The organism is Streptomyces sp. NPDC058619, assembly GCF_042717785.1.
Classification (GTDB): Bacteria; Actinomycetota; Actinomycetes; order Streptomycetales; family Streptomycetaceae; genus Streptomyces.
Map to the genome: position 1 here is coordinate 56,692 of NZ_JBHXQN010000012.1, position 56,511 is coordinate 113,202.

Consider the following 56,511-nt stretch of genomic DNA (forward strand, 5'->3'; position numbering starts at 1 on the left):
AGGGCGGTCAGGGCCGGGTCGGTGGTGTCGCAGTGGGTGCGCACGTGCAGCACGCCCTGCGCCGCCTGCCAGCGCAGCACCTCGGTGGCCCGGTCGACGACGTCGTCCCGGGTCAGGGTCCGCTTGCGTTCGCTCCAGCAGGCGATGCCCTCCCACAGGGTGCCGGAAACGTTGGGGCGCGGCTCGCCGGCGGTCAGGGCCGTGTCGAGGTGGATGTGCGGTTCGACGAAGGGGGCGGTGACCAGGGACCCGTGGGCCTCGATCAGGACCCCGGTGGCCGGGGGTTCCTTCTGGTCGTCGTGCGGCAGGACGCGCGCGATCCGGCCGTCCTCGCCCACTTCCACGTCCCAGAGGGCGCCCGGGCCCCCGTCGTGGCCTTCGGTGTGCAGCAGCCGGGCGCCCCGGACGATCATCCGCATGCCGCCAGCGTACGCACGCCGCCCGCGACCCCGCGGGAGGCGGCGGGAAGCGGCGGGCGGCCGGTTCCGGGCGGCGCCCGTCCGGCGGGGTCGTCGTTCGGGGACCGCGTGTGGCAAGAATGGGAGGCATGACCAGCGACAGCGATGTGACCGGCAACGACGAGACCGGCAACGACGTGAACGGCAGCGGCGCGAACGGCGCCGGAGCGAACGACGCCGGAGCGACCCCCGCGGCGGCTCCGGACACGACTGCGGACACGACCCCGGACACGGCCCCGGGCGCGACCCCCGACACCGCCCCCGACGCGGTCCCCGAGTGGGAGAAGCGGTTCCGCGCCCCGCGCGTCGGTCTGCCCGACTGGGCCGAGGACGCGCCGGACCGCTCCCTCTTCGTCTCGAACGCGACCGGCACCTTCGAGCTCTACGCCTGGGACCGCGCCACCGGCGCCCAGCGGCAGGCCACGGACCGCCCCAACGGCACCACCGACGGCACGCTCTCCCCCGACGGCGAGTGGATCTGGTGGTTCTCCGACACCGACGGCGACGAGTTCGGCACCTGGGTCCGCCAGCCCTTCGCGGGCGGCCCCGACGAGCCGGCCACGCCCGGGCTGGCGCCCTCGTACTCCGCGGGCCTGGCCATCGGGCGCGACGGGACGGCGGTCGTGGGCCGGTCCACCGACGAGGACGGCACGACGATCCACGTGGTGCGGCCGGACGGGAGCGCGCCCGGCGTCATCTACCGGCACCGCGAGTCCGCCGGAGTGGGCGACCTGTCCCGCGACGGCTCGCTGCTCGTCATCGAGCACACCGAGCACGGCGACGCGATGCACTCGGCGCTGCGCGTGGTCACCCTCGACGGCGCCACGGTCGCGGAGCTCGACGACTCCAAGGGCGGCACCGAGGACCTCGGCCTCGGCGTGCTCGGCTTCGCGCCCGTCGACGGCGACACCCGGCTGCTCGTCGGCCACCAGCGGCGCGGCCGGTGGGAGCCGATGGTGTGGGACGTGTCCACGGGCACCGAGACGGAACTCGGCATCGAGCTGCCGGGCGACGTCAGCGCCGAGTGGTACCCGGACGGGTCGGCGCTGCTGATCGTGCACAGCTTCGAGGCGCGCAGCGAACTGTGGCGCTACGACCTCGCCGAGCGGACCCTGGTCGCGGTGGAGACCCCGGCCGGAACCGTGTCCGGTGCGACGGCCCGCCCCGACGGGACGGTGGAGTACCAGTGGTCCTCGGCCGCCGAGCCGGCCTCCGTACGGTCCACCGCGGGCGGGGTCGTGCTGGACCCGCCCGGCTTCCGGCCGCCGGGCTCGGTGCCGGTCGAGGACGTGTGGGTCGAGGGCCCCGGCGGACGGGTCCACGCGCTGGCGCAGCGGCCCGTCGGCCACGGCGACGGCCCCTTCCCGACCATCTTCGAGATCCACGGCGGCCCGACCTGGCACGACAGCGACGCCTTCCTGGCGACCCCGGCGGCCTGGCTCGACCACGGCTTCGCGGTCGTCCGCGTCAACTACCGCGGCTCGACCGGCTACGGCCGCGAGTGGACCGACGCCCTCAAGCACCGCGTCGGCCTGATCGAGCTGGAGGACATCGAGGCGGTCCGCGGGTGGGCGGTGGAGTCCGGCCTCGCGGACCCGGCGCGGCTGGTGCTCTCGGGCGGCTCCTGGGGCGGGTACCTGACGCTGCTGGGCCTCGGCACCCGGCCGGACGCCTGGGCGGTGGGCCTGGCCGCCGTGCCGGTCGCCGACTACGTGACGGCTTACCACGACGAGATGGAGGCGCTGAAGTCCCTGGACCGCACCCTCTTCGGCGGCACCCCGGAGGAGGTCCCGGACCGCTTCGAGGCGTCCTCGCCGCTGACGTACGTGGACGCGGTGAAGGCCCCCGTGTACATCGCGGCGGGCGTCAACGACCCGCGCTGCCCGATCCGGCAGATCGACAACTACGTCGACCGGCTGGCGGGGCGGGGCGCGGAGCACGAGGTGTACCGCTTCGACGCGGGCCACGGCTCGCTGGTCGTGGAGGAGCGGATCAAGCAGGTCCGGATGGAGCTGGAGTTCACCCTGAAGCACCTCCCCCGCTGACCCCGGCGAACCGAGCCCCGGCAGACGGAACCGGCCGCACCCCCCGTACGGTGGTGGGGTGCACCGGTTTCTCCTGACCCCGCGCTGGTGGGGGATCAACGTCTTCGTCGCGCTCGGCGTCCCCTTCTGCCTGTTCATGGGGACCTGGCAGCTCGGCCGGTTCGAGGACCGCGTCGACACCCACCGGGAGGCGACCGCCGAGCGGCCCGCCGACCTGGCCGCCGCCCCGATGGCCTCGCTGCTCCCGGTGGACAAGAAGACGTCCGGGCAGCCGGCCTCCGTCTCCGGGGAGTACGCGGAGCAGCTGCTGGTCCCCGAGCGGACGCTCGACGGGAAGTCCGGCTTCTACGTGCTGACGCTGCTGAAGACCGATTCCGGCAAGGCCGTCCCGGTGGTCCGGGGCTGGCTGCCGGGGACCGCGGACCCGGCGGCGGCGCCGGCCGCGCCTGCCGGGCGCGTGGACGTCACCGGGGCGCTGCAGCCCCCGGAGAACTCCCGCACGAAGGGTGTCCACTCCGAGGGCGGGCTGCCCGCCGGACAGCTCGGGGTGATCGGCGCCGCGTCGCTGGTCAACCTGGTCCCGTACGACCTGTACGACGCGTGGCTGACGGTGCAGACCCCGGCGGACGGCATGCTGCCGGTGCCGCCGCAGGCCCCGAACGACACCGGGCTCGACCTGAAGGCCTTCCAGAACCTCGGCTACACCGGCGAGTGGTTCGTCTTCGCCGCCTTCGTGCTGTTCATGTGGTTCCGGCTCTACCGCCGCGAGATCGAGACCCTCCGCGACGCCGAGGCCGGTCTCCTCCCCGCGGAGGAGACCGCCGCCGAGGCCGCCCCCCAGCGCGTCTGAGGGCCCGACCGTTCCCCGCGTCACACGCTCGGGCTACGGCGCCGGCGCGTCCAGCGGGATCGAGCCCGTCCGGTACAGCGTGCCCCCGCAGGCCTCGGGGATCGTCGTCTGCGTGGTCGGCGAGCCCGCCGCCGGGGTGTGCGCGACCGCGACCCCGGCCGGGTCCGGGGACGGCGGGACCGTCTGCGGGTCCGCGCCCGCGGCGGCGGCGCCCCCCGTACCGTCCGCGCCGCCCGGGGAGCCGCCCGCCGCGTCCCCGGAACCGCCCTGCGGCGGCTTGGGACCCGCCGTGGTCGTCGCCGGGCAGGGCTCCCCCGAGGGGACCCAGGCGAAGCGCACCTCGTACGCCGTGCTCGGCTGGAGCACCAGCAGCGGCGGCTCCGACGACGGGTCGGGCAGCAGCCCGCTCGCCGGATCCCCCGCGGTGTGCCCGACGACGGCGGTGCCCGTGCCCGTACCGGGCGCGGCGGCGGCCGCCGTCACGGTGTCCGGGCCGGAGACGACGCAGCCCCGCACCGACACGTTGGTCACCTTGAAGCTGCCGTACACCTTGCCGTCGGCCCCGGGGGCACGGGACGAGGCCACCACCCCCAGCTGGTCGGCGCCGCACCGGGTCACCCCCTGGGCGGCCGGCGGCTGGGGCCCGGGGACCGGGACCTGCCCGCCCTGGCCGCGGGAGGAGCCGGACGGCGTGCCGGCGCCCGAGGGGCCCGCGGAGACCCCGGTTCCGCCGGTCGGCGCACCGGCGGGAGCCCGGTCCGGATCCCCGGCGGTGCCGCCCGCATCGGGCGCGCCCGCGGAGAAGGTGGCCCTGGGGTGGGCCCCGGCGCCGTTCTGGTGCGGGTCGGAGGAGCCGGTGCCCGCGGTGGCTCCGGCGCGCTCGCCGTGCCCGGCCATCGCCGAGCGGTCGGCGGCCGTGCTGCCGCCGCCGCTCAGGTGCACGGCGGCCGGGATCCCGGCGCCGGCCAGCAGCGCGGCCGCGGCGGCGCCCACGACGGCCCGGCGCCTGCGGGTCCGGCGCGCGGGGACCGCGTACCGCAGCCGCTCCAGCGCGCCCTCGGAGGGCTCCAGGCCCTCGACGGCTCCGTGCAGCAGGCCCCGCAGCGCCTGTTCCTCGCTCGCCCCGCCCAGCGGGGTGTGGTCGTCCGTCATGACTGCGCAGCCTCCATCGCCACCCGCAGCGCGGCAATCCCCCGCGATCCGTACGCCTTCACCGAACCGATCGATATCCCGAGCGTCTCGGCGACCTGCGCCTCCGTCATGTCCGCGAAGTAGCGCAGCACCAGTACCTCGCGCTGACGGCGCTGGAGTCCCCGCATGGACTTGATCAGGTCGTCCCGCTCCAGCTGGTCGTACGCGCCCTCCTCGGCGCTCGCCATGTCCGGCATCGGCTTCGACAGCAGCTTGAGGCCGAGGATGCGGCGGCGCAGCGCGGACCGGGAGAGGTTGACGACGGTCTGGCGCAGGTAGGCCAGCGTCTTCTCCCGGTCGCGGACCCGGTTGCGGGCCGAGTGGACGCGGATGAACGCCTCTTGGACGACGTCCTCGCAGGAGGCGGTGTCGTCGAGGAGCAGCGCGGCCAGGCCGAGGAGCGAGCGGTAGTGGGCCTGGTAGGTCGCGGTGAGGTGGTCGACGGTGGTGCCCGCCACCACCGGCGCGGCCTCGGCGGCGCTCCCGGCCGCGGCGGCCGGGCCACTGCCCCGCACTGCCGCACCGCCGTCCTGCGCCGCCGCGTCGCCGGCGTCCGCCGTCGCTCCGGCGCCGTCGCGCGGCGCGGGCACGCGCCCGCCCCGGTCCGGCGCGGGAGCCCGTACGGACGCCTCGGAAGGCCCCGTCGGCGGGACGGGGACGATCACGGGGAAACCGCCGCCGGACGTACGGGAACCCCGGCGCGGCGGAAGGAACCCGGTGCGCGCCGGCAGGACGGCCAGGTCGAGAAGTGCCTCTGCCACGTCTGTAGGACGCGCGTCCCCCGGTGAGGGTTGTACGAGCCGGGCAACCTCGCCCGCAAAATCCCTGTTGCCCTCATGCGTTCCCGCTCTTCCCGATTGCCCCGGTCCTATCGAGACGGCAGTCGGGCCATCACCTTGATCAAGGGATCAGCACCGATCCTACAAAGCGAATTACGCAAATTCACCCGCGATCAGTTCCGCGATTTGCGTGGCATTCAGGGCGGCGCCCTTGCGCAGATTGTCGGCGCACACGAAGAACTCCAGCGCGTGCGGGTCGTCGAGCGACACCCGCACCCGCCCCGCCCAGGCCGGGTCGGTCCCCGCGGCGTCCGCGGGGGTGGGGAACTCGCCCGCCGCCGGATCGTCCACGAGCACCACGCCGGGCGCGGCGTCCAGGATCTCCCGGGCGTGCGCGGCGTCCACCCGGTTCTCGAACCGGGCCCGCACGGTCAGCGAATGCCCGGCCACCACCGGCACCTGTACGCAGGTCACCGACACCGGGAGCCGCGCCAGGTCCAGGATCCGGCGCGTCTCGGCCCGTACGGCCAGCTCGTGCGAGGACCAGCCGTCCTCGCACAACTCCCCCGACCAGGGAACGACGTTGAGGGCGAGCGGCGCCGCGAACGGGCCGGTGTCCTCGCCCACGGCACGGCGCACGTCGCCGGGCTGCTCCCCCAGGGTGGTGCCGGCGACCAGCGACAGCTGGCGGCGCAGCGTCTCGGAGCCGGCCCGGCCGGCGGCGCCCGCGGCCTGGTACGAGGAGACGGCCAGCTCGGTCAGGCCGTACTCGGCGTGCAGCGCGCCGAGGGCCGCGCTCATCGCGGCGGTCACACAGTCGGGGCCCGCGACGATCCCGCGCGGCCGGATCCGTACGGCGTGGCCGTTGACCTCGGGCACCACCAGCGGTACCTCGGGGTCGGCGCGGAACGCGGCGGACTGGTCCACGACGACGGCGCCGCGCGCGGTGACGACGGGCGCCCACCGGGCCGAAACCGCGGCGGGCGTGAGAAAGACCACGACATCGCCCGGCCCGAGGCCGTGGAAGGCGTCCTCGGTGAGGGCGAGCACCTCGGTCCGCTCCGCGCGGACGGCCAGCGTGCGGCCGGCCGAGCGCGCGGAGGCGATCAGGCGTATGTCGCCCCAGACGTCCGCCCGCTGGGACAGGATCCCGAGCAGGACGGAGCCGACCGCTCCGGTCGCTCCGACCACGGCGAGCGCCGGGCCGGAGGACCGGGGCGCGGTCATCGTCCGGTGCCTCCGTAGACGACGGCCTCGTCGTTGTCGGAGTCGAGGCCGAAGGCCGTGTGCACGGCGCGGACGGCCTCGTTGACATCGTCCTGGCGGGTCACGACCGAGATGCGGATCTCCGAGGTGGAGATCAGCTCGATGTTCACGCCGGCGTCGGACAGGGCCTGGAAGAAGGAGGCGGTGACGCCCGGGTTCGTCTTCATGCCGGCGCCGACGAGGGAGATCTTGCCGATCTGGTCGTCGTAGCGCAGGGAGTCGAAGCCGATCCGGTCCTTGGCCTTCTCCAGGGCGTCGATGGCCTTGTGGCCCTCGGCCTTGGGGAGCGTGAAGGAGATGTCGGTGAGGCCCGTCGAGGCCGCCGACACGTTCTGCACGATCATGTCGATGTTGATCTCGGCGTCCGCGATGGCGCGGAAGATCGCCGCGGCCTCGCCCGGCTTGTCCGGGACGCCGACGACCGTGATCTTGGCTTCGGAGACGTCGTGCGCGACTCCGGAGATGATGGCGTGCTCCACCTGCGCGTCCCCTTGCGGATTCTCGTTGCTGACCCAGGTGCCCGGCAGTCCCGAGAAGGACGAGCGGACGTGGATCGGGATGTCGTAGCGGCGTGCGTACTCGACGCAGCGGTGCAGCAGCACCTTGGACCCGGAGGCCGCGAGCTCCAGCATGTCCTCGGAGGAGATCCAGTCGATCTTCCGGGCCTTCTTCACGACGCGGGGGTCCGCGGTGAAGACGCCGTCGACGTCGGTGTAGATCTCGCAGACCTCGGCGTCCAGCGCGGCGGCGAGCGCCACGGCGGTGGTGTCCGAGCCGCCCCGGCCGAGGGTCGTGATGTCCTTGGAGTCCGCGGACACGCCCTGGAAACCGGCGACGATGGCGATGTTGCCCTCGTCCAGCGCGGTGCGGATACGGCCCGGCGTGACATCGATGATGCGCGCTTTGTTGTGGACCGAGTCGGTGATCACGCCTGCCTGGCTGCCGGTGAACGACTGGGCCTCGTGGCCCAGGTTTTTGATCGCCATGGCCAGCAGGGCCATGGCGATCCGCTCTCCGGCGGTCAACAGCATGTCGAATTCTCGTCCGGCAGGCATCGGGGACACCTGCTCGGCGAGATCGATCAGCTCGTCCGTCGTGTCGCCCATCGCGGAAACCACGACGACCACCTGGTGGCCGTTCTTCTTGGCGTCCACGATCCGCTTGGCGACACGCTTGATGCCTTCGGCATCGGCTACGGAGGAGCCTCCGTACTTCTGCACGACAAGGCCCACGTGCGCTCCTCGCTCAATCCGTCTCATTGCTGGTGCAGTCTAACGAGCGGCCGCGATCCGACCGCTTCGTGCCACATCATGAGACGAAAAGATCAGCCGAGAAGTTCCCGCGCCGGGCCATCCGTGCGGGCCGCCACCACGCCCCTCACCTGCGGCCGAGGCCTCCGAGCTCCTCCGCCATGACCACCCCGGCCTGCTCGGCCAGGTCGTCCTCGGCGAGGTCCTCGTCGGTGTCCAGCCCGTCCAGGGCCGCCAGCGGCTGGTCCAGGCGTACGTGCGCCACCAGGGACTGCAGGGCGCGCAGCGTGGCCGAGGCCGTCGGACCCCAGTTGGTGAAGTACGAGAACTGCCACCACCACAGCGCCTCGGTGATCCGCCCCGCCTGGTAGTGGATCAGCCCGTGCCGCAGGTCGGCCACCACGTCGGCCACGTCGTCGGAGATCCGGTGCGGGACCGGAGCCTTCCGCGGCTCGTAGGGGTCGAAGACCTCGGAGTAGACGTCGACCGGCTCCAGCATCACGGCGAAGCGCTCGCGCAGGTCGTCCACGTCCGGCTCCGGGCCCAGGTCGGGCTCGTAACGCTCGTCGGGCAGCACGTCCTGGTACGCGCCCAGCCGGCCGCCCGCGAGCAGCAGCTGGGAGATCTCCAGCAGCAGGAACGGTACGGCGCGGTCCGGATCCTCGCCCTTGGCCACCTCGGTGACCGCGACGATGAACGAACCGATCTGGTCCGCGATCTGGACGGCGAAGTCGCCCGGTTCCGGGCCTGCTGCGTGCAGGGTTGCGTCAGACATCGAGAAGTCGCCTTCCTTCAAAGGCCCGCCCGAGCGTGACCTCGTCCGCGTACTCCAGATCTCCCCCGACGGGGAGCCCGCTGGCCAGGCGGGTGACCTTGAGGCCCATGGGCTTGAGCATCCGGGCGAGGTAGGTGGCGGTCGCCTCGCCCTCCAGGTTCGGGTCGGTGGCGAGGATCAGCTCGGTCACCACCCCGTCCGCGAGGCGCGCCAGCAGCTCGCGGATGCGCAGGTCGTCCGGTCCGACGCCCTCGATCGGGCTGATCGCACCGCCGAGGACGTGGTACCGGCCCCGGAACTCGCGCGTCCGCTCGACGGCGACGACGTCCTTCGGCTCCTCCACGACACAGATGACCGTGGTGTCGCGGCGCGGATCGCGGCAGATCCCGCACCGCTCCTCCTGCGCCACGTTCCCGCACACCCCGCAGAACCGGACCTTGTCCTTGACCTCCAGCAGCGTGTGCGCGAGGCGGCGGACGTCGGTGGGCTCGGCCTGCAGGATGTGGAAGGCGATCCGCTGCGCGCTCTTGGGCCCGACGCCGGGCAGCCTGCCCAGTTCGTCGATCAGGTCCTGGACCACGCCTTCGTACAACGGACTGCCTTCTTTCGTTTCGGTTTCCGCCGCGAGGCGGGTGCTGGGGGACTAGAAGGGGAGGCCCGGGATGCCGCTGCCGCCGCCCAGGCCCTGGGCCAGGGGGCCCAGCGCCTGCTGCTGGAGCGCCTGGGCGTTCTCGTTGGCGGCCTGGACCGCCGCGACGACCAGGTCGGCGAGGGTCTCGGTGTCCGCCGGGTCCACGGCCTTGGGGTCGATCACCAGGGCGCGCAGCTCACCGGAACCGGTGACCGTCGCACGGACCAGACCGCCGCCGGCCTGGCCCTCGACCTCGGTGCGCGCGAGTTCTTCCTGGGCCGCGGCGAGGTCCTGCTGCATCTTCTGGGCCTGCTGGAGCAGCTGCTGCATGTCGGGCTGGCCACCACCGGGAATCACAGGTCATTCACTCCGTACCGTCGGGACGCTTGGTCAATCCGAGCCTACGTGCTCCCCGGGCGCCGCGCCCTACGCCGTGAGGACCAACTCTTTCGAGTGAGGGACGAGGCGTGCGCGTACCTGCTGGGGACCTCCTGCCGGGCGGAAATCGCGGGAATCGTCGTCCACTGCCCGTCATTCGAAGGTAGGAAGGGCATGCGCATCATTGCGCACACGCGCACCACCAGTCGTCAGCGCAGGCAGAGGGAGTGCCGGGTGAGCCAGCCGGAGATGCAGCCCGAAGGGCCACCCCGGGATCCCCGGGAGGAGGTCGACGGGCCGGTGGCGGCCGGCGACCTGATCGGCCGGCCGTTCCCCCTCGGGGACTGGGGCGAGCCCGCCGAGCGGCTCGACGAGCTGTACCGGCGGGTCGAGGCCGACGCACTGCGCACCGCCGAGTGGTACCTCGCCGACCGGGCCTGGAAGCGCGGGGGCGCGCGGGCGCTGCGCGGGAGCGCGGCCGTGGGCGCCGTCACGGGCGCGGCGATGCCGCTGCTGGAGCTGACGGGCTCGGTGCCCGGCGCGGCCTCCTACGGGTACCTGGCGCTACTGATGGGCGCGGCCGCGCTGGCCTGCGACCGGTTCTTCGGGCTGACGTCCGGGTGGATGCGGAACGTGGCGACCGCGCAGGCGGTGCAGCGGCGGCTCCAGACGCTGCAGTTCGACTGGGCCTCGGAGAACGTCCGGGAGGTGCTCGGGCCGACCGAGGGCTCGGCGAGCGAGGCCGCCGAGCGCTGCCTGACGGTGCTGCGGCGGTTCTCCGAGGACATCACCGAGCTGGTGCGCTCCGAGACGGCGGACTGGATGGTGGAGTTCCGGGCCGGGCCGGCGCCCCTGGTCATGCAGTCCCTGGGCGCCTCCGGGGGCCGCGTGGAGGCGGGCATCCCGCCGGCCCGGTTCCCGCTGCCGCCCGGCACCCGCCCGAACATGCCGCGTCAGCGCCCGCCGGAGCAGCCGCGGTAGCCGTCCGGCGGGGCGGCGCCGTGTTCCCGGGGGGCCCGGAGTCGGGACCCAGGGTCCGGTTCAGCTGAAGATGATCATCGAGCCCTGGCCCAGACTGCGGGTCGCGGCCGCGTGCAGCCCGAGCCAGACGTGGCGCTCCCGGGCGAAGGGGCTGTCGTCGTACGGGATCGGCCCCGCGGGCTCCTCCAGCGAAGTCGGACGGCCGGGCGGCGCGGGCGGCGCGGGCGGGTTCGCCGGGTCTATCCCGATGGCCGGAGCCACGAACACCAGCTCCCGCAGCAGGCCCTGCGCGGACCCCAGCGGCCCCCCTCCGGCGAGCAGCTCCTCGTTCGCCAGCGGCGCCGCGAAGTCCACCGGGACGTAGGCCCCGGCGTGGTCGTAGTGCCAGACCAGGTGGGACTGCTGGGCCGTCGGCTCGAACATCTCCAGCAGCTGCTCGTAGTCCCCGCCCAGCTCGTCCACCGGGGTCACCGGCAGTCCGCAGAGCTGGAGGAGGTACGCCCGCCGCAGGAAGTGCAGGGCGTCGTAGTCGAAGCCGGCGACCGGGGCGACGTCCCCGCTCAGACCCGGCATGTAGGAGAAGACGGGCACGGACGGCAGCCCGGCCTCGCCCAGCGCCTTGTCGTACGAGGCGATCTCCTCCGCGAAGGGGTTGTCGGGGCTGTGGCACAGCACGTCGACAAGGGGGACCAGCCACAGGTCACAGGCCACGCGGGCTCCGATCAGTCGTTCCGCCGATCGGTCAAGCGTAGTGCGCCGAACACCCTCCGCGAAGGGGTGCGCAGAACCCCGTCGGCGTCCGGCCGGTTCCGCACCGCGCGGACCGGCGCCCCGCCCGGCCCGCTACAGCCCGGCGGCCCAGTCCAGGCCGTGCCGGTTGTAGTCGAGGACCAGGCCGCGCACGGCCTCGGCGTCCGCGAGGGTCACCGCGTCCACCAGCTCCCCGTGCCGGTCCCACAGGGCCGCCCGGAGCTGCGGCTCGCGCTGGAGGTGCGGGACGGCGAAGACCCAGCACTGGACCCGGATGCGGTGCAGGAACTCGGAGATGTAGGTGTTGCCGACCAGCCCGCTCAGCTCCCGCCAGAAGCGCAGGTCGTAGCCGATCAGCACTTCGAGCGAGCCGCTCTGCGCGGCCCGCCGCGCCTCCTCGGCCCGGCGGCGCACCGACACCAGCATCTCGCCGGACCAGGGCGCGGTGCCGCGCTCGGCGAACCGGCGGAATATCCCGTCCACGATCAGCGTGCGGGCCTCGATCATCCCGCGGAAGTCGTCGACGGAGTAGACGCGGACCCGGAAGCCCCGGTGCTGGACCAGTTCAAGCAGACCTTGCGCGGAGAGGTCCACGAGGGCCTCGCGCACCGGGGTCGCCGAGACCTCGTACTGCTCGGCGATCTGCTTGACGGTGAACTCGGTCCCCGGCGGCAGGCGTCCCGCAAGGACCTCGTCCCGCAGCGCGTCCGCGATCTGCTGGCGAAGGGTGTTGCGGGTGACAGCTCCGCTGCCTGGCATAGGGGTCCGTTTCCTCAGTGAGAACTTCGGACACCTTAGGCCAGGCAGCGCGGCCGAAACCGAGCGGTCGAGGATCGTTATGCGGATTTAGGGCCCGTTATGCGGACGCCCCCGTGGTGTGCCGGTCGGCCACCGTCAGCGCCTCGTCGAGCAGGGCAAGTCCCTCCTTGGCCTCCGCCTCGGAGATGGTGCACGGGGGGACCACGTGCGTCCGGTTCATGTTGACGAAGGGCCACAGGCCCGACGCCTTGCAGGCGGCCGCGAACTCGGCCATGGGCGCGTTGTCGGCCCCGGCCGCGTTGTAGGGGACGAGCGGCTCGCGCGTCTCCTTGTCCCGTACGAGTTCCAGCGCCCAGAAGGTGCCCAGCCCCCGGACCTCCCCGACCGACGGGTGCCGCTCGGCGATCTCGGTGAGCGCCGGTCCGATCACGTTCTCCCCGAGGTGGGCGGCGTGCGCGACGACGCCCTCCTCCTCCATCGCGTTGATCGTGGCGACGGCGGCGGCGCAGGCGAGGGGGTGGCCGGAGTACGTCAGCCCGCCCGGGTAGGGGCGCGTGGCGAAGGTCTCGGCGATGGCGGCGGAGATGGCGACGCCGCCGAGCGGCACGTATCCGCTGTTCACGCCCTTGGCGAAGCAGAGGAGGTCGGGGGTGACGCCCCAGTGGTCGGCGGCGAACCACGCGCCGGTCCGGCCGAAACCGGACATGACCTCGTCGAGGATGAAGACGATGCCGTGGCGGTCGCAGAGCTCGCGCACGCCCGCGAGGTAGCCGGCGGGCGGGGTCATGATCCCGGCGGTGCCGGGGACGCTCTCCAGGATGATCGCCGCGATGGTCTGCGGCCCTTCGAAGGCGATCGTGTCGGCGAGGTGGGCGAGGGCGCGCGCGCACTCCTCGGCCTCGGTGGTGGCGTGGAAGGCGGAGCGGTAGAGGTACGGGCCCCAGAAGTGCACGACGCCGGCGGCGGCGGTGTCGGAGGGCCAGCGGCGCGGGTCGCCGGTCAGGTTGATCGCGGCGGCGGTGGCCCCGTGGTAGGAGCGGTAGGTGGACATCACCTTCTGCCGGCCGGTGTGCAGCCGGGCCATGCGGACGGCGTTCTCGACGGCCTCGGCGCCGCCGTTGGTGAAGAAGATCTTGTCGAGGTCGCCGGGGGTCCGCTCGGCGATGAGGCGTGCGGCCTCGGAGCGGACGTCGACGGCGAAGCCGGGGGCCAGGGTGCAGAGGCGGGCGGCCTGTTCCTGGACGGCGGCGACGACCTTGGGGTGCTGGTGGCCGATGTTCGTGTTGACCAGCTGGGAGGAGAAGTCGAGGAAGCGCTTCCCGTCGTAGTCCCAGAAGTACGAGCCCTCCGCCCCGGCTACGGCGAGGGGGTCGATCAGGGCCTGGGCGGACCAGGAGTGAAAGACGTGCTTCCGGTCGGCGTCCTTCACGGCGGCAAGGGTGTGCGGGGTGGCATGAGGGGTCATGGCGTCACGCTAGAAGTGCGCAGGTGGGGAGGGATATCGGCGGACTGTATGGGGGTGGGGGGCCGGTCTCGGCAGTCTGTCTGCGCGGGGGCGCTCATCGGGGGCGTCAGGAGGCGCTCACCGGGGCGCGTCCGGGGGCGCTCAACGGGACGTTCGGGGCCTCGTGGCGGCGTTGCGGCGGCCTTGGCGTGGCGGCCTATCGTGGCGGCCTTTCGCGGCGGATCCGGCCGGGTGTGCGATTGACAGCATGCTGCCTTCATGACAGTCTATTGTCATAGCTAGTCGGTGGTGGGAACGGGGCGGAACGTCGGGCCTCGGAGCCGTCGCCGGAATCGATGTTGGAGGCGAGCACCATGAGCAAGACCCCCCGCAAGCCCGTCCACCTCGCGGTCTACGACACGTACGCGGACTGGGAGACCGGCTACACCACCGCGCACCTGACCCAGCGCGGCCACCAGGTCCGTACGGTCGGCACGGCCGCCGGGGAGCCGGTCACCACCATGGGCGGTGTTCGCATCCAGCCTGACCTGGCCCTGGCGGACCTGCGACCGGAGGACTCGGCGCTGCTGATCCTCACCGGCGCCGAGCTGTGGGACTCGGGCGAGGAACTGGCGCCGTTCGCGGCGAAGGCCCGGGAGTTCCTGGCCGCCGGGGTGCCGGTCGCCGCGATCTGCGGGGCCACCGCCGGGCTCGCCCGCGAAGGCCTGCTGGACGGCCGGACCCACACGAGCGCCGTCTCCTTCTACCTGGCGGAGCAGCCGGGCTACGGCGGCGCGGACCACTACGTCGACGCCGACGCGGTCACGGACGGCGACCTGATCACGGCGGGTCCGACGGACCCGGTGGCGTTCGCGCGCGAGGTCTTCTCCCGGCTCGACGTCTACGAGCCGGACGTCCTGGACGCCTGGTACCGCCTGTTCCGCGACTCGGACGCGAGCGCCTACCCGGTGCTGATGGCGGCAGCGGCGGCCGGCAATGCCTGACCTGGCGACGGGGGCGCCGGCCGGCGCGCCCGCGGGCATACCGGGCCGGCCCGAGCGCGCTCGGCAGGACCGCGGCAGGCAGGACCTGTTGAGCAGCACCGCGCTGGAGGTGTTCCGGCTGAACGGCCAGTTTCTCGCCCTCTCGGAGGAACTGGCCCGGCCGGCCGGGCTGACGGCCGCGTGGTGGCAGGTGCTGGGGGCCGTGCTGCGGGAGCCGCTGCCCGTCTCGGGGATAGCCCGGACCATGGGCATCACCCGGCAGAGCGTCCAGCGCATCGCCGACCTGCTGGCGGACAAGGGGCTCGCGGAGTACGCCCCGAACCCGGCCCACCGCAGGGCGAAACTGCTCCGCCCGACGGAAGCCGGACACGCGGCGATCGCGCGCATCGCCCCGGGCCACGCCGCCCTGGCGAACCGGCTGGCGGACGCGCTGGGCGACGACGCGTTCGCGGAGACGGTACGCGTCCTGGAACGCCTGACGGCAGCCATGGACACCCTCCCGGACCCCACCCACCCCTGACGGGGCCCCCGGCGCCGGGGGCGCGGCCCACCCGGCCCCGCCGGCGTTTGAGGCGCGGCCCATCCGGCCCGGCCGACGTTTTGGCGCCACCCATCCAGCCCCGCCGGCGTTTGGCGCGCGGGTCCGGGCAGAGCCCGGCGGCCAGGCCCCCTGCACGGGGGTGCGGGCGTCAGCCCGCCGGGACCACGCATTCCGGCCCCCCGGCGAAGCCCACCGCACTAGGCTCGGATCCACGGCCAGTCCTAGGGGGAGGGGCCATCCGGCCATGGAGCAACTGCACCCGCACGACCCGCACCGCATCGGCCCGTACCGCCTGCTGTCCCGCCTCGGCGCCGGCGGCATGGGCCAGGTCTACCTGGCTCGTTCCGACCGCGGCCGCACCGTCGCCGTCAAGCTCGTGCACGCCGAGCTCGCCGCCCGGGAGGAGTTCCGGATCCGGTTCCGCCGGGAGGTCGCCGCCGCGCGCCGCGTCGGCGGCGAGTGGACGGCCCCGGTGCTCGACGCCGACACCGAGGCCCCGACCCCCTGGTTCGCCACCGGCTACATCGCCGGGCCCAGCCTCCGCCAGGCCGTCGCCCGCGACTTCGGCCCGCTGCCGGGGCGTTCCGTACGGATCCTGGCCGCGGGCCTCGCGTACGCCCTCCAGGACATCCACCGCGCCGGACTCATCCACCGCGATCTGAAGCCCTCGAACGTCCTGCTCACCCTTGACGGCCCCCGCGTCATCGACTTCGGCATCGCCCGCGCCCCCGCCGAGCCCGACGCCGGTCTGACCCGGACCGGCGAACTCATCGGCTCCCCCGGGTTCATGGCCCCCGAGCAGATCAACGGCGTTCCGGTCACCGCCGCCTGCGACGTCTTCTGCCTCGGCGCGGTCCTCGCGTACGCCGCCACCGGACGGCTCCCGTTCGGCGACAGCGAGCAGCCCGGCGGCATGGCCGCGCTGCTGCTCCGCATCACCGAGGCCGAGCCGGACCTGACCGGCGTACCGGCCGATCTGCACGCTCTCGTACGGGACTGCCTGCGCCGGGATCCCGCCGGGCGGCCGGCACCCGCCGAGGTGCTGGCCAGGGTCGGCGCGGGCGACACCGTGGCCGACGGAAGGGCCCTGGAGCCGTGGCTTCCGGGCCCGTTGGTGGCCCAGCTCGGGCGGCACGCCGTACAGCTCCTGGACCGCGAGGACGCCGGCCCGGACCGCGCGGAGCCCGTGCCCGCGGCCCCGTACGCGCCGGAGCACCGGCCGGAGCACCAGCAGCCGTACGGGCCTGCGCACCGGCCCGGCTACGGACCCCCCTACGCGGCCGCCGCCGCGCCGCGGCACCCGTCGGCTCCCCGGCCGTCGGGGCCGCCGCCCCCGCCCCCGGTCCACCCGTCGACGCTGCCGACCCACTACGGCCCCTCGACGCTGCCGGCCGGCCACCCCGCGTACGGGCCGGGCCGGACAGAGCCGCCCCCTCGGTCCCGGACCGCGTCCACCGCCTTCCTCGTCGCCATCGCCGCGGTCGTCGCGATCGCGGCGGGCGGCACCGTGTACGCCGTGATGAGCGGCGGCCAGGACGTGGCGCCGCCCGGCAGCAGCATCCGTACGCCCGCCGTCGGCGCCCCCTCGGCCTCCTCGGCCCCGGCGCAGCCGTCAGCCCCCGTCGGCGCGGCGGGCGCGTCCGGAACCGCCGCCGACCGCCTTCCCGAGGCGTACCTCGGCACCTGGCGCGCCGCCAACGGCACCCAGGCGTGGCGGCTCACCCTCGGTCCCGGGTCGGTCGGCGACACCGTGATGTCCCTCTCCGTCCAGGACCCCGCCTTCGCCTGCTCCTGGGAGGCGTCCCTGCGCAGCACCCCCGAACCGGTGGAGCTGGACGCCTCCGCCGTCACCTCCGGCGACCCCGTCACCTGCGCTCCTGGCGGGTGGAGCCGATTGCTGCTGCTGCCCGACGGAACCCTGCGGCGGGAACTCGTCGCCAGCGACAGTCCTCCGCTGACGTACCGGAAACAGTGAGGGTGACCACCGGATTGTATCGAGGTCAATAAGCCTGCAAGCAGAGCTTGTTACGTATGACGGCCGCGTCGGACACTGCCGCACATGGAGCCGTTGAACGTAGTGGCACAACTGTGGGAGCGGATCGAGGCACGCGACTGGGACGGGGTGGCCAAGCTCATCGCCGAGGACGCGGTCATCGAATGGCCCGTGAGCGGTGAGCGCATCGTGGGGCGTGCCAACTTCGTCGCCGTGAACAGCGACGACGGCTACTCGGACGAGAGATCGGTGGAACTGCTGCGGATCCTGGCGGACGGGGACCTCGTCGTCACCGAGGTGGAGATACCTCAGGACCACGTCGTCTACCGCGCCGTCTCCCTGTGGACCGTGCGGGACGGGGAGATCGTGGGGGCGCGGGAGTACTGGACCAGCCCCGGCCAGGACCCGGCGCCGCGCTGGCGGGCGGGATACGTGGAACCCCTCGTGGCGGACTGATCCGCGGCTCCGCCGACGGCTGCCGTCTGGCGGCTGCCGTCTGGGCGCTGCCGTCTCGCGGCTGCCTCAGGACGCTGCCGTCTCGCGGCTGCCTCAGGCGGCTCCGAGCCGGTCCAGTTCCTCCCCGATCGCGGTGCGCAGGCCGTCGTGGCGGGGGGCCAGGGCGTGTTCCGCGCCGCGCCAGTACGCCTCCTGGTCGTACCGCCAGACCGGCATCCGGACGAGGTCGGCGGGCTCCCAGTCGTAGCGGGGCCAGACGTGGGTGTGGAGGTACGGGTCGGTGTTGCCCAGGATCTCGATGTTCACGCGGCGGAAGGCCGGGTCGAGCCGACGGCAGGCCAGCTCGACGGCCTCGGCGAGCCGCTCCATGTCGCAGAGGTACGCGGCCCTGCGCGCCCGGGGCAGGTCGGAGAGCCGGGTCACGGCGGGGTCGTCGGTCAGCAGGACCGAATATCCGGGGAGGAACTGGCGGTCGCCGATCGCGGCGAAGCCGGCGTCGAGACGGCGCAGGACAGTGGGGTTCTCCCCCCGGTGTGCGCTGCCGATGCGGTCGTGGCGCCATGCGGTGTCGATCATGACGGGACCCTACCGAACGGCCTGTGGCGGCCCGGCCGGCACCTCAACTCACCTCTCCCGTAACCCCTGTCATACCTGAGAGCCACGCGCGAACACGGCTCCGCAGCGGGACGCGAACCACGGGTCTGGATTTCTACCTTCGGAAACAGATGAGGGGCGGGGCGGCTCTTCCGGATCAAAGGAACAGACGATGGCGGGGACAGGGACAGGGACGGGGACGAGGACCGGGGCCGGGGCCGGGGCGGGGGTGGGCGCCGGGGACGGGGACGGGGCGGGCGCCGGGACGGCCGGCGGTACGACGGCGACGGCCGCGCGGGGCACGACAGGTGCGGCGAGCGGCGCCGGGGCTGGACGAGCCGGCGGGCGGGTCGGCGGGCGGGTGCGGCGTACGTTGCTGGCCGCGCTGGTCGCCTCCGCCGTCGCGATACCCGTCTCCGCCGCCGCCTCCCCCGATGTGCCCGCCCCGCCGCCCGTGGCGTTCGCGGATGACGCCACCGCCGAGGTGCGGTACGCCGCGAACCTCGCCAACCTCGCCGAGGCGGCCCGTACGGCCCGGGGCGCCGGCCGCACCGGCCGGGCAGCGAAGCTCCACGCCATGGAGGCGGGCGGTACGGCCCGGTTCCTCGCTTTCGACGGCCGCGGGAAGGGGCGCGCCGTCGAGGTGTTCGGCACGCTGGAGGGCGCCGACCGCATCACCGTGCTCGTGCCCGGATCGGACACCACGCTCGACACCTACCAGCGGTTCCGCGCCGGGGCCGTCGCCCTCCAGCAGCGCCTCGACGCCGAGCGTCCGCGCTCGGCGGTGGTCGCCTGGCTCGGGTACGACACTCCCGGCACGGTCAGTACCACCGTCCTCACCGCCGACCGGGCGGACGGGGCCGCTGCCGAACTGGGTCCCTTCCTGGACCGGTTGCGGGGGCTGTCGGGACCGGGGGCGTGGCTCTCCCTGCTGTGCCACTCCTATGGTTCCGTGGTCTGTGCCCGGACCGCGACCGGGCCGGCGGTCACCGACGTTGTCCTGTTCGGCAGCCCGGGCACGGGGGCCCGCTCCGCCCACCAGCTGCCCACCGGGGCCCGGATCTGGGCCGGCCGGGGCAGCGGCGACTGGATAGGCAGCGTTCCGCACGTGCGGTTCGGCGGGATCGGCTTCGGCGCCGACCCGGTGGACCCGGCCTTCGGCGCCCGGGCCTTCGACGCCGGCTCCGCCGGGCACAGCGACTACCTCAAACCCGGCACCGAGTCCCTGGACAGCCTGGCCGCCATCGTCCTTGGCACCAGGGCCGGTGCCGGCACCGGCACCGGCTCCGATGCGGGGGTCCCCCATGCGTAGGCTCCGCTCCCGCTGGTCCGTCCTGGCGGACCGCATCGACGGCGCCACCCCGGCCGGGCGGGACCGGGCCGTGGACGCGCTGCGGGCCCTGGCGATCGGCGGCGTGGTGCTCGGCCACTGGCTCGTCACCGCCCTGACCACCGCCGACGGCGGCCTGAGCGGCACGAGTCCGCTGGCGTACATGCCCTGGCTGGCCCCGGTGTCCTGGGGGTTGCAGACCCTCGCCGTCTTCTTCCTCGTCGGCGGCCACGTCGCGGCGAGCGGGTACGCGTCGGCCCGGGCACGGGGGATTGCGTACGGCACGTGGGCCGGGCAGCGGCTGGGCCGGCTGTTTCGTCCGGTGGCCGCGGTGCTCGTCCTGTGGACCGTGGCCGCGGGCGGGATGCTGCTCGGCGGAGTCGCCCTCGACACCGTGCGGACGCTGGTCGGGCTGGTGTTGTCACCGCTGTGGTTCCTGCTGGTCTTCGCCGCGCTGACCGCCGCGACCCCGCTGGTGGTGCGGCTCAACCCACTCTGGCCGGCGGCCGTGGTGGCGGGCGCCGACATCTGGCGGTTCGGTTTCGGCGGGCCCGAGGCGATCGGCTGGGTCAACGTGGCCGCGGGCTGGCTCGTGCCGTACACCCTGGGCGCCGCGTGGGCGCGGGGGGCGTTCGCCCGGCGCGGGCCGGCGCTGCTCCTGCTCGGCGGTGGGGCCGCCGCGACCGCCTCGCTGGTCCTTTGGGCCGGGTACCCGGCGTCCATGGTGGGCGTTCCCGGCGCCGCCGTCTCGAACCTGAACCCGCCGACCCTCGCCGCGGTGGCCTTCGGGCTCGCCCAGTGCGGCCTGGCGCTGCTGGTCCGCGAGCCGCTGGCCCGGGCCATGGCCCGGCCGGGGGCCTGGGCGAAGGTGGCCCTGGTGAACCTCTCCGCCATGACGGTCTTCCTCTGGCACCAGACCGCCATGATGGCCGTCACCGCCGTCGGACTGCTGGTCTCGGCCGATCTGCCCGGGCTGCACACGGTGCCCGGCTCGGTGGGCTGGATAGCCGCCCGGCTGCTGTGGCTGCCGGTGTTCGCCGTCGCGCTCGCGGTGTGCTGGGCCGCGTTCCGTGCGTACGAACGGCCCGCGCGGCACCGGCCGCCCGCGGCCCCGCCGGTGGCCGGGACCGCACCGGTGGCCGGTGCCCGACCGGTGGCCGCGCGGCAGACGGCCGTTGCTTGTCCGGCTCCCGTCAAGGAGGCGACCCGTGCCTAGGGTGACCCCTGTGACCCCTGTGACCCAGCAGCCCCGGCCCCCGGCCGAACCACCTCACCGAGCCCCGGCCCTGGGGGACACCACTTGGCGGGCGGCGCTGCGGGAGCTGTTCACGCTGCGCCGGGACCCGCTCCCGCCGATGTCGCGGCCGCGCTGGCTGGCCCGGCTGCCGCACGTGGTCGTCATGCTCGCGGCCGGGTTCTTCGGCCTCCTCACCGCGACGGAGCTGTTCGGTCCCTACCAGGTCAGCGGCGACCTCGCGTTCTTCCAGGCGGTCCTGACCGGTCTGGCCATCGGACTGGCCCTGTTCCGTCCGATCGCCGCCTGGTGGCTCGGGCTGGTGGCCGCCGCCCTGATCGCCTGGACGATTCCCCTCCCCCTCGCGCCGGAGGCGACGTGGCCCTGGACGTCCGGCGGGCTGTTCGCCTTCGCCCCGCTGGTCCTGCTGGTCGCCCTCCGGGTTCCACCCAGGGTCACCATCGCGGTCGTCGGCGTCTCGCTCGGCTACACCGCCCTGACCGAGGCGCTGTTCAAACCGGAGCACAGCCAGAGCACCATCGTGGGGGCCGCCCTCCTCTTCGGCTTCTCGGGCCTCCTCGGCTACGCCCTGCGCGCGCTGCGGCTGGCCCGCGGGGAACTCGTCGAGCAGGAGACCCTCACCGAGGAGGAGCGCGCCCGGCGCACCCTGCTGGAGGAGCGCAGCCGGATCGCCCGCGAGCTCCACGACGTGGTCGCGCACCACATGTCGGTGATCTCCATCCAGGCCCAGGTGGCGCCGCACCTCGTGGAGAACCCGTCCGAGGAGCTGAAGGAGAATCTGGCCGGCATCCGGGAGAACGCCCTGGAGGCCCTGACGGAGCTGCGCCGCGTGCTGGGCGTACTGCGCTCCGAGGACCCGGAGGATCCCGCGGACCCGCACCATCCGCAGCCGACCCTCGCCGAGCTGGACGGCCTCGTGGACAACGTGCGGGGCGCGGGGCTGGAGGTCACCACCGAGATCGCGGGTGTCCGCAGGCCGCTCACCCCGGGCGTCGAGCTCACCGCGTACCGGATCGTGCAGGAGGCACTGAGCAACTGCCTGCGCCACGCGCCCGGCTCGCAGGTCGAGGTCGGCATCGCCTACGGCCCGCACGAACTGCACCTGTGCATCGCCAACACCGCGCCGACGCGCCCCGCCCCGTCCTCCCCGGGCGCGGGACACGGCCTGTTGGGCATGCGGGAGCGCGCGGGCATGCTGGGGGGCGAGCTGGCCGCCGGGCTGCGCCCCGACGGCGGGTACGAGGTGAGCGCCGTGCTCCCGATGGACCCACGGCACCCGACCGGTGGATCCGCCCCTGACACGAAGAAGGACTGACCCCCATGACCAGCCCCATCAAGGTGATGATCGCCGACGACCAGATGATGGTCCGGCAGGGGTTCACCGTGCTGCTCAACGCCCAGCCCGACATCGAGGTCGTCGGCCAGGCCGTGGACGGCGCCGACGCCGTGGCCCGGGTCGCCGAGCTGTCCCCGGACGTCGTGCTGATGGACATCCGCATGCCCGGCATGGGCGGCATCGAGGCCACGTCCGTCATCACCTCCGTCCCGGGCGCCCGCGTGAAGGTGCTGGTCCTCACCACCTTCGACCTCGACGAGTACGTGTACGAGGCGCTGCGGGCCGGGGCCTCCGGGTTCCTGCTCAAGGACGCCTCGGCGGACCAGCTGGCCGAGGCGGTGCGGGTGGTGGCGGCCGGCGAGGCACTGCTCTCGCCGAACATCACGAAGCGGCTGATCACGGAGTTCTCCCGGCTGGGGGCGCCCCGCGCCCCCTCGCGCGCGCGGATCGACGAACTGACCGAGCGGGAGACCGAGGTGCTCACGCTGATCGCCCAGGGCCTGTCGAACGCGGAGATCGCCGCGCACCTGGTCCTGGCCGAACAGACGGTGAAGACCCACGTGGGCCGCATCCTCGTGAAGCTCGGCCTGCGGGACCGGACCCAGGCCGCCGTCTTCGCGTACGAGACGGGTCTGATCCGCCCGACGGGCTACTGACGGACCCGGGTAGTCCTTGAGAGGGACCCCGGGATATCCCCATCAGCGGCGACGCGGACGACGCGGGCGGCGACCTACGGTGGTGTGTATGACCGAGACGACCGCCGGGGGGACACCCCGGACGCCCGAGTTCCGAATGGCCGCGGGGGTGCTGGCGACCCTGCGCCAGGACATGGTCACCGATGCCTTCGCCTATCGGCCGCTACCGCTGATGACGAGCCCGGGGCGCCTCATGCGGCGGATGCCCGCGGCGATACGCAGGCACGCGCCCTGGGGGCAGTACGCGGCGGTGACGGCACTGGCCGTCTTCACCGTGATCTTCGCGGCGGGCTCCCAGAAGACCTTCCTCGGCGACCTGGGCCGGCTCGCCGCGGGGCTCATCGCGGGGATCCCGATCCTCATGACGCTGGTGCGGCCGGTGGGTGCGTGGTGGGCTGCCGTCGCGATGACGCTGGTTCTGGCCGTGCTCGGCGGATCCTGGAACTGGCCGTGGACCCCGGGCAGCTTCCTCTCCTACGTCGTCGTCCTGGTCCTGGTGACCCTGCGGACCGGGCCGCGGATCGCGGCCTGGATGTGGGTGCTGACCTTCGCCCTCGGCTTCGTGATCGCGATGGTGTTCGGCAACCGGTCGGGGATGAACCTCCCGGAGATGGCGGTGACCTCGGCGATCGCGCTGGCGATCGCGAGCAGCATCCAGATACGCCGGCACGCCACGGCGGAGGTGACGGCGCAGCAGGAGGTCACGGCCGTCGAGCGGGACAAGCGGACGCTGCTGGAGGAGCGGACCACGATCGCGCGCGAGCTGCACGACGTGGTGGCGCACCACATGTCGGTGGTGGCGATCCAGGCGGAGGCGGCGCCGTACCGGGTGAAGAACCCGCCGCCGGAGCTGGAGGCGGCGTTCGTCACGATCCGGGAGAACGCGGTGGCGGCCCTGACGGAGTTGCGGCGGGTGCTGGGCGTGGTGCGTTCCGCGGACTACGAGGCTCCCGACGCCCCGCAGCCGACGCTCGCCTCGCTGGACGGGCTGCTGGCGAACGTGCGGAAGGCCGGGCTGAGCGTGGACAAGACGATCACGGGCGCGGTCCGGGAGCTGCCGCAGGGCGTGGAGCTGTCGGCGTACCGGATCATCCAGGAGGCACTGAGCAACACGCTGCGGCACGCTCCGGGTGCGCAGGCCGGGGTGGAGGTGTCGTACGTACTCGGTGGTCTGGGCATACGCGTCGTCAACGAGGCGGCGACGGGGGACGTCCGCCCCTCGCCCGGGGCCGGGCACGGGATCACCGGGATGCGGGAGCGGGTGGCCATGCTGGAGGGTGAGATGACGGCCGGCGCGACGGCCGGCGGCGGGTATGAGGTGGCGGTGTTCATCCCGGTGCGCGGGCATGCCGAGCCGGCGTCCGGGACCGTGTCCCGGACGAAGCCCGGGCCGGGTGCGCCATGACGATCAAGGTGTTGATCGTCGACGACCAGATGATGGTCCGCGAGGGGTTCTCCGTGCTGCTCAACGCCATGGACGGCATCGAGGTGGTCGGGGAGGCCGTCGACGGCCGCGAGGCCATCGCGCAGGTGGCGGCGCTGCGGCCGGACGTGGTGCTGATGGACATCCGGATGCCGCTGATGAACGGGCTGGAGGCGACGCGGGAGATCGTGGCCGCCGACACGGACGCGAAGGTGCTGGTCCTGACGACCTTCGACCTCGACGAGTACGTGTACCAGGCGCTGCGGGCCGGGGCCTCCGGGTTCCTGCTCAAGGACGCCTCGGCCCGTCAGCTGGCCGACGGAGTGCGGGTGGTGGCGGCCGGGGAGGCGCTGTTGGCGCCGTCGGTGACCAAGCGGCTGATCGCGGAGTTCTCGAAGCTCGCCGAGTCCCCGAGGCTCGCCGACCCGGCGGGCGTGGGGGAACTGACGGAGCGCGAGACCGAGGTGCTCGTGCTGATCGCGCAGGGGCTCTCCAACGTCGAGATAGCGGACCGGCTGGTCGTCGCCGAGTCCACGATCAAGACCCATGTGAGCCGGATCCTGGTCAAGCTGGGCCTACGCGACCGGACGCAGGCCGCGGTGTTCGCCTACGAGACCCGCCTGGTACGCCCGAGCTAGACCGCCGGGCCGGTCGGGCCGCCGGGGCCGCCGGGCGGGCCGGTCGGCGAGGGATTGGCGGGACCCTCTCGGGACCCGAGGCCGTACTCCCTCGGTTCCGGGCCCGTAGGCGCGGGGGAACTGCGGTGCGCGGGAGGGGGGGTTGGGGGACGTATTGCCCGGCGGGGGCCGGTTGCCGCGCGGGTGGCGCGGGGGGCCGTCCGATCGGGCGGGGCAGGATCTAGGGTGCGGGAATGGGCTTTGATCCGTGGGACCCCGCGTTCGTCGCCGATCCGTACCCGGCCTACCGGGAGTTGCGGGAGCGGGGACGGGCCGTCTGGTACGAGCCGACCGGGCAGTGGCTGGTGGCGCACTACGCCGACGTGAGCGCGCTGCTGCGGGACCGGCGGCTTGGGCGGACCTACCTGCACCGCTTCTCGCACGAGGAGTTCGGCCGTACGGCCCCGCCGCCGGAACACGAGCCGTTCCACGAGCTCAACGGCAACGGCCTGCTGGACCTGGAGGACCCCGCGCACGCGCGGGTGCGCAGGCTGGTGGCGAAGGCCTTCACCCCTCGGACCGTGGAGCGGCTGGTCCCCGCCGTGCGGCGGCTCGCGCGGGAGCTGGTGGGGCAGTTGGTCGCGGACGGCGGCGGGGATCTGCTCACCGCCGTCGCCGAACCGCTGCCGGTGGCGGTGATCGCCGAGTTGCTCGGCATCCCGGAGGCGGACCGGGGTCTGCTGCGGCCCTGGTCGGCGGACATCTGCGGGATGTTCGAGCTGCGGCCGGACGAGGAGACGGCGCGGCGCGCGGTACGGGCGAGCGTGGAGTTCAGCGCGTACCTGCGGGCACTGATCGCCGATCGGCGCGCCCGCCCCGGGGAGGATTTGATCTCCGGCTTGATCGCCGCCCACGATGAGGACGGCCGGCTCAGCGAGCAGGAGATGATCTCCACCTGCGTCCTCCTGCTGAACGCCGGGCACGAAGCGACCGTCAACACCACCGCGAACGGCTGGTGGACGCTGCTGCGGCACCCGGAGCAGCTCGCGGAGCTCCGGGCGCATCCGCACCCCGAGGACGCGGCGTCCAAATACTTGTCCACAGCTGTGGATGAACTGATGCGATTCGACACACCCCTACAAATGTTCGAACGCTGGGTGCTCGACGACATCGAGATCGGTGACACCGTCATCCCCCGCGGGGCCGAGGTGGCGCTGCTCTTCGGCTCGGCCAACCGGGACCCCGCGCGGTTCGCCGACCCCGACGTACTGGACCTCGCTCGGGCCGACAATCCGCACCTGACCTTCGGCGCCGGAATCCACTACTGCCTCGGAGCGCCCCTGGCGCGGCGGGAGTTGGAAGCGTCCTTCGGGGCGCTGCTGGCCCCCGGGGTCCCGCCCTTGCGGCTCGTGAAGGAGCCGCGGTGGCGGGACGGGTACGTCATCCGGGGGCTGGACGAGCTGATCGTCGCGTTCTGACCGCCGCGCGCCCCCCGAGGGCGGGCGGCGGGCGCGGCTCCCTAAGTGATCATGTCGCGGCGGCGCAGGGCGCCCGGGCCGGCCCGGCACCCGGGCCGAGCCCGGCCAGCACCAGGATCAGCACCGAGCCGCCGAAGGCCACCGCGAGGTGGCCGCCCGCCCAGAGGGCGAGATGCTGGGCCCGATACACCGCTGGCGGGCCCACCGGGGCCCCCCGCGGCCCGCGGCGCCCGCGCCGCCGCGCCCCCGGCGCCGCGGGCACGTCCGGAACCGGGGGCACCCCCGACGATGCGGCCGCCCCCGGTGCCCCCGCGTCAGCTGGGCCGGGTGAGCGCCCAGGCCGCCGGGTGCAGGGTCCACGTACGGCGGCGCACCGGGCCCGCCACGGCCGCGTCGGCGCGGTAGCGGAAGTCGGGGCCCGACACCGTCACCGTCTTGGCCCGGGCCCGCACCACCGCGGCCGGACCCGCCCCCGAGACGCCGCCGGCCGTCCGCACCGCGACCTCCGCGAGACCGCCGTCGTCCCGCGTGGACACCGAGACCTCCGCCACCAGGCGGTCCACGTCCACCAGCACCACCCCGTCGGCCTCCACCCGCAGCCGGCGCGGCGCCGGGCCCCCGGCGCCCACCGGGCGGACCAGCGACCGCACCAGCGACCTGTACGCGCTCCACACCGACGGCCCGGACCCGGACCCAGACCCGGCACCGGCCCCGGACGCCGCGCCGGACGCGCCCGCCCGCAGCGGCGGGATCCGCAGCGCGCCCAGCACCACCCCGTCGCTGTCGTCGACCAGCAGGTCGCACATGCGCACCGACCCGTCGAGCACCGCCCGCGCCGCCGTGACGGCCGACTGGGGCACGCCGAGCGACCGGGACAGCCCCAGATTGGCCGCCTGACCCACCGGAATCAGCGACACGGCACCTCCGGCCAGCGCCCGCTCGCGGTGCAGCAGCCCGACGGCACGCACCAGCGCCCGGTCGTCGCCCACGATCACCGGCTGCCGATGACCCCGGCGGGCGAGGGCCCGCGCAAACTCCTCCTGCGAATCCGGAAGGCAGATTTTCGCCGCCGCTCCCGCTGACAACACATCTTTCGCGATCCGCACGGACTCGCCGTCAAGACGGCGGGCGACCGGGTCGACGAGCACCAGCAGGGCGCCTATCGGCGCGCCCGCATGGCTCATGGTGGGCTCTGGAGCCGACACCTCGGTCCTTCCTCGGGTAGCATCTTTGTGCAAGAGGCCCTTGCGCTATTGCGCCAGGGCCTTCGTCTATTCCGGGGTACCGGTCCGACGGCTCAGCCTGCGGTGTACATCGTCGTACGCCCCCTGACCTTGGACATGCCCCATCCGGAAGAGGTGTACGCCTGTGCCCGCTCTTGTGCTGCTCGGAGCTCAGTGGGGTGACGAGGGCAAGGGAAAGGCCACCGACCTGCTCGGTGGATCCGTTGACTATGTAGTGCGCTACCAGGGTGGCAACAATGCCGGCCACACGGTCGTCGTGGGCGACCAGAAGTACGCACTGCACCTTCTCCCCTCCGGCATCCTCTCCCCCGGATGCACCCCTGTCATCGGCAACGGCGTCGTCGTCGACCCGGCCGTCCTGCTCTCCGAGCTGCGCGGCCTGAACGAGCGCGGCATCGATACCTCCAAGTTGCTGATCAGCGGTAACGCGCACCTGATCACGCCGTACAACGTCACCCTCGACAAGGTCGGCGAGCGCTTCCTCGGCAAGCGCAAGATCGGTACGACCGGCCGCGGCATCGGCCCGACGTACGCGGACAAGATCAACCGCGTCGGCATCCGCGTCCAGGACCTGTACGACGAGTCCATCCTCACCCAGAAGGTCGAAGCGGCGCTGGAGGGCAAGAACCAGCTCCTCGCGAAGGTGTACAACCGCCGCGCGATCGAGGCGGAGGCGATCGTCGAGGAGATGCTCCAGTACGCGGAGCAGATCAAGGGCTACGTCGCCGACACCACCCTGATCCTCAACAACGCGCTCGACGAGAACAAGGTCGTGCTCTTCGAGGGCGGCCAGGGCACCCTGCTCGACGTCGACCACGGCACGTACCCCTTCGTCACCTCCTCGAACCCGACCGCCGGCGGCGCCTGCACCGGCACCGGCGTGGGCCCGACGAAGATCAGCCGCGTCATCGGCATCCTCAAGGCCTACACGACCCGCGTCGGCGCCGGCCCGTTCCCGACCGAGCTGTTCGACAAGGACGGCGAGGACCTGCGCCGCATCGGCGGCGAGCGCGGTGTGACCACCGGCCGCGACCGTCGCTGCGGCTGGTTCGACGCGCCGATCGCCCGCTACGCGACCCGCGTGAACGGTCTGACGGACTTCTTCCTCACCAAGCTGGACGTGCTGACCGGCTGGGAGCAGATCCCGGTGTGCGTCGCGTACGAGATCGACGGCAAGCGCGTCGAGGAGCTTCCGTACTCGCAGACCGACTTCCACCACGCGAAGCCGATCTACGAATACCTCCCCGGCTGGTCCGAGGACATCACCAAGGCCAAGACCTTCGAGGACCTCCCGGCGAACGCCCAGGCGTACGTCAAGGCCCTGGAGGAGATGTCGGGCGCCCCGATCTCCGCGATCGGCGTCGGCCCGGGCCGGACCGAGACGATCGAGATCAACTCGTTCCTCTAGGCGGTCCGCGGTCAGTACACGGGCAGTACGCGGAAGGGGCGGTGCGCCACGCGGGCACCGCCCCTTCGGCGTACCCGCTCCGGGGAGCTCCGGATGCCCGAGGGGCCAGGAACGCCGGAGGGGCGGCACGCTCGCGCGCCGCCCCTCCGAACGCACCGGTGTCCGTATGCGGTCAGTTCGTCTCGTAGAAGCCGAACGAGTCGACGACGAGGTCGACGTCGCTCCAGCCCTGGTTCCAGAAGTTGATTCCGCCGCGCTCGCCGTCGCTCGCCTGGACCAGGTTCGGGACGGTCTTGCCCGCCGTCCAGTTCAGCGTCGAGGAGCCCGGACGCGCCGGAGCCGGCGCCGGCGGACCCCAGGCGTTCGGGTCAGGGGCGACCGAGAGGAAGCCGGAGCCCGTCGTGTTGGTGACGGTCACGTTGAAGACGGATGCCTCCAGGCCCTCCGGCTCCGGGTAGAGCTGGCTGATGTACCCGCGGGCCGGCACCTTCCCCTCGGGCCAGTTGTCGGGGTCCCGGGTATCGATCGTCCGGAACGGCTCGGACGGCCTGAAGGCCGCCTTGTTGGCCGGGCTGTAGAAACCGACGACGTCGACGACGACGTCCGTCGGGGCCCAGGCACCGTTGAAGACGCTGATCCTGCCGTCGGAGCCGACCGGAACGATCACCGAGTTGGCGATGGTCTGCCCGGCCGTGAAGTTCAGGTTGGACGCGTTCGGGAGCGTCCCGCCGCCCGGGAAGACGGTCAGGTGGCCGAGTCCCTTAGGGTCGGTGACGGTCACGTTGAGCGCCACGGCCTTCACGCCCGCGGGCACGCCGCGCAGTCCGCTGATCTGGGTGCTGAAGCCCTTCTGCCCCGCCAGCTGACCCTTGGCCGCCCCGAGACCCTCACGGGTGTCGACGAACCGGACCGGCTCCAGGGACTTGTAGCCGCTGGCCGGTTTGGGCGTGAAGTAGCCGGTGACGTCGGCGATCAGATCGACCGGGCTCCCGCCCCAGCTGCCGTTGTAGAGGTCGACGTAGCCGTTCTTGCCGACCGGCACGATGACCTGGTTCGGCACGGTCTGACCGGCCTCGTAGTTCACGTTCGACGTCGCCGGACGCTCCCGGCCTTCGGGGAAGACCGTGACGAACCCCGAGTCGGTGGGGTTGGTGACCGTCACGTTGAGGACGACCGCGCTCACGCCCGCCGGAATGCCGCCGTTGCCGCCGACCTTGACCCGGACCGTGCCGGAGGGAGCCACCTTCGCCTGGGCCGCCCCCGTCCCGAAGCGGGTGTCCAGGATGCGGGTGGGAGCGTACGGGGTGAACTCCGAACCGGCGGTCACCAGCGCGAGCTCGTTGGAGACCTCGACGCCGTTCGCGGTGTCCTTCACCGTGACCTTGACGACGTACGAACCGACCTCGGCGTACGCGTGGTCCCGGTAGAGCGGTTCGGCGCCCTTCGCGCTGACCTTGTCCGACGTCCCGTCACCCCACGCGATGGTGACGTCGAGCGCGGTGTCCACGCTCTGGATCTTCGTCTCCAGCATCACGTTGTGTGCGCTGTAGCCCTGGCCCTCCAGGGCGACCTTGAGGTCCGGGTTGCCCGTGGTCTTGGGCTGAGCGGTCGACAGGCCCTTGCGGACGGAACGGTCCGCGGGACTGGTGTACGTGTGGGCGTCGGACGCGGCGGCCTTGGCCACCGCGGACGCCTTCGTCGCCACCGGGTCGGCGGCGTGGGCCGTGACAGGCACCAGGCCGACACCGGCGGCGACGAAGGCAGCGGATATTACGAGACGGCGACTGCGCACCGGTCCCCCCCATTTTTGAACGTGCTCATGATCTACATCACGGACAGCGTACAGAGGGACGGGGGAGGCGGTGGACAGTAAACCGTCGACCCGTTTACCGGGTGATCAGTTGGTCTCGTAGTAGCCGAAGACGTCGACGATCAGGTCGGTGCTCGCCCACTCCTCCCAGCTCTGGTTGAAGAAGTCGACGATGCCGTTCTCTCCGGAGCTCGCCTGGACCAGGTTCGGGACGGTCTTGCCCTTCGTCCAGTTCAGGGACGAGGATCCGGGCGGGTCCACGATCTCGGCGGTTTCGTTCTCGTAGTCCGCGAGCGAGTTCGGGTCCGGGGCGACCGCGAGGTAACCGGTGTTGGCGGTGTTGGTGACCGTCGTGTTCAGCACGTAGCCCGACACGCCGTCCTCCTCCGGCAGCGGGGAGAACTCCACGGGCTGGTAGTAGCCGCCGGGAAGCGCACCGTAATACGGGTCCGAGGGTTCACGGGTGTCCAGTCGCCGGAACGGCGTGACGGGCATGAACGAGCCCTTGCTGTCCGGGCTGTAGTAGCCGACCACGTCGACGATGACGTCGGCCCCGCCCCAGGCACCGTTGCGGACGCTGATCCTGCCGTCGGAACCGACCGGCACGATCACCGAGTTGGCGATGGTCTGACCGGCGCTGAAGTTCAGGCTGGAGGTGTCCGGGGCCGCCTGGCCGCCCGGGTACACGGTCAGGTGGCCGTACTGCTGCGGAGCGGTCACGGTCACGTTCAGCGCCACGGCCTTCACGCCCGCGGGCACGCCGCGCAGGCCGCTGATCTGGGTGCTGAAGCTCTTCTGCCCACCCAGCTGGCCCCTGGAGGTGCCGAGGCCCTCACGGGTGTCGACGAACCGGACCGGGGTCATCGAGGTGTACCCGCTGGACGCCTTCGGGGTGAAGTAGCCGGTGACATCGGCGATCAGGTCGACCGGGCTCCCGCCCCAGCTGCCGTTGTAGAGGTCGACGTAGCCGTTCTTGCCGACCGGCACGATGACCTGGTTCGGCACGGTCTGACCGGCCTCGTAGTTCACGTTCGACGTCGCCGGACGCTCCCGGCCTTCGGGGAAGACCGTGACGAACCCCGAGTTGGTGGGGTTGGTGACCGTCACGTTGAGGACGACCGCGGTCACGCCCGCCGGAATGCCGCCGTTGCCGCCGACCTTGACCCGGACCGTGCCGGAGGGCGCGACCTTGGCCTGGGCCGCCCCGGTCCCGAAGCGGGTGTCCAGGATGCGGGTGGGGGCGTACGGGGTGAAGTCCGAACCGGCGGTCCCGAACGGGAGCTCGTTGACGACCGCGATGCCGTTCGCGGAGTCGGTCACCGTGACCTTGATGTTGTACTCGCCGAGCTCCGCGTAGGTGTGCTTGAACGACAGCGGGCCGGAGCCGTTTCTCCCGAGGATGTCCTTGGTCCCGTCGCCCCACTCGACGGCCACGCTGAGCGAGACGTACTCGCTGATGAGGTCGGTCGTGAGCTCCATCCCGTGCGCGGTGGTGCTCTCGGCGTGCAGCACCGCCGCGAGGTTCGGGTTGCCCGCCGCGACGTCGTTCGCCTGCGCGGTGGCGGCGGCCTTGTTCTGCTTGGCGGCCGGCAGGACCGTGCGGACCGAGCGCTCGGCGGGGCTCGTGACGGTCTTGAAGTTCGACGCACCGGCCTCGGTGAGGTCGACGTCGGGCGCCGACACGGGCGGCGCGACGGGCTCGGCAGCGTGGGCCGCACCCGGTATGAAGCTTGCACCGGCCGCGATGACGGCGGCGGCGGATATTACGAGACGGCGACTACGCACCGGCCCCCCCAGTTTTGTTTTGAACGCGATCAGGAACGAAAGCGAGCCACAGAGTACATAGCCGGGGTGGACGGTGTGCGCCCCGGGCCGGATCTATCCGCCCGGCAGCCGGCTCGTGCACGCCCTGCTGCTGCACCGCGCGGCCGGGCTCTACCAGGCCAATTGCGCGATCTCCTCCAAGACCACCGCGCACGCGTCCGCCGCCGGGTCGATCAGCGGGAAGTGACCGACGCCGTCCAGCAGCGTCAGCCCGACCAGCTCGCCCGCCCGGGCCGCCGCGGCCACGTACGACTCCGCCACCCGCTCCGGGACCACGATGTCGTCCCGGCCCTGGACCACCGCCGTGGCGATCCCGGTCGGCAGCAGGGCCGAGGGGTCCGCGTACGGCAGCCGTTCCGCGAAGTGTTCGAGCCCGCCCAGCAGTTGCGCGCTCGCGCCCCCGCACACCCCCAGCTTCTCCGCCACCGCGAAGTCCGCGATGGGGGCCAGCGCCACCACGCCGCGCAGCATCGGCGCCGAAGGCAGCCTCCACGGCGACCCCGCCGGCAGGACGTGCCGGGCCGCGGCCCACAGCGCGAGGTGGCCGCCGGCCGAGTGGCCGGTGACGACCGTACGGCGGACGTCGGCGTCCGGGAGGGCGGCCGCCGCGAGGGCCGGGAGGGCGTCCAGCGCGGCGGCGACGTCGTCGAAGGTCTCGGGCCAGCGCCCCGCGACGGGGCCGTCGGCGTTCTGGTGCGGGACCGGGCTGCCGCGCCGGTACTCGACGTTGGCCACGGCGAAGCCGCGCCGGGCCAGGAAGCCGGCGAAGGGGGTGACGTGCTGCCGGTCGTACGGGGCCCGCCAGGCGCCGCCGTGCAGGAGCACCACCAGCGGGACCGGGCTGCGGGCCGCGCCGCGCGGGGCGTAGAAGTCGACGACCTGGTCGGGGTGGTCCCCGTACGCGGCGGTCGTGTCCGGCGCGACGGGCGGGTGGGCGAAGGCCGAGGCGGCCTCGGCGGCGTCCCGTTCCACTGCGGCGGGGTCCGTCATCGGCTCAACCTCTCGGTAACGCGTGGGGCAGCGGGGACAGATGTTTCGGTGTTCCGGCAGAGCGGGACCGTATCAGTCTGGAACGGCGCGTTCCGTGCGGGGGCGGGGATGTACGACGGCGGGCGGAGCCGTAGCCCCGCCCGCCGCGTGAGGTGACGTTTCGCTACCGGGTCACCCGAAAATGTGACCCAGGGTGCGCGCGGCACGCTCGACGTCGGCGAATCCGACGTAGAGCGGGGTGAAGCCGAAGCGCAGGAGGTCGGGACCGCGGAAGTCCCCGATGACGTCGCGGGAGATGAGCTCCGCCATGATCTCGCGGGCGTTGTCGGCGCGCAGGGACACCTGGCTGCCGCGGTGGGCGTGCCGGACCGGGGTGACCGACTCGACCCGGCCGCTCGGGACGTACGCCGCCACGCATTCGAGGAAGAAGTCGCTCAGGGCGAGGGACTTGGCCCGCACCGCCTCGACGCAGACCCCGTCCCAGACGTCGAGCGCCGACTCCAGGGCCAGCATGGACAGGATGTCCGGGGTGCCGACCCGGCCGCGCCGCGCGCCGGCGGCCGGGGCGTACCCCGGGGTCATGGCGAAGGGGTCGGCGTGCCCGGTCCAGCCGGGGAGCGGGGAGTCGAAGGCGGCCTGGTGGCGTTCGGCGATGTAGAGGTACGCGGGGGAACCGGGGCCCCCGTTGAGGTACTTGTACGTACAGCCGACCGCCAGGTCCACGGCGTTCTCGTCGAGGCCGACGGGCAGGGCGCCCGCGGAGTGGCACAGGTCCCAGACGACGACGGCCCCGGCGGCACGGGCCGCCGCGGTCAGCGCGGCCAGGTCGTGGAGCCGCCCGGTGCGGTAGTCGACGTGGTTGAGGAGGACGACGGCGGTGTCCGCGTCCATCGCCTCCGCCGCGTGCGTGGGGTCCACCGGGGTGACCGTCAGGCCGGTCATCCGGGCCGCCGAGGCGGCGATGTAGCCGTCGGTGGGGAAGGTGGCGGCGTCGACCAGCAGGGTGGTGCGGCCGGGGGCGGCGAGGCGGGCCGCGCCGACGAGGGCCTTGAAGAGGTTGACGCTGGTGGAGTCGCCGACCACCACCTGGCCGGGGGCCGCGCCGATGAGCGGGGCGAGCTTGTCGCCGATCCGCTCGGGCGCGGTCCACCAGTCGGAGTCGTCCCAGGAGCGGATGAGGAGCTCGCCCCACTGCCGCCGGGCGACGTCCGCCAACGCCCCCGGCACCGCGGACGGCAGGGCTCCGAGGGAGTTGCCGTCCAGGTACACGAGGCCGTCGGGGAGGGTGAAGCGGTCCCGGAGCTTGCCGAGCTCGTCGGCGGTGTCCAGCAGCGCGGCGCGGGCCGCCAGGTCCCCCGGGAGGGGAGCCGGAGCGGATGCGGCGGGTGCGGTGGCGGAGGCCACGCGGGCGGGGGCCTGGGAGGCCGTCGGCTCAGACATGGCTGCGCGCCGTCCAGAGTTCCGGGAAGACGTTCTTCGTCGCGCGCTTCTCCAGCCAGGTCACCCCGGCGGAGCCGCCCGTGCCGGTCTTCGCCCCCATCGCGCGGCGGGTCGCCACCAGGTGGTCGTTGCGCCAGCGCCAGACCAGTTCGGCGACGTCCGTCATGACCTCGCCGAGGCGGTGCAGGTCCGGGTGGGCGTCGGGGTCGGCGTACAGGGCCGTCCAGACGGCCTCGACCTCGGCCGAGGGCTCGTAGCGCTGCGAGAGGTCGCGGTCCAGGACGGCGGACGGGACCGCGAGGCCGCGGCGGGCCAGGAGGCGCAGGACCTCGTCGTACAGGCTGGGCTCGTGCAGGGCCTTCTCCAGCTCCGCGTGGACGCGCGGGGCGCCGCGGTGCGGGACCAGCATGGAGGCGGACTTGTCGCCGAGCAGGAACTCCATCCGGCGGTACATCGCCGACTGGAAGCCGGAGCCCTCGCCCAGGGCGGAGCGGTAGGCGTTGAACTGCCCGGGGGTGAGCTGGGCGAGCGGGCGCCAGGAGGCGTTGAGGGCCTCCAGCTCGCGGAGGGATCGTTTCAGCGCGTCCATCGCGACCGGCAGCCGGTCCTCGCGGACGGCCTTCGCGGCGGTCTCCCACTCGTGGACGATGACCGTGAACCACAGCTCCATGACCTGGGTGGTGACCAGGAAGACCATCTCGCCGGGGTCGTCCGAGCGCAGGTGCTGGAGGTGGGTGAGGACGTCCGCCTGGACGTAGTCCTCGTACGGGGTGGTGCCGTCGAAGTCGAGGTTCGGGGTGTCCGAACCGGCTCCGGAGGCATCAAGGGTTTTCGACATCGCTGTCTCCTCGACACGTGCTTCCGGGTAGCGGTCCGCTCCTTCCGTTGGGTGAGTGGAGCCCCGGTCCCCTGCCCGCATCATAGGACGCGCCCGCGGCGGCGCTCCAGCGGGGAGTGACGCAGGTCACATGAACGTGCCCGCGCCACCCGCCTCGCCGCCGAGTGCTTCCGACCGCCGCCGACCCGCTGTCGGACGCATGCGACCCGCTGTCGGACGCTCAGGCGCCCAGGGCGTCCGCCGCCGTCGGGGAGGAGTCGCGCAGGAAGGTCGAGCAGCGCTCGTACTCCTCCTTCTCGCCGATCGCCCCGGCCGCGCGGGACAGGGCGCCCAGGGCGCGCAGGAAGCCGCGGTTCGGCTCGTGCTCCCACGGGACCGGGCCGTGGCCCTTCCAGCCGGCACGGCGCAGGGCGTCGAGGCCGCGGTGGTAGCCGGTGCGGGCGTAGGCGTACGACTCGACGGTGTTGCCCGCGGCGAACGCCTCGTCGGCGAGGACCGCCCAGGCGAGCGAGGAGGTGGGGTGCGCGGCCGCCACCTCGACGGCGGGGGTCCCGGCGGCGATGGCCTCGCGGCCCGGCTCGTCGGGGAGGTGGGTGGGGGCGGGGCCCCCGAGGAGGTTCTGGTGAATGGACATGCGCACAGTCTGGCGGAACGCGTACGGGGACGTACCGCCGACCGGGTCGGTCAGCGGGGAGCGCGGGGGGCCGGGCGGCGGCGGGCGCCCGCGGCGACCAGGGCGGCCACCGCACGGCGGGGGGCGCGGGCGGTCACCAGCGCCTCGCCGACCAGGACGGCGTCCGCGCCCTCGGCCGCGTACGCGGCTACGTCCCCGGCGTCGCGGATCCCCGACTCGGCGATCCGCACGACGTCGTCGGGGATCGCGGCGGCGAGCTTCGCGAAGGTCCGGCGGTCCACCTCCAGGGTGCGCGGGTCACGGGCGTTGACCACGGTCAGGCGGGCTCCGGCGGCGACCGCGCGGGCCACCTCCTCCTCGGTGCGGACCTCGACCAACGGGGTCAGCCCGATGTCCTCGGCGAGCCGGACCAGCACGGCCAGGTCGGCCCGGGGCAGCGCCGCCGCGATCAGCAGCGCGAGGTCGGCCTGGTGGGCGCGGGCCTCCCACAGCTGGTACGGGGTGACGACGAAGTCCTTGCGCAGGACCGGTACGGAGACCCGCGCACGGACCGCGTCGAGGTCGGCCAGGCAGCCGCGGAAGCGGCGCTCCTCGGTGAGGACGCTGACCATCGCGGCGCCGCCCGCCTCGTACTCGGCGGCCAGCGCTGCCGGGTCGGGGACGCCGGCGAGCGGTCCCGCGGACGGGCTGGCGCGCTTGATCTCGGCGATGACCTGGACGCCCCCGGGCCGCCGCAGGGCGGCCACCGCGTCGATGGGCGGCGGGCCGACGGCGGCCAGGCTCTTCAGGTCGCCGAGCGGCACCCGCAGTTGACGTACGGTCAGGTCCGCGCGGACGCCCTCGATGATGGCCGCGAGCGCCCTGCGCGCACTGCCGTGGACGCCCGGGGCGCCCGGGGCGCCCACGGTCCCCGCGCCGCGCGTGGTGCCCGTGCCGCGCGTGGCGCCCGTACTGCCCGCGCCGCGCGCGCTGCCCGCGCCGCCCGCCCCGCGCGTGGTGCCCGCGCCGCCCGCGCCGTGCGGGCTCATCGCCGCGGCCCGCGGGCCGGCCGCGGCGCCCGGCCCTGCGCCCGACGGCGGCCCCGCTCCCGGATCGTGCTCAAGGAAGTCCTCCCGCTGTTCGTGCACGGCACGGCATGGCATGGCGATCGGCCGACGTGTCACGTACCGCGATCCTCGGGCCCCCGCTCCCCGCGGACAACGTCCGAACCCCCCGTATGTCACCTCCGCGGTGGTCCGGCCACCGCGTCGGCGGCACACCGGCCCGTCCACCCCCGCCGGAGGCCCTCCCCGCCCCGGGGGTGGTGGCGGGACACCACCCCCCGGCCCGAGCCCGGTGGCCGGAACACCTCCCCCGCCACCGGGCCGCCGGTGGACGGTGGGACCGCAGCAGACTCAGCCAAGGGGGGCAAAGTCGTGACCACCGTCATGAACACCATCGTCCGGAAGAAAGGAACCGCCGCGGGGGCGCAGGGGCAGGGGGGCCGCGCCGGCACGGTGCGCGGCCGGCGCGACCCGCTCGACGAGGTGACCGAGGACCTGTGCACCACGGTGTTCGCCTCGCTCCGTCGCCGGGACCAGCGGGAGAAGGGCCTCCAGTACGTACGGGGCCTGCTCACCACCAGCGGACGCAAGTCGATCCGCGGCATCGCCGCACAGGTCGGGGGGCCCGCCGCGGAGCAGAGCCTGCACCACTTCATCTCCAGCTCCACCTGGGACTGGGAGCCGATCCGCACGGCGCTGATCCGCCGGCTCGCGGCCAACGGCCCGCTCGCCGCATGGGTCGCCCAGCCGATGGCCATCCCCAAGGGCGGCGAGCACTCGGTGGGCGCGGGCCACCGCTTCGACCCGCACCAGGGGCAGATGTTCCGCGGACAGCAGGCCTTCGGCACCTGGTTCACCTCGCCCGAGGTGGCCACCCCCGTCGGCTGGCGGCTGTTCCTGCCCGACGCCGAGGGCCCCGCGGGGGTACGGGCCAACACCGCCCGGCCCACCGCCGCCGAGGACGCGCCCGCGCACGCCGTCCCGTACGAGGAGTGCGCCGCCCTCGGCGTCTTCGAGACCGTCCGGAGCAGCGGACTGCCCGTCCGCCCCGTGGTCCTCGACATCCGGGACATCGGCACCCGGCTGACCATGAACCGCTTCGCCGAGGCCCGCATGCCCGTCATCGCCCGGATCAGCCCGGCCGCCAGGCTCCTGGTCACCGACCCCTCGCTGCCCGGCTACGGCTCCGGCGCCCTCAGCGCCGTGGACCTCCTCCAGTCCGTCAAGGGCCTGCGTATGCCCGTCGAATGGCCCGACCCGGCGGGTTCCCCGGCGCACCGCAGCACGCTGGCCGCGGCGGTCCGCGTGATGATGCCCGACCCGTCGCCGGCCCGCCGCCGGCAGCTGCTGCTGATCGGCGAGTGGACCGACCCGCGCAGGCTGCCGTCCCAGCTGTGGATCACCGACCTGACCCGGCCGCCCGTGGGACCGCTGCTGCGGATGACCAAGCAGGCCCGCCGCGTCGCGCACTGCGCCCAGAACTCCGGCCGGGAAGTGGGCCTGCGCGACTACGCCGGCCGTTCCCTCCACGGCTGGCACCGCCACGTCACCATGGCCTCCGTCGCCCACGCCGCCCACGCGCTGGCCGGGCAGGAGCGGCAGCGGCAGCGGCAGCAGCCGTACCCGGTGCGGCCGCTCCGCTGACCCGCCCGCACCGGCGGTGTCCGCTCGGCGGGGACCGTACGCCGGGAACCGTACGCCGGGAACCGCCGCCGCCGGGGGCCCGCGCCCTACGCCGGGCCCGTCCGCTGCCGGTCCGCCTCCGTACGCCGGTCGTGCAGCACCCCGCGGGCCTTGCGCAGCCGCAGCGCCATCTGGATCTCCAGGGCGCGGTCGGGCTTCTGCCACAGGGGGCCGAGCAGTTCGGCGATCCGGTCCAGGCGGCGGGAGACGGTGTTGGCGTGAACGTGCAGGGCCTCGGCGGCGTGGGTGGGGCTGCCACCCGAGTCGAAGTACGCCTCCAGGGTGCGCGTCAGCTCCGTGAAGCGGGTCGCGTCGTACGCGAGGACCGGCCCGACGGTCGATTCGATGAACGCGTCCACGTCGTGGTCGGTGGACAACAGCAGCCCGAGGAAGCCCAGTTCGCTGAGCGAGGCGGTACCCCCGGCACCGTCCAGCGCGGTCAGGGCGTCCAGGCAGCGCACGGCCTCCGCGTACACCCGGGCCACCTCGCCCGCGCCCGCCGAGGGACCGGCCGCCCCGGTGGACACCGGGTGCCCGAGCATCGGCGACAGCTCGGCCGAGACCTGCCGGGCGGCGGCCGAGGCGTCGGAGCCGGGCAGCACCAGCACGATGCAGCCGCGGCGCACGCCCTTGAGGCCGTTCACCCGGTACGCGTACGAGGACGCCCACGCCACCGCCCTGCCCAGCTCACCGCCCTCGGGCCGGGCCACCACGACCACGTGGGGCTGCTCCAGTTCCACGCCCAGGCGCCGGGTGCGCTCCAGCAGGTGCCGGTCGGACCGGTCGGAGCGGCCGCTCCGGTCCAGCAGGTCCTGGAGGAGCTCCTCGTGGACCGGGCCCTCGGCGGCCGCCGTACCGCGCTGGATCAGGACCAGCGCGGCGACCGTCTGCGCGGCCATCTGCAGCAGCCGTACGTCCTCGGCCGTGAGCGGAGCCGAGGCGTGCAGCACGAGGACCCCGAGGTCCTCGGCGCCGGCCAGTACCGGGGCCAGCCACACGTCGCCGGGCAGTTCCACCGGCCGCCGGTCGGTGTGCACCACCAGCGCCGCCCTGGCCACGGCCTCCTCGTCGAGGGCCGCGGGCAGCGGCCCGGTGGAGACCAGCGGGCGGCCACCGGGGTCGCGCACCTGCAGGACGCCGTCGAGCGCGTCCGCGGTGGCCCGGGCCAGCGTCGACAGGCCCGCCCCGTCCAGCACCAGCCCGGCCAGCCGGGCGTGGCACTCCCACAGGTAACGGACCCGGGTCAGCGCGGTGTTGGTGCGGGACCCGAACCGCTCCAGCTCCCCGACCTCCGCACGGGCCCGCTCCAGCCGCCCGGCCCGGTCGACGGCGACGGCCGCCAGGTCCGCGAGGGACAGCAGCAGCCCGGTCTCGTCCGGGGTGAAGCGGCGCACGGTGCGGGCGGCCCCGTACAGGGCGCCCAGGGTCGAGTCCCCGGCCCGCAGCGGTACCGCGACGACCGCGCGCAGTCCCTCGGCCCGGACCGCCTCGTCGACGGCGGGCCCGCGCGGGACGGCCCCGTCGGCCGGGTAGTCGGCGGTCCACACCGGCGCGCGCCGGACCTGCGCCATGCCGCCCAGACCCGTACGGGCGCCCAGGTCCAGGCCGGCGCTGAGCGCGGTGGTCCCGCCCTCGGAGATCCGTACGTACGCGGTGCCGTCCGGGCGGTCCAGGGACACCCAGGCCACGTCGAAGCCGAGCAGCCGGCTCGCCCGGCGGATGACGACCCGCAGCAGGGCGTCGAGGTCGTACGGGGCGGTGAGGTCGTGCGCGGTGTCCGCCAACGCGGTGTGCGCCGCCTGCCGCTGACGCCTGCTCTCCTCCTGACGGCCGGGCTCCTCGTGACGGCCGGGCTCCTCCTGACGGCCGGGCTCCTCCTGCCGGCCGGACCCCCGCTGCGCGGCCGCGGTGCCGGTGCCGGTGCCCGCCGCGGCGCCGGCGGCCGCGCCGCCGCCGGTCCGTACCGCACGCGCCAGCTCCAGCGCCCGGGTCAGCCCGGCGAGCTCCGCCCCGTCCGCGCCCGACCTGCGGGCCTCGTCCATCAGGGCGTCGAACCGGGCCTGCGGAGCGTCCCGCGCGAGCAGCTCCAGCACGGCCAGCGGCCCGCCGCCCCCCGGTCCGACAGCGGCGCCTATGTCCCGATCCATCTCTGTCTCCCCCCGGCTGACCAGTGCTTTCAGGCCAGATGACCCCGAACCTAGGTTCCGGGTGGCGAGGGGTCAAGCGGACCCCCCGCGGCCTCGGGGCGGCCGCCCGGTCGCCTCAAGACGGCCGCGGGGTGGTCCCGCAACCGCCGCGGCCGTCAGGAGTGTCGCCGGGTCACCTTCTCGCCGTCCGGAGGCAGCCGGAAGGCCGGCCCCCGGTACGGAACGAGGGGCGCGAGACGCCACGGGGATAGGGAGCGTCACGCAGCCGCCGGGTCCGGGCGGGCGTCGGGACGGGAGAGCACCTGCTGTTCGAGATCACCGTGGCCGCGGCGCCGGTTCCGCGCCGGGACGGAGCTCCGCGTACGGCGGGCCCCCGGACGGCTGCGCGGGCGACGACCCTGCCGCGGTCCTGATCCGCCGGGCGGCCAGCGCACGGGCCCGCGACCACACGGCGGCCCGCCGCCGCTCGTCGCGGGCCGCCGCCCCGGTCGCCTCGGCCACGGCCACGGCCCGCCGGGCCAGCGCCAGTTCGCGGGGCGCGTCCGGGCCCGCGCCGCCCAGCGTCTCCCCCCGCAGCACCGCGTCCCGTACGACGGCGGCCAGCGCGGCGCCGGACAGCGCCACTCCGGTGCCCCAGCCCACGAGGCCCGGTACGACGGCGGCCGCCGTCGCCGGGTCGAACCCCGTCCACAGCAGCCGGTGCGGGCGGGCGCCCGCCGCGACCAGGGCGGGCCAGCGCGGGTCGTCGTACCGCAGGTCGGCGCAGGCGTACAGCAGCCGGGCCGTGTCGGCGGCGGCCTGCGGCGGGCCGGTGAGCCGCGGCCCCGAGACGAAGGCGATCCGGGCCAGGTCCAGGCCCGCCCGGTGCGCCCGGCCGAGACCGGTCAGCCAGGCCTCTAGTACGGCCTCGTAGGCCGCGGCCCCGAACACCGGCCCGCAGTAGACCCCCAGCCCCTCGCCGAGGCAGCGTACGACCGCGGCCAGACCGTCCGGGGTGGCCCGTACGCCCACCAGGACGTTGGGCCGCCCGACGCGGCGCACGAGCCCGCGGGCGGCCGCCACCTGCGCGTCGGCGCCCCGGTGCCAGGGCGCGAGCGGCACCGCGACCAGCCCGTCCGCCCCGCGGCCGGCGGCGTACCGGCGCAGCAGCACGTCGCAGGCCGCGCGGGCCTGCGCGGCGAGCAGCACCTCGACCGGCTCGCCGGGGCCGGGGCACGGGCGGGGGCGGGGGTTGCCGTACGTTTGTTCCGGACGGAGCAGGCTCTCCAGGACGGTGTCCACGCCGCACAGCACCCCGCGCACTCCGCGAATCCCGGCGGCCGCGAGCGGAGGGCGACAGGGGTCCGCGTACGGACCGGCCGCCCGTCCGGTGCTGTCCAGCCAGGCGTGCACGCCCTCGGCCGCAAGGCGGTCCAGGACGCCGTCGCCCGGCGCCGGGCCGGGGTCTCCCACCGCGTTCAGCCGACCGGGACGACGGCGAATGGCCGTTCCCGGAAGTGCCGTTGGGCACCAATGCGGCCGGGGGCGCGCCACCCGGCGACCCGCCGTACGGTGCGGCCACCGCGGTGCCGGACCGGTCGACGAGGGGAGTGCGCATGTCCGGATTGTGCGACGGGCCGGACCGGTCGGCACTCCCGGGCGGGCGAGTCCATCACCTCTTCCGGTACCCGCGGTAAGCGCGGACCTGACGGACCATCGGACGCGCCTTTGACGGTACCGCGACCGGAAAAGCACCCTTCCGGCGATGCCGCACGCGGCCCCACTGCCCCTCCGCGGAACGGAGCCCCCGCATGACCCCTCCCTCCCCCACCGAGCTGTGCCTGGTCGGAGCGGGCTCCCGCGGCCTCCCGGTCCTGGTGCGGCTGCTCGCCCTGGAGCGCGGCCCCGCGCGCCACCGCTCCCTGGTCGTCCACGTGGTCGACCCGGCCGTCCCCGGCGGGGACCCCGTCCGGTTCGCGGGCCGGCACGGCAGCGCACCGCGCATGGCCGCCGCCGCGTCGCGGATCACCGTCTACGCGGAAGCGGGCGCGGGGGCGGGCGGGGGCGCCGGCGCCGATACGGACACCAGCGTCCGCGCGGGCACCGCCGCGGACGCGGACACCGCCGCGGGACCCCGCGACCGGGCCGGGTGCGGCCCGAACCTCTACGAGTGGGCCCGGTCCCTGGCCACCTCGGCCGAAGAGGGCGAGCACGACCCGCGGACGCTCGACGAGGCCCGCCGCCTCGGCCCCGGCACCCGTCCCACGGCAGCCCTGCACGGCGCGTACCTGCGCGACGCGTTCGAGCACCTGATGCGGGACGCCCCCGCCCACGTCACGGTCGAGGTGCACCGCGCCCGCGCCGTGGCGGTCACCGGCGGCCCCGGCCCGTCCGGCGGCCCCCGGAGCGTCCGTCTCGACGACGGGACCCGTCTCGACGGGCTCGACGGGGTCGTCCTGGCCCTCCGCCCGTCAGGCGCCGAAGCCGCGGCGGGCGGCCTCGATGCGACCGAGGTACCGGTGGGTCCAGTCGCACATCCCGTGGACGGTCTCGCGCAGGGCGCGGCCCGGCTCGGTGAGGGTGTACTCGACCCGCGGCGGCACGGTGGGGTGGACCTTCCGCTCGGCCAGGCCGTTGCGCTCCAGCATGCGCAGGTTCTGGGTGAGCATCTTGTGGCTGATGCCCTCGATCTCGTCCCGCACCTCACTGAAGCGCAGTGTCCGCTCGCCCAGCACGTCGATGATCAGGAACGCCCACTTGTTGGCGACGTCCGAGAAGATCTCCCGCGCAAGCGAGTCCGCGCGCGTCAGGTCCGCGTCGTCCGGCGAGCCGCTGAACTGCTTGGTCACCACAAGGTTCCCCCGTCACCGAAAAGTGCGTTCTTCCATGTCAGCGGGCACTCTCCTACGGTTCCCGAGTAACCACAAGTGACCACGACGGTGACCACGACGGTGACCGCAACCGTGACCACGACAAGGAGGCGGACAGCATGGCCATCACCCTGGTGAACCCCGAGGGACTGCCGGAGATCGGCGCCTACCGGCAGGTGTCGATCGCGACCGGCTCGAAGCTGGTCTTCATCGCCGGGCAGGTCGCCTGGGACGCCCGGGGGGCGACGGTCGGCGAGGGCGACCTCGCGGCCCAGGTCGAGCAGTGCTACCTCAACATCGGCACCGCCCTGGACGGCGCGGGCGGCTCCTTCGACGACGTGGCGAAGCTGACCGTCTACGTCGTCGACTGGACCCCCGACAAGATGCCCCTCTTCCTGGAGGGGGTCGCCCGCGCGGCCGCGAAGCTGGGCGGCACCCCGGTGCCGCCGGGCACGCTGGTGGGCGTCGCGGCGCTGGACGTCCCCGAGCACCTGGTGGAGGTCGAGGCCACGGCGGTCCTCGACTGAGCACCCGGGCGGTCGCGGGCGGCCCTCAGGCGCACTGGGCGCCGGCCGGGCCCAGCAGCACGGCCCGGCGCAGGGCCCGTACGGCCGCCGCGGGGCCGCGGTCGTGGTCCGTGTCGAGCGCGGCGGCCAGGGCGTGCAGGTGGCGCAGGGACCCGACGCGCCGACCGGACCGGCGCAGGGCCGCCAGGTACGGCTCCTCCAGCCTCTCGCGGCCGTTGTGCAGGGCGAGCAGCGCGGAGAGTTCGGTGTGCAGCTCGCGGTGGCGGCCCAGGGCGAGCCCGGCCTCCACCCACTGCCCGAGGACGGCGAGCCGGGACTCCTCCAGGGCCGCGATGCGGGCGCCGAGCCAGCCGCCCGCCTCGATCCCCGCGAAGGCCGGGCCGGTCCACAGGTCCAGCGCGCCGCGCAGCCGGCGGACCGCGGTCTCGAAGTCACCCCGGGCCATGGCCCGGTAGCCGGCGCCCGCGCCGCGCTCGAACTCGTCGAGGTCGCAGCGGCCGCCGCCGGTGTCGAGAAGATACCCACCGGGCACCGACGGGAGGACGCCGTCGGCGGTGCGCACCGCGCGCGGCCCGGCGTCCAGCGCGGCGGCCAGCCCGTCGCGCAGGACGCGCACCGCGGAGTGCGCGACGGCCCGGGCGTGTTCGGGCGGCACGCGGCCGGCCAGCTCCTCGGCCAGTACGGACACGGGAACCACCTGGTTGGCGTGGGCGGCGAGGACGGCGAGCACGTGCCGGGCCGCCGGGGTGGGTGCCACGACGGGCACACCGTTCTCGCTGACGCGGAGCCCTCCGAGTACGTCGATGTCCACAGTTCTCTCCCCCAGAGCAGACCGGACGCGGCGGCGTTGGCGACGCCGTGCCAGTGAAAAATAATACCGGGGAGGATTTTTTAGCAACCTACGCCTGTCCAACTTCTCCCGAACCGCCCCCGAACGGCCCCCGAACCCGCGACGAACCCGCGCCGAAGCCACCCCGAACCGCCCCCCTGGGCCGCCCCCGGACCGACCCCGCCCGGACCGGTGGCCCGGACCGGCGGCCCGGACATACCGCCGGACATGCGGAAGCCCCGGACGGGACACCCCCTCGCGCGGGGTCCCCTCGTCCGGGGCCTCCGCCCGGCCCTCAGGCGCGGGCGCGCCCGGCCGGGCCGGCCGGCGCCACCGGTCCGTCAGGCTCCGGCGACGGCTCCGGCACCGACCTCCGCGATCACCCGCGGGCCGGGTTCCCCTCCCCCCGTCGCGAGGACGGGAACTCCCGAGGCGCATCCGTACGTACAGGGGTGCGTGCCCTGCGGGCCGTAGAGCGCCCGCGCCCCCCGGCCCGGCGCCGTGTCCAGCCGGATCGCCAGCGACGGCACCACGACGTTGGGCATCACGTGCGTGTAGAGCGCCGACACCTGCTCGTCCAGGTCCAGGTCCAGCATCTGCGACATCATGTTGAGGCCCGCGTAGGACCCGACGATCAGCTGCGACGGCACGACCGGATCGACCGTCGGCATCAGCTCGCCCCGGGCCTTGGCCTCGGTCATCAGGGACACGTGCAGCTCGATCCACGCCGCGTACGGCGACGCCCGGTCCAGGCTCAGCGTGGTCTGGTCGAGGGTGAGCCGCGCGCTGGCCCGCATCAGCGAGTCGTGCCGCAGCCGGTGCGAGAAGATCATGCCGATGTCGACGAACTCCTGCACCTTGTACTCCTGGGGCGCCGCGTTCGGGGCGGACGCCACCTGGGCGTCGATCACCGCCTGCGCGAGGTGCTCCTTGGAGTCGAAGTGGAAGTAGAGCGCGCCCTTGGTCACCCGGGCGATGTTGACGATGTCGGAGAGCTTCGCCGCCTCGTACCCGCGCTCCTCGAACACCACCGCGGCCGCCTCGAGGATCGCCTGTCGGGTACGCACCGCGCGGTCCTGCTTGACCTGGGGTCGTTCTGTCCTCATGTGCCGAGCCCTCTCCTGCCCCCGTCGGTCATGCCGCTGCGCTCAGAGTTCCCCCGGCAGCCGGCGGGTGAACCGTCCTCACCCGCCATCCCCGGCACCCGGTATCTTTACATGCCCCCGGGTACGTTCCTGTCCGTGCAGTTTCACACCATCACGAAGCCGCCGTCCACAGGCATCGTGACTCCTGTGACGAACGACGCCCTGCCGCTGCACAACCAGGCGGCCGCCTCGGCGATCTCGGCGGGCTCCGCCGTCCGCGGCTGGGGCGTGCCGGCGTGCAGCTGGGCCTCGATCCCCGGCACCGCCGCGAACCACTCCTCGACCACCTCGGTCCGCGTGGTGCCCGGCGCCACCGCGTTGACCCGGATGCCCCGGGCCGCGTACTCGGCCGCGGCCGCCTTGGTGAGGCCGATGACCGCGTGCTTGGCCGCGACGTACGGCGCCGCCACCGGGGTGGCCAGCAGGCCCCCGACGCTGCTGTTGTTGACGATCGCCCCGCCGCCGGTCTCCAGCATCGCGGCGATCTCCGGGCGCAGGAAGTTCCACACCCCGTCCACGTTGACCCGCATGATCCGCTGGTACAGCTCGTCGTCCATCTCGTGCAGCGGCGTCCGCCCGGCGCCCCAACCGGCGTTGTTGAACGCGCAGTCGAGCCGGCCGAAGGACTCGACCGCCAGGGCCACGGCGGCCTCGGCGTCGGCGCGCACGGTCACGTCCGCCACCGCGTAGCGCGCCCGCGCGCCCTGCTCCGTCAGCTCCGCGACGAGGTCCCGGAGCAGTTCCTCGCGCCGGGCGACGAGCACGACGCTCGCGCCCTCCCGCGCGAAGACCCGGGCGGCGGCGGCGCCGATGCCGCTGCTCGCCCCGGTGATCAGCGCGACCTTCCCCTCCAGCAGCCCCTGCCGCTGCCCGTGTTCCTGCCCCAGCCCCTGCATGCCGCTTCCCTTCATCCGTACGTCCTCGGCCCGTGCCCTGCGCCCGTGCCCTGTTCCCGCGCTTCCCGTCCGCGCTTGCCGTCCGCGTCTGCCGTCCGCGCTTCCCCTTCGCGCTTCCCGTCCGCGCCTGCCGTCCCGCGCCGCGTTCCGGTGCGTCGCGCACCGCGTGCCACCCGGCTCAGGCCGGACGGGCGGCGCCCACGACATCCGCCCTGCCCGCCACGCCCGCCGCGCCCGCGGCCTCCGCGTCCACCGCCCGCAGCAGCCGCTCGTCGATCTCGCCGAGCGAACCGACCAGGTGGCGCACGCCCGCCTCACGCATCTGCCGCCCCTGGAAACCGTGTTCGAAGGGGCTCGGGTGCCCGATGAACGACGCCCCGAGGCCCAGCGCCGCCTCGGCTACCCGTGCCACGTCGTCCACGAACAGCGTCTGCCCGTGGTCGAGGCCGAACACGTCGACGGCGATCTCGTGCACCCCCGGGCGGAAGGAGTCCGTGCTGACGTACCCGGGGCCGTCGAAGAGGTGCGCGAGGTGGCCGAGGTACCGGTCGAAGTGCTCCTTGTCGAGGCCTCCGTAGCAAACGGTGCGGAGCCCCAGGCACCGCAGCCGGTGCAGCAGTTCCTCGGCGCCGGGCAGCACGTGCACCGGATGCCGGGCCACGTGGGCGGCCCGCTCCTCGAAGTAGACCTCCAGCACCTTCTCCGGCGCCCAGTCCACCCCGGCCGCGCGGCCCATGGCCAGCGCCGCGACCGCGCGGGGCTGGGAGAAGATCCCGCGTTCCACTTCACCGTCGTAGGTCCCGCCGCGCCGGGTGACGAAGCCGTGGATGACCGGGCTGAAGGTGTCGCTGAGGAGGACGCCGTCGATGTTCAGGGCGGCGAGCCGCAGGTGCCGCAGGGGCTGCATGGCGCTCCGATCGTGCGGGGGAGGCCGGCACCGGCTGTTTTCGGGCAGTTGGGGCCCGCGCACCTGGCGGGCCCCCCGAAAAATACCTACCAGTACGCGGGCTGCCGCGCGTTGAGAAAGATACCGGATGCCGGTTCCGCCGTACGGCCCGGAACTCTTCCGACCCTATGGCGTAGACCACATCAGAAACCGGGCCTGAGCTGGGTAATCTTCACAATTCAGCCACCCGAGCACCGGATCGGGCTATGGCCTGCGTCACTCTGTACGGACGGGCGGGTGTTCCTCAGGTAATCATCTGAGAGGTAATCAAACCCTGAAGTACGTACTTTGCTGGCAGTAGAAGTTTGTTGTATCCGGCCATGATGACGAGGGGCTTCATGATCACGACTCTGGAACCGATGGACTTCATCACCTCGGCCTCGACCGCGAGCTGTATCTGCCCGGCCAGGTCGGACGACGGGCGGGCGACCACGGTTCCGAGGGCGCTCGTCCACCGTGCGGCCTTCGCCGAGGTCTTCCTCACCGGTATGTGCCGCCCCGCGGAGAACCTCTTCCACATCACCGCCCAATGGCCGCGCGGGCACTGCTTCTTCACCCCCATCGGGGGCACGCACTACGACCCGATGCTGATCGCGGAGACCATCCGGCAGGTCGGTTCGTACCTCGCCCACGAGGCCTTCGGCGTACCCCTCGGGCACCAGTTCCTGCTCTGGTCGCTGGAGTACTCCACCGTGCCCGAGAACCTCGTGATCGGCAGCGCCCCCGCCGACCTCGACCTGACGGTCACCTGCCCCGAGATACGCCGCCGCGGCAGCCGGCTCACCGCGCTCTGCTACGAGGTGGTGGTCCGTCAGCACGGCCGCGTGGTCGCCACCGGCCGGGTCGGCTACACCGTCACCTCCCCCGCCGTCTACCGGCGGCTGCGCGCCGAGCAGTTGGCCAAGGAGCCCGTGGCCTCGCTGCCGCCGGCCCCGCTCCCGCCCGCCGCCGTCGGCCGGCTCTCCCCGTTCGACGTGGTGCTCGCCGACGCCCCCCGTCCGGGGGTCTGGCAGCTGCGTTACGACACCCGCCACCCGGTGCTCTTCGACCACACCGGCGACCACCTGCCCGGCATGGTCCTCCTGGAGGCCGCCCGGCAGGCCGCGGTGGCCCTCGGCGGCGGGGGCGACGTGCTGCCCGTCTCCGTCATGAGCGGCTACCAGCGCTACGCCGAGTTCGGCAGCCCCCTGTGGATCCACGCGGAGCCCGCCCCGACCGAACTGGGCGACGCGGGAACCCGGTCGGTCCGGGTGACGGGCGTCCAGGACGGCGAGCAGGTCTTCGAGGCCTTCGTGGGCACCGAGCCGGTCGACGCCGTACCGCCGGCGCGCTGACGGGACCTGCCGCCCCCGCGCGGAACCGCCGCGCCCACGGGGCGCAGGAACCGGCGGGACGAACGAGCGGGCGGGGCGGACCGGCCGGCGCGACGGACACGCCGGGCGGCCGCGCCCCGTCAACGACCCAAGGGTCTGCCGGTCCGGGGGGACCGGCAGACCCTTGGTGTGTCCTGCCCGGTGGAGCGGTACCGCTACTTCAGCCGGGTACCCGTGGAGCGCAGGTTCGCGCACGCCTCGGTGACGCGCACGGCCATGCCCGCCTCGGCGGCCTTGCCCCAGGTGCGGGGGTCGTACTTGGACTTCGTGCCGACCTCGCCGTCGACCTTCAGCACCGCGTCGTAGTTGCGGAACATGTGGTCCACGACCGGGCGGGTGAAGGCGTACTGGGTGTCGGTGTCGAGGTTCATCTTCACGACGCCGTTCTCCAGCGCCGTGGCGATCTCCTCGGCCGTGGAGCCCGAACCGCCGTGGAAGACGAAGTCGAACGGCGAGGACTTGCCGTACTTCTCGCCGACACCGGCCTGGAGGTCCTTCAGGAGCTCGGGACGCAGGACGACGTTGCCAGGCTTGTAGACGCCGTGCACGTTGCCGAAGGAGGCGGCCAGCAGGTAGCGGCCCTTCTCGCCCAGACCCAGGGCCTCGGCGGTGCGCAGCGCGTCGTCGACGGTGGTGTACAGCTCGTCGTTGATCTCGTGGCTGACGCCGTCCTCCTCGCCGCCGGTCGGGGTGATCTCGACCTCGAGGATGATCTTCGCGGCGGCGGCCTTGGCCAGCAGCTCCTGGCCGATGGCCAGGTTGTCGGCCAGGGTCTCGGCGGAGCCGTCCCACATGTGCGACTGGAAGAGCGGGTTCAGACCGCGGGCCACGCGCTCGGCGGAGACCTCGATGAGCGGACGTACGTAGCCGTCCAGCTTGTCCTTGGGGCAGTGGTCCGTGTGCAGCGCGACGGTGATGTCGTACTTCGCGGCCACGATGTGCGCGAACTCGGCCAGGGCGACGGCGCCCGTGACCATGTCCTTGTTGTACTGGCCACCCAGGAACTCCGCACCACCGGTGGAGATCTGGATGATGCCGTCGCTCTCGGCCTCCGCGAAGCCGCGCAGCGCAGCGTGCAGGGTCTGGGAGGAGGTCACGTTGATGGCCGGGTAGGCGAACTTGCCTGCCTTCGCCCGGTCGAGCATCTCGTTGTAGACCTCGGGGGTTGCGATGGGCATCTGTCCGCTCCTTGGATGTGCGGGGAGTGTGCTTATTGCGGGCCCTGACCTGGGGGCGACGTCATCGTCGCGCCTATCTTTCCAGACTCCGCGCGACACTCCACCCCGCCGGTCTCACCGGGTGGGCAGAACGTGCCGGGACGTTTCACGTGAAACATCCCGGCAGCTCACAAATGGCCAGGTCACAGCCGGCTCAGGGACTTCCGGGGACCTTCGTCACCAGTTGTGACCACGGTCCCGCAGGCCGGAACGCTCCGGTCCGGAGCAGTCCGGGCGGCCCGGCCGGAGCCGCCGGGACCGGCCCGGAGCGGTCCCGGCACCCGGCGCGCGTCCCGGGCGGCCCGGCACCCCCTACGACAGGCCGAGGTCCCCGAGGCGGTAGCCGGTGAGGTACGGCAGGCCCGCGGCCGCGATGGCGTCGGCCGCTCCGCGGTCGACGATGGTGGCGACGGCGACGACCTCGCCGCCGGCCTCGCGGACCGCCTCGACGGCGGTCAGCGGGGACCCGCCGGTCGTCGAGGTGTCCTCGACGACCAGGCAGCGCTTGCCCTTCACGTCGGTGCCCTCGATGCGGCGCTGCATGCCGTGCGCCTTCTGCGCCTTGCGGACGACGAAGGCGTCCAGGCGCCCGCCGCGCGCGGCGGAGGCGTGCAGCATCGAGGTCGCGACCGGGTCGGCGCCCAGGGTCAGGCCGCCGACGCAGTCGAAGTCGAGCTCGGCGGTCAGGTCGAGCATGACCTGACCGACCATGGGGGCCGCCTCGCCGTCGAGGGTGATCCGGCGGAGGTCGATGTAGTAGTCGGCCTCGCGGCCGGAGGAGAGGGTCACCTTGCCGTGCACGACGGCCTTGTCCTTGATCTGCTGCAGAAGCGCATCGTGTACGTCAGTCATGGCCCTGAGCTTAGACGGCCCCGTTCGGCTCTAGCCGAGCCGCCGCCAGGCCCACGTGGTGGAGATTTCCAGCGGGTCCACGGGGGTGACCAGGCGGGGCAGGCTGTTCAGCCCGTTCGGCGGACCGGACTGCGGCTCCACGCACACGGCCTCGGGCTCCTCGTCGTAGACGACCACCCACTCGGCGCGGCTGGTGACCCTCAGCTCCAGCGCCCCGGGCCAGGTGAGGGTGACGTCGACCCCGTCCGGCATCCCGAAGCAGTCGTCCCACGGTCCGGGCAGCGGGTCGATGCGGTTGCCGGTGGGGAGGTGGTCCTCGCCCCGCTCCTCCTGCCATCCGGCGGTGAAGTCGACGTGCACGTCCTTGCCGGTGCCGAGGTTGCGGTGGAACCAGGGGTGCCAGCCGGCCTGCGCCGGGAAGGAGTCCCCGTACGTCTCGACGCCCAGGGTGAGGGTCATCGCGCTCTCGGACAGCTCGACGATCTGGGTGACGCGGCCGGGGTAGGGCCACGGGTCGGTGAGGTCGTACGTGAACACGGCGTCCGCGGGACCGGAGCGGGCCCGGCTCCAGGCCGCGTCGCGGCCGAAGCCGTGGATGGCGTGCGGGGGGTGGTTGACCGGGAGCTGGTGGACGGTCGCCCCGTCCTGGAAGCGGCCGTTCTCGGTCCGCCCGCACCACGGGACCATCGGGAAGGCGCCGTAGTGCGGGCCCTGGCGCAGCAGTTCCGTCCCGTCGATGCGCAGGCTGCTGATCCGGCAGCCGTTCTCCTGGTCGACGGTCACCTCGGCGCCACCGGCGCTCAGTTGCGTACTCATGCCGCCGACCCTAGTGCGGGCCGGTCGTCAGCGTCGGCGGCGCAGCGCCCGGCCGAGCACGACCGCCGACGCCACGGCGAGGGCGGCGGCCGGGGCGAGCCAGCGCAGGCTCTCACCGGCCGTGTTGGCGGTGGGCGCGGGAACGGGGGCGTAGCGGCCCCGCGGCGGCGCGTGGTCCACCTCCTCGGCGCTGCGGCCGATCATGGTCCGGCGGGCGTGGGCGGCCTCGGCAGGGGGCCGCGGGGCCCCGTCCAGCTCGTCCGGCTTGCCGGCCAGGAAGGGGTCCGGGGACGGCGTCGGCACCTCGGTCTCGAACACGGACGCCGTGACCTCGGTGATCTCCTCACCGGCGCCGGCTGCGGCGTCCTCGCCGGCCTCGCCCTCGGCGACGGGATCGGCGTCGTCGGCTGCCCGTCCCGGCCCGGCCCCGTCGGCCGGCTCCGCCGCGACGGCGGCCAGCTGCTCGGCGGTCCGGTCCAGCAGCCGCCGTACGGCGGTGGCGGTGGCCTCGGGGGTGAACGCGGCCGCGCGCCCGTCGGCGGTGCCCCCGACGCTGAACTCCAGCCGGGTCCCGCCGTCCCCCGGGGCCAGCCGCAGCTCCACCCCGAACGTGACCGTGCCGTGGCCCCGGACCTCGGCGCCCTCGCCGTCGGCGGTGAAGCGGCCGGGGGTCCGCTCGGTGACGACCAGGGCGCCGCGGTAGGTCACGGTGTGCCCGCCGACCCGGATCTTGAGGCGGCCCGAGAGCGGCCCCGACGCGGCGTCGGCGTCCTGCTGGAGTCCCGGTACGCACCGGGCGACCCGGGCGGGGTCGCGCAGTACGGCGCGGAGGTCGTCGGGCGGTACCGGAACGAACACCTGATGCTCCATGCGGCCGAGCCTACCGAGGAGACCCGCGCCGGGTCACGAATACCGCGGGTGCGGCAGCGTCGACGGCGGCAGTCCGGGCACCCGGGTCCGCTCCGTGTCGCGCGCGGCGTCCTGGAGGGAGCGCGTCGACAGCGAGCGCAGCCCCGGCGTGTCGCGGTCGACGCGCAGCGCGGGCACCTGCTCGCGGGCGGCGAGGACGAAGCCCCAGTCCTGCGGAGGTGCGGCGCCCAGGATCCGCGGGGTGCGGTCGGGTCCGGCGGCGAAGCCGGAGAGGCGCCCGCCCGCGCTGTAGGGGGCGGTCCGCAGGCCGGCCGCGCGCAGGGTGGACTCGACGGTCCAGTACGAGCGCGGCCGCGCGGCCATCGGCCCGGCGTGCACGGCGAGGCGCCCGCCGGGGCGCAGGGCCCGCGCGGCCAGCCCGTAGAACTCCTGCGAGTACAGCTTCGTGCTGGGCGTGATGCCCGGATCGGGGAGGTCGGAGACGATGACGTCGAACCGGTCCCGGGCGGCCGGCTGCCGCAGCCAGCCGAAGGCGTCCTGGTTCACGACGCCGAGGCGCGGGTCCCCGTACACCCCGGCGTTGAGCGCGGAGAGCATCGGATCGGTGCGGGCGAGGCTGACCACGCCGGGGTCGAGCTCGACGACGGTGACGGAGTCGACGTCGCGGTAGCGCAGCACCTCGCGGGCGGCCAGCCCGTCGCCGCCGCCGAGCACCAGGACCCGGCCGTGGGGGCCGGTCATCGCGGGGTGGACGAGCGCCTCGTGGTAGCGGTACTCGTCGTACCCGCTGATCCGCAGCCGCCCGTCGAGGTACAGGTCGAGGGAGCGCGGCGAGCCGGTCGGCGGCCCGGTCAGCACGAGTTCCTGCACCCCGGTCCGGACGGCGACGCGGACCTCCGCGCCGTACACGGCCCGCCGGGCGACCCGCTCGAAGTCGTCGGCGAGGACGGTCGCGCAGCCGAGGACGGCCAGGACGGCCGCGTTCCCGACGATCAGGATCAAGCGGGAGCGTCGGCTCAGGTCGCGGCGGAACAGCCACAGCACGAGCCCGCCGCCCGCGACCACGTTCACGGTGCCGGTGAGCAGGGCGCCGGTGAGCTGGCCGAACAGCGGCAGCAGCAGGAACGGGAAGGCGAGGCCGCCGACCAGGGCCCCGACGTAGTCGGCGGCGAAGAGGTCGGCGACGGCGCCGCCCGCGTCCTGTCTGCGGATGCGCTGGATCAGGACCATCAGCAGCGGGATCTCCGCGCCGATGAGCACCCCGATGGCGAAGGAGAAGGCGACGAGGGCGGGCCGGGACTCGCCCAGCCAGGCGAAGCTCGCGTACAGCGCCATGGCCGAGAGCCCGCCGAGGAGGGCGAGCGCGGCCTCGATGGCCCCGAAGCCGAACGCCGGCCGGTGGCGGAACCGCTTGGCGAGCAGGGAGCCGACGCCCATCGCGAAGACCATGACGGACAGGACGACCGACGCCTGGGTGACGGAGTCGCCGATGAGGTAGGTCCCGAGGGCGAGCAGCTCCAGTTCGTACACGAGCCCGCAGGCGGCGCAGACGAACACGGTGGCCAGGACGAGGAGTCGGCCGGTCCGGGGCCCCACGGGCAGGGCGGCCTGGACGGTCGCCGCGCCCCGCGGCTCCGGGGCCGGGAGCACCCGGCGCGGGACGGAACGGTCGATCATGAAGCGAACCGTACGTTACGGCTCACCCACACCCTGTCACCCACATGGGTGCAAGTGACGTACCGATTGGGCCAGTTGGCGTAACCGCGCCGCACCATCCGCGCCCCGCGAGCGCCGGACCGCGCCGGACGCGCCGGACCACAGCGACCGCGCCGGACGCGCCGGACCACAGCGACCGCGGCGGACGCTCCGGGCCGCGGCCGGGCCGCGGCGCTACCGCAGGACCGGGCTCTCCAGCGCGGCCGCGGCCGCAGCCGCCTCCGCGCCCATCCGTACGCCGACCCGGGTCCGGGTGGCCACCAGTTGGCCCTCCTGGGGGTACGCGTGCCAGGTCCGCCACCGCACCTGCCCCTCGTGGCGCTGCGCGAGCAGGGCCGTGAAGGCGTGCGGACTGCCCGGGAAGGTGCCCGCTAGCCCGTTCGGGTGGTCGGCGACCAGCGCGAGCAGCTCCTGCGCCCGCCCCGCGAAGGAACCCCGGGACAGGGTCTCGACGCGCGCGGCGAACTCGTACTCCCAGTCGCCCACCCGTTTGGCCACGCCGAGCGGCAGCGGCGTGCTGCTGCCCGGCATGCAGGCGACCGTCTCCGAACAGAGCACCTCTCCCTCCTCCAGAAGCACCTGGTGGGAGGCCCCCAGCAGGCGCAACTCAACTTTTGCGCCATCCAGTTGGAGATTCAGTACGGCCAGGGCGGGCAGCCGGTCCCGGCCCAGAGCCCAGGCAAGGTCGGCGGCACGCGTGTCGGTGTATGAGGTCTGGAGGGTCGTGAGCATGAGTCGGCTCCGCAAACGCGCGAGGGAGATGGGCCGGGGCCCGCCAGCGGTAGTCAACGGGTGGGGGGACACCGGCACGGGTCCACAGGAAGTCCAGGGAGGTCCGAGGACTGGTCTACTCAACCGAGGGAATCATGAAAGGCACGGCACTCACAGCGGTTTTACCCAACTTGAAGGGGTTTACATCCCCCCGGGGGCTCCACAGTTCACGTGTTCAACGAGTTGCGTCCCGCGCGTCGCCGTGCAGGGCGAACGGAAGGGCGCCCGAGGGGATCCCGACCCCCCGCGCGCCCACGTCCGCGCGGCGTCCGCCGCGCCGTCTCAGCTGGAACCGCAGCCCCCGCCGCCGCAGGAGGACGACGATCCTCCGCAGGACGACGAGGACCCGCACGAGGACGATCCG

At 73.8% G+C, this 56,511-nt stretch carries 53 protein-coding genes and 1 pseudogene (2 of these 54 cut by a window edge); 19 read left to right on the forward strand and 35 right to left on the reverse strand.

Features of this window, described 5'->3' with window-relative positions; genetic code table 11:
* Positions 1-419, reverse strand: partial view of a cytosine deaminase gene (codA, locus tag ACFWTC_RS14535; RefSeq protein ID WP_384027536.1) — the 5' portion only. It extends 904 nt beyond the left edge of the window; 419 of the gene's 1,323 nt are visible here — the first part of the coding sequence; its start codon is at positions 417-419; the stop codon falls past the left edge of the window.
* Positions 420-547: 128 nt separating this feature from the next.
* Between codA and ACFWTC_RS14540 the strand changes: the two genes are divergently transcribed.
* Positions 548-2,503, forward strand: coding sequence for a prolyl oligopeptidase family serine peptidase (locus ACFWTC_RS14540; protein ID WP_383916543.1), 1,956 nt, complete (start codon positions 548-550; stop codon positions 2,501-2,503).
* 58 nt (positions 2,504-2,561) lie between these two features.
* Positions 2,562-3,353, forward strand: coding sequence for an SURF1 family protein (locus ACFWTC_RS14545; protein WP_383916541.1), 792 nt, complete (start codon positions 2,562-2,564; stop codon positions 3,351-3,353).
* Positions 3,354-3,386: 33 nt separating this feature from the next.
* On the opposite strand, the gene ACFWTC_RS14550 is transcribed toward ACFWTC_RS14545, so the two are convergent.
* The 7 genes from ACFWTC_RS14550 to ACFWTC_RS14580 all read right to left on the reverse strand — a co-directional run bounded on the left by ACFWTC_RS14550 (position 3,387) and on the right by ACFWTC_RS14580 (position 9,602).
* The gene (locus tag ACFWTC_RS14550; RefSeq protein WP_383916538.1) at positions 3,387-4,505 is read right to left on the reverse strand and encodes a hypothetical protein; all 1,119 of its coding nucleotides are present in this window, start codon (positions 4,503-4,505) and stop codon (positions 3,387-3,389) included.
* The gene (locus tag ACFWTC_RS14555; protein WP_384027535.1) at positions 4,502-5,305 is read right to left on the reverse strand and encodes a SigE family RNA polymerase sigma factor; all 804 of its coding nucleotides are present in this window, start codon (positions 5,303-5,305) and stop codon (positions 4,502-4,504) included. Before ACFWTC_RS14555 ends, ACFWTC_RS14550 begins: the two co-directional genes overlap by 4 nt.
* A gap of 171 nt (positions 5,306-5,476) precedes the next feature.
* Positions 5,477-6,550 carry an aspartate-semialdehyde dehydrogenase gene (locus tag ACFWTC_RS14560; RefSeq protein ID WP_383916532.1) on the reverse strand — a complete coding sequence of 358 codons (1,074 nt, stop codon included), beginning with the start codon at positions 6,548-6,550 and terminating at the stop codon, positions 5,477-5,479.
* Positions 6,547-7,821, reverse strand: a complete 1,275-nt coding sequence (locus ACFWTC_RS14565) for an aspartate kinase (protein ID WP_383916530.1) — start codon at positions 7,819-7,821, stop codon at positions 6,547-6,549. Before ACFWTC_RS14565 ends, ACFWTC_RS14560 begins: the two co-directional genes overlap by 4 nt.
* Before the next feature lie 145 nt (positions 7,822-7,966).
* Positions 7,967-8,614, reverse strand: coding sequence for a DUF5063 domain-containing protein (locus ACFWTC_RS14570; protein ID WP_383916527.1), 648 nt, complete (start codon positions 8,612-8,614; stop codon positions 7,967-7,969).
* Positions 8,607-9,206, reverse strand: a complete 600-nt coding sequence (gene recR, locus ACFWTC_RS14575; RefSeq protein ID WP_267721138.1) for a recombination mediator RecR — start codon at positions 9,204-9,206, stop codon at positions 8,607-8,609. Before recR ends, ACFWTC_RS14570 begins: the two co-directional genes overlap by 8 nt.
* A gap of 51 nt (positions 9,207-9,257) precedes the next feature.
* Complete coding sequence (locus ACFWTC_RS14580) at positions 9,258-9,602, reverse strand: YbaB/EbfC family nucleoid-associated protein (RefSeq protein WP_267721137.1); 345 nt, start codon at positions 9,600-9,602, stop codon at positions 9,258-9,260.
* Between the two features lie 255 nt (positions 9,603-9,857).
* Between ACFWTC_RS14580 and ACFWTC_RS14585 the strand changes: the two genes are divergently transcribed.
* Positions 9,858-10,604 (forward strand): SLATT domain-containing protein, encoded by a 747-nt coding sequence (locus tag ACFWTC_RS14585; RefSeq protein ID WP_383916524.1) that lies wholly within the window; start codon positions 9,858-9,860, stop codon positions 10,602-10,604.
* A 60-nt stretch (positions 10,605-10,664) separates the two neighbouring features.
* Here the strand turns inward: ACFWTC_RS14585 and ACFWTC_RS14590 are convergent, their stop codons facing one another.
* The 3 genes from ACFWTC_RS14590 to ACFWTC_RS14600 all read right to left on the reverse strand — a co-directional run bounded on the left by ACFWTC_RS14590 (position 10,665) and on the right by ACFWTC_RS14600 (position 13,578).
* Positions 10,665-11,315 (reverse strand): hypothetical protein, encoded by a 651-nt coding sequence (locus ACFWTC_RS14590; protein ID WP_383916521.1) that lies wholly within the window; start codon positions 11,313-11,315, stop codon positions 10,665-10,667.
* Positions 11,316-11,447: 132 nt separating this feature from the next.
* Complete coding sequence (locus ACFWTC_RS14595) at positions 11,448-12,113, reverse strand: GntR family transcriptional regulator (protein ID WP_383916518.1); 666 nt, start codon at positions 12,111-12,113, stop codon at positions 11,448-11,450.
* A gap of 97 nt (positions 12,114-12,210) precedes the next feature.
* Positions 12,211-13,578, reverse strand: a complete 1,368-nt coding sequence (locus tag ACFWTC_RS14600; protein WP_383916515.1) for an aspartate aminotransferase family protein — start codon at positions 13,576-13,578, stop codon at positions 12,211-12,213.
* Between the two features lie 353 nt (positions 13,579-13,931).
* On the opposite strand from ACFWTC_RS14600, the gene ACFWTC_RS14605 reads away from it, so the two are divergent.
* From ACFWTC_RS14605 to ACFWTC_RS14620, 4 genes are all read left to right on the forward strand, one after another.
* On the forward strand, positions 13,932-14,561 hold the full coding sequence (locus tag ACFWTC_RS14605; RefSeq protein WP_383916512.1) for a type 1 glutamine amidotransferase family protein: 630 nt from the start codon (positions 13,932-13,934) through the stop codon (positions 14,559-14,561).
* Positions 14,562-14,649: 88 nt separating this feature from the next.
* Positions 14,650-15,081: a MarR family winged helix-turn-helix transcriptional regulator gene (locus tag ACFWTC_RS14610; RefSeq protein ID WP_383916509.1), complete on the forward strand. Its 432-nt coding sequence runs from the start codon at positions 14,650-14,652 to the stop codon at positions 15,079-15,081.
* Positions 15,082-15,346: 265 nt separating this feature from the next.
* A complete protein-coding gene (locus ACFWTC_RS14615) occupies positions 15,347-17,077 on the forward strand; it encodes a serine/threonine-protein kinase (RefSeq protein WP_384027533.1) in 1,731 nt (576 codons plus the stop codon).
* A gap of 84 nt (positions 17,078-17,161) precedes the next feature.
* Positions 17,162-17,551, forward strand: coding sequence for a nuclear transport factor 2 family protein (locus ACFWTC_RS14620; protein WP_384027531.1), 390 nt, complete (start codon positions 17,162-17,164; stop codon positions 17,549-17,551).
* Positions 17,552-17,644: 93 nt separating this feature from the next.
* Here the strand turns inward: ACFWTC_RS14620 and ACFWTC_RS14625 are convergent, their stop codons facing one another.
* Positions 17,645-18,127 (reverse strand): HIT family protein, encoded by a 483-nt coding sequence (locus ACFWTC_RS14625; RefSeq protein ID WP_383916500.1) that lies wholly within the window; start codon positions 18,125-18,127, stop codon positions 17,645-17,647.
* A 379-nt stretch (positions 18,128-18,506) separates the two neighbouring features.
* Here ACFWTC_RS14625 and ACFWTC_RS14630 point away from each other — a divergent pair, with 379 nt between their 5' ends.
* The 7 genes from ACFWTC_RS14630 to ACFWTC_RS14660 all read left to right on the forward strand — a co-directional run bounded on the left by ACFWTC_RS14630 (position 18,507) and on the right by ACFWTC_RS14660 (position 26,279).
* On the forward strand, positions 18,507-19,457 hold the full coding sequence (locus ACFWTC_RS14630) for an alpha/beta hydrolase (protein ID WP_384027530.1): 951 nt from the start codon (positions 18,507-18,509) through the stop codon (positions 19,455-19,457).
* Positions 19,450-20,691, forward strand: a complete 1,242-nt coding sequence (locus tag ACFWTC_RS14635; protein WP_384027528.1) for an acyltransferase — start codon at positions 19,450-19,452, stop codon at positions 20,689-20,691. The genes ACFWTC_RS14630 and ACFWTC_RS14635 overlap by 8 nt, the downstream gene beginning before the upstream one ends.
* 10 nt (positions 20,692-20,701) lie before the next feature.
* Complete coding sequence (locus ACFWTC_RS14640) at positions 20,702-22,045, forward strand: histidine kinase (RefSeq protein ID WP_384027526.1); 1,344 nt, start codon at positions 20,702-20,704, stop codon at positions 22,043-22,045.
* Positions 22,046-22,050: 5 nt separating this feature from the next.
* Positions 22,051-22,722, forward strand: a complete 672-nt coding sequence (locus ACFWTC_RS14645; protein WP_383916488.1) for a response regulator — start codon at positions 22,051-22,053, stop codon at positions 22,720-22,722.
* Between the two features lie 88 nt (positions 22,723-22,810).
* Complete coding sequence (locus ACFWTC_RS14650; protein ID WP_384027524.1) at positions 22,811-24,166, forward strand: sensor histidine kinase; 1,356 nt, start codon at positions 22,811-22,813, stop codon at positions 24,164-24,166.
* A complete protein-coding gene (locus ACFWTC_RS14655; RefSeq protein ID WP_383916482.1) occupies positions 24,163-24,822 on the forward strand; it encodes a response regulator in 660 nt (219 codons plus the stop codon). Before ACFWTC_RS14650 ends, ACFWTC_RS14655 begins: the two co-directional genes overlap by 4 nt.
* Before the next feature lie 233 nt (positions 24,823-25,055).
* Positions 25,056-26,279: a cytochrome P450 gene (locus tag ACFWTC_RS14660; protein ID WP_383916480.1), complete on the forward strand. Its 1,224-nt coding sequence runs from the start codon at positions 25,056-25,058 to the stop codon at positions 26,277-26,279.
* A 49-nt stretch (positions 26,280-26,328) separates the two neighbouring features.
* On the opposite strand, the gene ACFWTC_RS14665 is transcribed toward ACFWTC_RS14660, so the two are convergent.
* Positions 26,329-26,469 carry a hypothetical protein gene (locus ACFWTC_RS14665; protein ID WP_383916478.1) on the reverse strand — a complete coding sequence of 47 codons (141 nt, stop codon included), beginning with the start codon at positions 26,467-26,469 and terminating at the stop codon, positions 26,329-26,331.
* A 124-nt stretch (positions 26,470-26,593) separates the two neighbouring features.
* Positions 26,594-27,463: a diacylglycerol kinase gene (locus tag ACFWTC_RS14670; protein WP_384027590.1), complete on the reverse strand. Its 870-nt coding sequence runs from the start codon at positions 27,461-27,463 to the stop codon at positions 26,594-26,596.
* Between the two features lie 184 nt (positions 27,464-27,647).
* On the opposite strand from ACFWTC_RS14670, the gene ACFWTC_RS14675 reads away from it, so the two are divergent.
* Entirely contained in the window at positions 27,648-28,931 is a 1,284-nt protein-coding gene (locus ACFWTC_RS14675) for an adenylosuccinate synthase (protein WP_383916472.1), read from the forward strand.
* Positions 28,932-29,103: 172 nt separating this feature from the next.
* On the opposite strand, the gene ACFWTC_RS14680 is transcribed toward ACFWTC_RS14675, so the two are convergent.
* The 7 genes from ACFWTC_RS14680 to trpC all read right to left on the reverse strand — a co-directional run bounded on the left by ACFWTC_RS14680 (position 29,104) and on the right by trpC (position 37,372).
* A complete protein-coding gene (locus ACFWTC_RS14680) occupies positions 29,104-30,723 on the reverse strand; it encodes a hypothetical protein (protein ID WP_384027522.1) in 1,620 nt (539 codons plus the stop codon).
* A gap of 105 nt (positions 30,724-30,828) precedes the next feature.
* Positions 30,829-32,526 (reverse strand): hypothetical protein, encoded by a 1,698-nt coding sequence (locus ACFWTC_RS14685; protein ID WP_384027520.1) that lies wholly within the window; start codon positions 32,524-32,526, stop codon positions 30,829-30,831.
* A 150-nt stretch (positions 32,527-32,676) separates the two neighbouring features.
* Positions 32,677-33,555, reverse strand: a complete 879-nt coding sequence (locus tag ACFWTC_RS14690; protein ID WP_383916463.1) for an alpha/beta hydrolase — start codon at positions 33,553-33,555, stop codon at positions 32,677-32,679.
* A gap of 171 nt (positions 33,556-33,726) precedes the next feature.
* The gene (kynU, locus tag ACFWTC_RS14695; RefSeq protein ID WP_383916460.1) at positions 33,727-34,995 is read right to left on the reverse strand and encodes a kynureninase; all 1,269 of its coding nucleotides are present in this window, start codon (positions 34,993-34,995) and stop codon (positions 33,727-33,729) included.
* The gene (locus ACFWTC_RS14700; RefSeq protein ID WP_383916458.1) at positions 34,988-35,833 is read right to left on the reverse strand and encodes a tryptophan 2,3-dioxygenase family protein; all 846 of its coding nucleotides are present in this window, start codon (positions 35,831-35,833) and stop codon (positions 34,988-34,990) included. The genes kynU and ACFWTC_RS14700 overlap by 8 nt, the downstream gene beginning before the upstream one ends.
* A gap of 220 nt (positions 35,834-36,053) precedes the next feature.
* On the reverse strand, positions 36,054-36,467 hold the full coding sequence (locus tag ACFWTC_RS14705) for a DUF3151 domain-containing protein (RefSeq protein WP_383916455.1): 414 nt from the start codon (positions 36,465-36,467) through the stop codon (positions 36,054-36,056).
* 50 nt (positions 36,468-36,517) lie between these two features.
* Entirely contained in the window at positions 36,518-37,372 is an 855-nt protein-coding gene (trpC, locus tag ACFWTC_RS14710) for an indole-3-glycerol phosphate synthase TrpC (RefSeq protein ID WP_383916565.1), read from the reverse strand.
* Between the two features lie 510 nt (positions 37,373-37,882).
* Here trpC and ACFWTC_RS14715 point away from each other — a divergent pair.
* Positions 37,883-39,154 (forward strand): IS701 family transposase, encoded by a 1,272-nt coding sequence (locus tag ACFWTC_RS14715; RefSeq protein ID WP_384027518.1) that lies wholly within the window; start codon positions 37,883-37,885, stop codon positions 39,152-39,154.
* A gap of 86 nt (positions 39,155-39,240) precedes the next feature.
* Here the strand turns inward: ACFWTC_RS14715 and ACFWTC_RS14720 are convergent, their stop codons facing one another.
* Positions 39,241-41,340, reverse strand: a complete 2,100-nt coding sequence (locus ACFWTC_RS14720) for a helix-turn-helix domain-containing protein (protein WP_384027516.1) — start codon at positions 41,338-41,340, stop codon at positions 39,241-39,243.
* Between the two features lie 315 nt (positions 41,341-41,655).
* Entirely contained in the window at positions 41,656-42,792 is a 1,137-nt protein-coding gene (locus tag ACFWTC_RS14725) for a transaldolase family protein (protein WP_384027514.1), read from the reverse strand.
* A 338-nt stretch (positions 42,793-43,130) separates the two neighbouring features.
* Here ACFWTC_RS14725 and ACFWTC_RS14730 point away from each other — a divergent pair.
* A pseudogene (locus ACFWTC_RS14730) lies at positions 43,131-43,772 on the forward strand (FAD/NAD(P)-binding protein); the annotation flags it as partial.
* Positions 43,773-43,790: 18 nt separating this feature from the next.
* Here the strand turns inward: ACFWTC_RS14730 and ACFWTC_RS14735 are convergent.
* A complete protein-coding gene (locus tag ACFWTC_RS14735; RefSeq protein WP_383916439.1) occupies positions 43,791-44,171 on the reverse strand; it encodes a winged helix-turn-helix transcriptional regulator in 381 nt (126 codons plus the stop codon).
* Between the two features lie 137 nt (positions 44,172-44,308).
* On the opposite strand from ACFWTC_RS14735, the gene ACFWTC_RS14740 reads away from it, so the two are divergent.
* Entirely contained in the window at positions 44,309-44,716 is a 408-nt protein-coding gene (locus ACFWTC_RS14740) for a RidA family protein (protein WP_383916436.1), read from the forward strand.
* Between the two features lie 25 nt (positions 44,717-44,741).
* Here the strand turns inward: ACFWTC_RS14740 and ACFWTC_RS14745 are convergent, their stop codons facing one another.
* The 4 genes from ACFWTC_RS14745 to ACFWTC_RS14760 form a co-directional block, all read right to left on the reverse strand.
* The gene (locus ACFWTC_RS14745; protein WP_383916433.1) at positions 44,742-45,527 is read right to left on the reverse strand and encodes a BTAD domain-containing putative transcriptional regulator; all 786 of its coding nucleotides are present in this window, start codon (positions 45,525-45,527) and stop codon (positions 44,742-44,744) included.
* A gap of 359 nt (positions 45,528-45,886) precedes the next feature.
* Positions 45,887-46,651 (reverse strand): ScbR family autoregulator-binding transcription factor, encoded by a 765-nt coding sequence (locus ACFWTC_RS14750; protein ID WP_383916430.1) that lies wholly within the window; start codon positions 46,649-46,651, stop codon positions 45,887-45,889.
* 143 nt (positions 46,652-46,794) lie between these two features.
* Positions 46,795-47,601 carry an SDR family NAD(P)-dependent oxidoreductase gene (locus ACFWTC_RS14755; RefSeq protein WP_383916427.1) on the reverse strand — a complete coding sequence of 269 codons (807 nt, stop codon included), beginning with the start codon at positions 47,599-47,601 and terminating at the stop codon, positions 46,795-46,797.
* A 163-nt stretch (positions 47,602-47,764) separates the two neighbouring features.
* The gene (locus ACFWTC_RS14760; RefSeq protein ID WP_383916424.1) at positions 47,765-48,493 is read right to left on the reverse strand and encodes an HAD family hydrolase; all 729 of its coding nucleotides are present in this window, start codon (positions 48,491-48,493) and stop codon (positions 47,765-47,767) included.
* A 377-nt stretch (positions 48,494-48,870) separates the two neighbouring features.
* Between ACFWTC_RS14760 and ACFWTC_RS14765 the strand changes: the two genes are divergently transcribed.
* Positions 48,871-49,866 carry a ScbA/BarX family gamma-butyrolactone biosynthesis protein gene (locus tag ACFWTC_RS14765; protein WP_383916421.1) on the forward strand — a complete coding sequence of 332 codons (996 nt, stop codon included), beginning with the start codon at positions 48,871-48,873 and terminating at the stop codon, positions 49,864-49,866.
* A gap of 194 nt (positions 49,867-50,060) precedes the next feature.
* Here ACFWTC_RS14765 and fbaA read toward each other — a convergent pair whose 3' ends face one another.
* The 7 genes from fbaA to ACFWTC_RS14800 form a co-directional block, all read right to left on the reverse strand.
* On the reverse strand, positions 50,061-51,083 hold the full coding sequence (fbaA, locus tag ACFWTC_RS14770; protein WP_383916419.1) for a class II fructose-bisphosphate aldolase: 1,023 nt from the start codon (positions 51,081-51,083) through the stop codon (positions 50,061-50,063).
* Positions 51,084-51,434: 351 nt separating this feature from the next.
* The gene (gene pyrE / locus ACFWTC_RS14775) at positions 51,435-51,974 is read right to left on the reverse strand and encodes an orotate phosphoribosyltransferase (protein WP_267721098.1); all 540 of its coding nucleotides are present in this window, start codon (positions 51,972-51,974) and stop codon (positions 51,435-51,437) included.
* A 30-nt stretch (positions 51,975-52,004) separates the two neighbouring features.
* Positions 52,005-52,790, reverse strand: a complete 786-nt coding sequence (locus tag ACFWTC_RS14780) for an aldose 1-epimerase (RefSeq protein WP_383916416.1) — start codon at positions 52,788-52,790, stop codon at positions 52,005-52,007.
* 27 nt (positions 52,791-52,817) lie between these two features.
* Entirely contained in the window at positions 52,818-53,660 is an 843-nt protein-coding gene (locus ACFWTC_RS14785; RefSeq protein ID WP_383916413.1) for an SRPBCC family protein, read from the reverse strand.
* Positions 53,661-53,693: 33 nt separating this feature from the next.
* Complete coding sequence (locus tag ACFWTC_RS14790) at positions 53,694-55,337, reverse strand: polyamine aminopropyltransferase (RefSeq protein ID WP_383916410.1); 1,644 nt, start codon at positions 55,335-55,337, stop codon at positions 53,694-53,696.
* A 213-nt stretch (positions 55,338-55,550) separates the two neighbouring features.
* The gene (locus ACFWTC_RS14795; protein WP_383916407.1) at positions 55,551-56,108 is read right to left on the reverse strand and encodes a DUF2617 family protein; all 558 of its coding nucleotides are present in this window, start codon (positions 56,106-56,108) and stop codon (positions 55,551-55,553) included.
* 214 nt (positions 56,109-56,322) lie between these two features.
* Positions 56,323-56,511: the 3' portion of a hypothetical protein gene (locus ACFWTC_RS14800; RefSeq protein WP_383916404.1), read on the reverse strand. The gene runs 39 nt beyond the window's last position; 189 of the gene's 228 nt are visible here — the last part of the coding sequence; the start codon falls outside the window, past its right edge; it ends in the stop codon at positions 56,323-56,325.

Coding starts and splice junctions, on each gene's coding strand:
- ACFWTC_RS14540 (WP_383916543.1), top strand. CDS start 548: ATGACCAGCGACAGCGATGTGACCGGCAACGACGAGACCGGCAACGAC.
- ACFWTC_RS14550 (WP_383916538.1), bottom strand. CDS start 4,505: ATGACGGACGACCACACCCCGCTGGGCGGGGCGAGCGAGGAACAGGCG.
- ACFWTC_RS14560 (WP_383916532.1), bottom strand. CDS start 6,550: ATGACCGCGCCCCGGTCCTCCGGCCCGGCGCTCGCCGTGGTCGGAGCG.
- ACFWTC_RS14570 (WP_383916527.1), bottom strand. CDS start 8,614: ATGTCTGACGCAACCCTGCACGCAGCAGGCCCGGAACCGGGCGACTTC.
- ACFWTC_RS14595 (WP_383916518.1), bottom strand. CDS start 12,113: ATGCCAGGCAGCGGAGCTGTCACCCGCAACACCCTTCGCCAGCAGATC.
- ACFWTC_RS14600 (WP_383916515.1), bottom strand. CDS start 13,578: ATGACCCCTCATGCCACCCCGCACACCCTTGCCGCCGTGAAGGACGCC.
- ACFWTC_RS14605 (WP_383916512.1), top strand. CDS start 13,932: ATGAGCAAGACCCCCCGCAAGCCCGTCCACCTCGCGGTCTACGACACG.
- ACFWTC_RS14615 (WP_384027533.1), top strand. CDS start 15,347: ATGGAGCAACTGCACCCGCACGACCCGCACCGCATCGGCCCGTACCGC.
- ACFWTC_RS14620 (WP_384027531.1), top strand. CDS start 17,162: ATGGAGCCGTTGAACGTAGTGGCACAACTGTGGGAGCGGATCGAGGCA.
- ACFWTC_RS14625 (WP_383916500.1), bottom strand. CDS start 18,127: ATGATCGACACCGCATGGCGCCACGACCGCATCGGCAGCGCACACCGG.
- ACFWTC_RS14635 (WP_384027528.1), top strand. CDS start 19,450: ATGCGTAGGCTCCGCTCCCGCTGGTCCGTCCTGGCGGACCGCATCGAC.
- ACFWTC_RS14645 (WP_383916488.1), top strand. CDS start 22,051: ATGACCAGCCCCATCAAGGTGATGATCGCCGACGACCAGATGATGGTC.
- ACFWTC_RS14650 (WP_384027524.1), top strand. CDS start 22,811: ATGACCGAGACGACCGCCGGGGGGACACCCCGGACGCCCGAGTTCCGA.
- ACFWTC_RS14655 (WP_383916482.1), top strand. CDS start 24,163: ATGACGATCAAGGTGTTGATCGTCGACGACCAGATGATGGTCCGCGAG.
- ACFWTC_RS14660 (WP_383916480.1), top strand. CDS start 25,056: ATGGGCTTTGATCCGTGGGACCCCGCGTTCGTCGCCGATCCGTACCCG.
- ACFWTC_RS14670 (WP_384027590.1), bottom strand. CDS start 27,463: ATGAGCCATGCGGGCGCGCCGATAGGCGCCCTGCTGGTGCTCGTCGAC.
- ACFWTC_RS14690 (WP_383916463.1), bottom strand. CDS start 33,555: ATGACGGACCCCGCCGCAGTGGAACGGGACGCCGCCGAGGCCGCCTCG.
- kynU (WP_383916460.1), bottom strand. CDS start 34,995: ATGTCTGAGCCGACGGCCTCCCAGGCCCCCGCCCGCGTGGCCTCCGCC.
- ACFWTC_RS14700 (WP_383916458.1), bottom strand. CDS start 35,833: ATGTCGAAAACCCTTGATGCCTCCGGAGCCGGTTCGGACACCCCGAAC.
- ACFWTC_RS14705 (WP_383916455.1), bottom strand. CDS start 36,467: ATGTCCATTCACCAGAACCTCCTCGGGGGCCCCGCCCCCACCCACCTC.
- ACFWTC_RS14720 (WP_384027516.1), bottom strand. CDS start 41,340: ATGGATCGGGACATAGGCGCCGCTGTCGGACCGGGGGGCGGCGGGCCG.
- ACFWTC_RS14740 (WP_383916436.1), top strand. CDS start 44,309: ATGGCCATCACCCTGGTGAACCCCGAGGGACTGCCGGAGATCGGCGCC.
- ACFWTC_RS14750 (WP_383916430.1), bottom strand. CDS start 46,651: ATGAGGACAGAACGACCCCAGGTCAAGCAGGACCGCGCGGTGCGTACC.
- ACFWTC_RS14755 (WP_383916427.1), bottom strand. CDS start 47,601: ATGAAGGGAAGCGGCATGCAGGGGCTGGGGCAGGAACACGGGCAGCGG.
- ACFWTC_RS14760 (WP_383916424.1), bottom strand. CDS start 48,493: ATGCAGCCCCTGCGGCACCTGCGGCTCGCCGCCCTGAACATCGACGGC.
- ACFWTC_RS14765 (WP_383916421.1), top strand. CDS start 48,871: ATGATCACGACTCTGGAACCGATGGACTTCATCACCTCGGCCTCGACC.
- fbaA (WP_383916419.1), bottom strand. CDS start 51,083: ATGCCCATCGCAACCCCCGAGGTCTACAACGAGATGCTCGACCGGGCG.
- pyrE (WP_267721098.1), bottom strand. CDS start 51,974: ATGACTGACGTACACGATGCGCTTCTGCAGCAGATCAAGGACAAGGCC.
- ACFWTC_RS14780 (WP_383916416.1), bottom strand. CDS start 52,790: ATGAGTACGCAACTGAGCGCCGGTGGCGCCGAGGTGACCGTCGACCAG.
- ACFWTC_RS14785 (WP_383916413.1), bottom strand. CDS start 53,660: ATGGAGCATCAGGTGTTCGTTCCGGTACCGCCCGACGACCTCCGCGCC.
- ACFWTC_RS14790 (WP_383916410.1), bottom strand. CDS start 55,337: ATGATCGACCGTTCCGTCCCGCGCCGGGTGCTCCCGGCCCCGGAGCCG.
- ACFWTC_RS14795 (WP_383916407.1), bottom strand. CDS start 56,108: ATGCTCACGACCCTCCAGACCTCATACACCGACACGCGTGCCGCCGAC.